39 protein-coding genes (2 of these 39 cut by a window edge) are annotated in these 57671 nt (G+C 69.3%); 16 read left to right on the plus strand and 23 right to left on the minus strand.

From position 1 onward, the window contains the following. The 5 genes from RY94_RS15210 to RY94_RS17535 all read right to left on the minus strand — a co-directional run. A protein-coding gene (locus RY94_RS15210; RefSeq protein WP_082046420.1) for a malectin domain-containing carbohydrate-binding protein crosses the window boundary here: on the minus strand, positions 1–6085 show its 5' portion. The gene continues 4187 nt to the left of window position 1, outside the view; 6085 of the gene's 10272 nt are visible here — the first part of the coding sequence; its start codon is at positions 6083–6085; its stop codon lies off the left edge, out of view. 825 nt (positions 6086–6910) lie between these two features. Next, positions 6911–8026 (minus strand): hypothetical protein, encoded by a 1116-nt coding sequence (locus tag RY94_RS18015; RefSeq protein ID WP_197060694.1) that lies wholly within the window; start codon positions 8024–8026, stop codon positions 6911–6913. Between the two features lie 224 nt (positions 8027–8250). Next, on the minus strand, positions 8251–9384 hold the full coding sequence (locus RY94_RS17530; RefSeq protein ID WP_082046421.1) for a glycosyltransferase family 4 protein: 1134 nt from the start codon (positions 9382–9384) through the stop codon (positions 8251–8253). Further along, positions 9366–10439: a hypothetical protein gene (locus tag RY94_RS15220; RefSeq protein WP_156135213.1), complete on the minus strand. Its 1074-nt coding sequence runs from the start codon at positions 10437–10439 to the stop codon at positions 9366–9368. Before RY94_RS15220 ends, RY94_RS17530 begins: the two co-directional genes overlap by 19 nt. A 114-nt stretch (positions 10440–10553) precedes the next feature. Continuing rightward, the gene (locus tag RY94_RS17535; RefSeq protein ID WP_082046422.1) at positions 10554–11648 is read right to left on the minus strand and encodes a glycosyltransferase; all 1095 of its coding nucleotides are present in this window, start codon (positions 11646–11648) and stop codon (positions 10554–10556) included. Between the two features lie 266 nt (positions 11649–11914). On the opposite strand from RY94_RS17535, the gene RY94_RS15230 reads away from it, so the two are divergent. Beyond that, positions 11915–13381 carry a polysaccharide biosynthesis tyrosine autokinase gene (locus RY94_RS15230; protein ID WP_082046423.1) on the plus strand — a complete coding sequence of 489 codons (1467 nt, stop codon included), beginning with the start codon at positions 11915–11917 and terminating at the stop codon, positions 13379–13381. Positions 13382–13426: 45 nt separating this feature from the next. After that, positions 13427–14872, plus strand: a complete 1446-nt coding sequence (locus tag RY94_RS15235; RefSeq protein ID WP_043447187.1) for a sugar transferase — start codon at positions 13427–13429, stop codon at positions 14870–14872. Here RY94_RS15235 and RY94_RS15240 read toward each other — a convergent pair. Beyond that, entirely contained in the window at positions 14857–15489 is a 633-nt protein-coding gene (locus RY94_RS15240; RefSeq protein WP_082046424.1) for an arsenate reductase/protein-tyrosine-phosphatase family protein, read from the minus strand. The genes RY94_RS15235 and RY94_RS15240 overlap by 16 nt on opposite strands. A 363-nt stretch (positions 15490–15852) precedes the next feature. On the opposite strand from RY94_RS15240, the gene RY94_RS15245 reads away from it, so the two are divergent. The 9 genes from RY94_RS15245 to sufU all read left to right on the plus strand — a co-directional run bounded on the left by RY94_RS15245 (position 15853) and on the right by sufU (position 30252). After that, a complete protein-coding gene (locus tag RY94_RS15245) occupies positions 15853–16503 on the plus strand; it encodes a 50S ribosomal protein L25/general stress protein Ctc (RefSeq protein ID WP_043447190.1) in 651 nt (216 codons plus the stop codon). 10 nt (positions 16504–16513) lie between these two features. Beyond that, positions 16514–17098 (plus strand): aminoacyl-tRNA hydrolase, encoded by a 585-nt coding sequence (gene pth, locus RY94_RS15250; RefSeq protein WP_043447192.1) that lies wholly within the window; start codon positions 16514–16516, stop codon positions 17096–17098. Between the two features lie 303 nt (positions 17099–17401). Continuing rightward, complete coding sequence (locus tag RY94_RS15255; RefSeq protein ID WP_043447195.1) at positions 17402–20134, plus strand: helix-turn-helix transcriptional regulator; 2733 nt, start codon at positions 17402–17404, stop codon at positions 20132–20134. Further along, on the plus strand, positions 20131–22773 hold the full coding sequence (locus RY94_RS15260) for a LuxR C-terminal-related transcriptional regulator (RefSeq protein ID WP_043447198.1): 2643 nt from the start codon (positions 20131–20133) through the stop codon (positions 22771–22773). The genes RY94_RS15255 and RY94_RS15260 overlap by 4 nt, the downstream gene beginning before the upstream one ends. A 383-nt stretch (positions 22774–23156) precedes the next feature. Continuing rightward, positions 23157–25616, plus strand: a complete 2460-nt coding sequence (locus RY94_RS15265) for a LuxR C-terminal-related transcriptional regulator (protein ID WP_043447200.1) — start codon at positions 23157–23159, stop codon at positions 25614–25616. Then, positions 25613–27100, plus strand: a complete 1488-nt coding sequence (locus tag RY94_RS18205) for an AAA family ATPase (protein WP_043447202.1) — start codon at positions 25613–25615, stop codon at positions 27098–27100. Before RY94_RS15265 ends, RY94_RS18205 begins: the two co-directional genes overlap by 4 nt. Before the next feature lie 640 nt (positions 27101–27740). Next, complete coding sequence (locus tag RY94_RS18765; RefSeq protein ID WP_442853464.1) at positions 27741–28382, plus strand: response regulator transcription factor; 642 nt, start codon at positions 27741–27743, stop codon at positions 28380–28382. Between the two features lie 101 nt (positions 28383–28483). After that, positions 28484–29803 (plus strand): aminotransferase class V-fold PLP-dependent enzyme, encoded by a 1320-nt coding sequence (locus RY94_RS15280; RefSeq protein WP_043447208.1) that lies wholly within the window; start codon positions 28484–28486, stop codon positions 29801–29803. Then, positions 29800–30252, plus strand: a complete 453-nt coding sequence (gene sufU, locus RY94_RS15285) for a Fe-S cluster assembly sulfur transfer protein SufU (RefSeq protein ID WP_043447210.1) — start codon at positions 29800–29802, stop codon at positions 30250–30252. The genes RY94_RS15280 and sufU overlap by 4 nt, the downstream gene beginning before the upstream one ends. A gap of 23 nt (positions 30253–30275) precedes the next feature. Here the strand turns inward: sufU and RY94_RS15290 are convergent, their stop codons facing one another. Genes RY94_RS15290 through RY94_RS15305 form a run of 4 tightly spaced genes read right to left on the minus strand, consistent with a single transcriptional unit; the run spans position 30276 to position 34124 of the window. Then, positions 30276–31943 (minus strand): sensor histidine kinase, encoded by a 1668-nt coding sequence (locus RY94_RS15290; RefSeq protein WP_043447212.1) that lies wholly within the window; start codon positions 31941–31943, stop codon positions 30276–30278. A gap of 9 nt (positions 31944–31952) precedes the next feature. Continuing rightward, positions 31953–33311, minus strand: coding sequence for a Na+/H+ antiporter NhaA (nhaA, locus tag RY94_RS15295; protein ID WP_043447215.1), 1359 nt, complete (start codon positions 33309–33311; stop codon positions 31953–31955). Positions 33312–33349: 38 nt separating this feature from the next. Next, positions 33350–33571, minus strand: a complete 222-nt coding sequence (locus RY94_RS15300) for an SCO4848 family membrane protein (RefSeq protein ID WP_043447218.1) — start codon at positions 33569–33571, stop codon at positions 33350–33352. Between the two features lie 55 nt (positions 33572–33626). After that, positions 33627–34124 carry a DUF2505 domain-containing protein gene (locus tag RY94_RS15305; protein ID WP_043447221.1) on the minus strand — a complete coding sequence of 166 codons (498 nt, stop codon included), beginning with the start codon at positions 34122–34124 and terminating at the stop codon, positions 33627–33629. Between the two features lie 238 nt (positions 34125–34362). Between RY94_RS15305 and mfd the strand changes: the two genes are divergently transcribed. Then, positions 34363–37962: a transcription-repair coupling factor gene (mfd, locus tag RY94_RS15310; RefSeq protein ID WP_043447223.1), complete on the plus strand. Its 3600-nt coding sequence runs from the start codon at positions 34363–34365 to the stop codon at positions 37960–37962. A 27-nt stretch (positions 37963–37989) separates the two neighbouring features. Here mfd and RY94_RS15315 read toward each other — a convergent pair whose 3' ends face one another. The 5 genes from RY94_RS15315 to RY94_RS15335 all read right to left on the minus strand — a co-directional run bounded on the left by RY94_RS15315 (position 37990) and on the right by RY94_RS15335 (position 42357). Next, positions 37990–38460, minus strand: coding sequence for a DUF6069 family protein (locus tag RY94_RS15315; RefSeq protein WP_052274473.1), 471 nt, complete (start codon positions 38458–38460; stop codon positions 37990–37992). A gap of 200 nt (positions 38461–38660) precedes the next feature. Beyond that, positions 38661–38948, minus strand: coding sequence for a hypothetical protein (locus tag RY94_RS15320; RefSeq protein WP_082046426.1), 288 nt, complete (start codon positions 38946–38948; stop codon positions 38661–38663). Between the two features lie 85 nt (positions 38949–39033). Next, positions 39034–39714, minus strand: coding sequence for a deoxyribose-phosphate aldolase (deoC, locus tag RY94_RS15325; protein WP_043447225.1), 681 nt, complete (start codon positions 39712–39714; stop codon positions 39034–39036). A 62-nt stretch (positions 39715–39776) separates the two neighbouring features. Then, the gene (locus tag RY94_RS15330) at positions 39777–41510 is read right to left on the minus strand and encodes a phospho-sugar mutase (protein WP_043447228.1); all 1734 of its coding nucleotides are present in this window, start codon (positions 41508–41510) and stop codon (positions 39777–39779) included. 46 nt (positions 41511–41556) lie between these two features. Further along, positions 41557–42357, minus strand: a complete 801-nt coding sequence (locus RY94_RS15335) for a purine-nucleoside phosphorylase (RefSeq protein ID WP_043447230.1) — start codon at positions 42355–42357, stop codon at positions 41557–41559. Positions 42358–42413: 56 nt separating this feature from the next. Between RY94_RS15335 and RY94_RS15340 the strand changes: the two genes are divergently transcribed. The 4 genes from RY94_RS15340 (at position 42414) to RY94_RS15355 (ending at position 47743) form a co-directional block, all read left to right on the plus strand. Next, positions 42414–43814: an NAD(P)H-quinone dehydrogenase gene (locus RY94_RS15340; RefSeq protein WP_043447233.1), complete on the plus strand. Its 1401-nt coding sequence runs from the start codon at positions 42414–42416 to the stop codon at positions 43812–43814. A 169-nt stretch (positions 43815–43983) separates the two neighbouring features. Then, a complete protein-coding gene (locus tag RY94_RS15345) occupies positions 43984–45396 on the plus strand; it encodes an MFS transporter (protein ID WP_043447235.1) in 1413 nt (470 codons plus the stop codon). A 215-nt stretch (positions 45397–45611) separates the two neighbouring features. Further along, positions 45612–46976, plus strand: coding sequence for a serine/threonine-protein kinase (locus RY94_RS17015; RefSeq protein WP_052274474.1), 1365 nt, complete (start codon positions 45612–45614; stop codon positions 46974–46976). Beyond that, the gene (locus tag RY94_RS15355) at positions 46973–47743 is read left to right on the plus strand and encodes a hypothetical protein (RefSeq protein ID WP_043447238.1); all 771 of its coding nucleotides are present in this window, start codon (positions 46973–46975) and stop codon (positions 47741–47743) included. The genes RY94_RS17015 and RY94_RS15355 overlap by 4 nt, the downstream gene beginning before the upstream one ends. A gap of 19 nt (positions 47744–47762) precedes the next feature. Here the strand turns inward: RY94_RS15355 and RY94_RS15360 are convergent, their stop codons facing one another. The 8 genes from RY94_RS15360 to RY94_RS15400 form a co-directional block, all read right to left on the minus strand. Further along, positions 47763–48488, minus strand: coding sequence for a GAF and ANTAR domain-containing protein (locus RY94_RS15360; protein WP_052274475.1), 726 nt, complete (start codon positions 48486–48488; stop codon positions 47763–47765). 336 nt (positions 48489–48824) lie between these two features. Further along, positions 48825–49757 carry an NADP-dependent oxidoreductase gene (locus RY94_RS15365; RefSeq protein WP_043447244.1) on the minus strand — a complete coding sequence of 311 codons (933 nt, stop codon included), beginning with the start codon at positions 49755–49757 and terminating at the stop codon, positions 48825–48827. 104 nt (positions 49758–49861) lie between these two features. Then, a complete protein-coding gene (locus RY94_RS15370; protein ID WP_082046427.1) occupies positions 49862–51703 on the minus strand; it encodes an acetyl/propionyl/methylcrotonyl-CoA carboxylase subunit alpha in 1842 nt (613 codons plus the stop codon). 108 nt (positions 51704–51811) lie between these two features. After that, the gene (locus tag RY94_RS15375; RefSeq protein ID WP_043447246.1) at positions 51812–52444 is read right to left on the minus strand and encodes a Maf family protein; all 633 of its coding nucleotides are present in this window, start codon (positions 52442–52444) and stop codon (positions 51812–51814) included. A gap of 49 nt (positions 52445–52493) precedes the next feature. Next, positions 52494–53042, minus strand: coding sequence for an AMIN-like domain-containing (lipo)protein (locus tag RY94_RS15380; protein WP_043447249.1), 549 nt, complete (start codon positions 53040–53042; stop codon positions 52494–52496). Positions 53043–53219: 177 nt separating this feature from the next. Next, a complete protein-coding gene (locus RY94_RS15385; RefSeq protein ID WP_043447252.1) occupies positions 53220–54647 on the minus strand; it encodes a dicarboxylate/amino acid:cation symporter in 1428 nt (475 codons plus the stop codon). Positions 54648–54814: 167 nt separating this feature from the next. Next, positions 54815–56593 carry a DUF885 domain-containing protein gene (locus RY94_RS15390; protein WP_043447255.1) on the minus strand — a complete coding sequence of 593 codons (1779 nt, stop codon included), beginning with the start codon at positions 56591–56593 and terminating at the stop codon, positions 54815–54817. Between the two features lie 581 nt (positions 56594–57174). Next, positions 57175–57671 carry the final stretch of a multicopper oxidase family protein gene (locus RY94_RS15400; protein ID WP_043447259.1) on the minus strand. It continues 1000 nt past the right edge of the window, so 497 of the gene's 1497 nt are visible here — the last part of the coding sequence; its start codon lies off the right edge, out of view — the gene reads right to left on this strand; the stop codon is at positions 57175–57177.

Genomic DNA, 57671 nt, shown 5'->3' on the forward strand with positions numbered 1-57671 from the left:
TGGACAGCCCGTACAGGCCGATCTCGAGCGTGGTGTCGCCGGCTGTGACCTCCAGCGTTGCACTTCGTTGCCCGACTGCGGATCCGGGCTTGAAGGCCACCTGCAGGGTGGTGCTGGCTCCGGCAGCAAGTGAGGTCGATCCACCGGTGATGGTGAATTCGCCGGCCTGCGCGCCCTGGACCGCCCGTGAGAGCGTCACGGCCTCAGGACCGGTGTTGGTGACCGTGAGTGCTTTGGTGCTGCTGGTGGTGTTCTTCACGGCCGAGAAGACGAGCTCTTCCGCGGAGGCATCCAGCGTGGCTGCCTGCTGGTCGGCAGGCACGCGCAGGAGGAACATCTTCTGTGCGCCACCGCTTCGGTCGTACTGGTTGACGTAGAGGTTGCCCGTTCCCGGATCCTCGACGACCTCCAGCGGATCGTTGAAGCCGTCCGCACCACTGATGGTGGTGTTGGGGACACCCGGTACGCCGGTGGGTACCTGCGCACCGAGGATCTCGCCGGTCGCGGGATCCGGCTGCAGGAAGATGAGGTCGTTGTTGTTGGAGAAGCGCGTGACCAGCAGGCGGCCCTTCAGCTGACCGCCGAAGGTGTCGCTCTGGTACTCGAGCGCCCCGTTCGGGGACTTGTTGAACTCGAAGTCGTAGGCGATTCCGCGGTAGTTCGGATCCGCCTTCACCCCGGAGGCGTACTTGCTGCCTCCCTGTCCTGGCGACTCCGGCAGGTTCGCCGGGTCGTTGCCCTCGTTCAGCACCCATTCGCAACGCTCGGGGTTGGGATGGCCGTAGTAGCCGCCCTCGACGACGTCGAACAGGAGGTCGCGCTGGGTCGGGTGGTTGGCGACTGCAGGAACCGATCCTCCGGTGTAGTTGCGTCGCTGGCACTGTGCGGTGACGTCCCGGCCGTTGACGGTGGAAGCACCCGGGATGCCCGGTGCTGCGACACGCGTGAACGTGCCGTCGGCGTTGGCCGTGACGCCCGGTGAGTTGCCGCCGCCTGCCGTGCCGTTGGTGGGGACGTACAGGTGTCCGTTGGAGTGCCAGACGAGGTCGTAGGCATTGCGGATGCCGGTCGCGTAGATCTTCAGCGGAGCGTTCGTGGCGTAGGGATTGTAGGATCCGCCGTCGGCCGTCTGCACGTTGATCGAGCCGGCACCGCTGGCCGCGGCCTGCACCTGCGGGTTCGCGGGGTCGAAGACCAGGGTCGCGGCGGTGAGAAGCTTCTCTCCGCGCTGACCCCAGGAGTTGTCGAGGTCACCTGCTGCCTGGTTGGAGCCCTGCTGGAAGTACAGACGTCCGTCCGGACCGTAGACCATGGAGTTGGTCAGGTGGTCCGACTGGGAGCGCGGGAGGCCTTCGAAGATCTTGGCCTCGTTCTGCAGGTTCGCGCCGGTGAGCCGGCTGATGCCGGAGATCCATTGCCCCTGCTCGTTGCCGACATTGGCGCTGGTGGAGGTGATCCACAGCTTCAGATCACTGGCTGTGGAGGACTTGTCGAAGACGAGGCCCACCATGGCCCGGCCCTGATAGCCGAGGTCCTCCTTGTTGGAGAGCGTCCCGTCGTCGTTCACGGTGAAGCGGAACAGGCCCTGGCCGATCGTTGCCCCGTACAGCTTGTCGTCGGGTCCGAAGGTGAAGGTCGACCAGTAGGTTCCCGCCCCGATGGGCAGTTCCACCTTCTCGAATCCGACGCCGCTGAGGGGTGTGAACTCCTCGGGTGTCTCGACCGTGCCGGCACCCGTGGTGAAGATGGAGGAGAAGGGCACGAACGGCGCACCGAAGTTGTCCTTCACCTCGTCCGTCACGACGAAGCGGTAGCTGGTGTTGGGCTTCAGGGGCGAATCCGGCTGGGTGGAGATGACGTCGTTGCCGCCGGAGGTCCCGGTGGACGACGGCACTTCCACGCCGGAGGCTGCCTCGTAGATGTGGACATTTCCCGGCAGCGTCTGAGGATCCACGCCCACGCCGGCGTACGGTACGCGGATGGTCGCGGAGACGCCGTCGTTGGGATCGTGCCCGGAGGCACGGTTGTCCGGCCGCATCGTGTCCACATGCGGTGCCTGCTCCAGGCCGAGGACCTCGACGTAGGCGATCTTCGTGTTCGTTCCGCCGGTCGCCGTGAGCGTGAGCGCGCCGTCCCACACACCGACGGTGGTGGTGGAGGTGCGGTACTCCGCGCCGGCCGTGGCCTGGAAGCTCTCGATGCCCAGCCCGGCCTCGATGTTGATGACGTGGTTGGAGTCGTAGACGTTCGATGCGCCAGGCTCGTCACCCACTGCGACCTCGACCTCGTAGAGGCCGTTCGGTACCGCGAGCTCCCAGACACCCTCGGTGTTGACACCGTTGGTCCCGTTCAAGTCGCCGTACTGCATGTGGAGGATGCTGTTGAGCCGTCCGTCGATGCCCGGGCGGGCGCGCTCCCGGCCGTTGCCGACCAGACTCACGGGGGTCCCGTCTTCGGAGAGCCACCCGTAGGAGAGCCCGGTTCCCTGGTTGGGGCTGGTCCGAAGTCCGTAGGACTGGCCCCAGTCGGCGAGGTAACCCGCAGCAGGAACGGCGTTGGTCGCGGTGAAGTCCACCTTCACGTCGGTGGTGTTGGGAACGGTCGGAACGGCGAACACCTCGTTCGAGACCTCCGACTCGTTGCCGGCGGTGTCGACCGCGGTCACCACGTAGAAGTAGGTGGTGCCATTGCTGACCGTGTCGTCCGTGTAGGCGGTGCCGCTCACCAGGGCTTCCCCGGAAACGGCGTCCTCCTCGCCGGTGTCCGCGACGACGGGCTGCAGCGAGCGGTAGACCCGGTAGCCGGCAGTGTCGGTGGACGCCGATGCCGTCCAGGTCAGTTCGACCGAGGCGTCACCGGCGACGGCCGCGAGTTCGAGCGGTGCGTCAGGTGCTTCGGTGTCCTCGACGGTGGCCACCACGGCCATCGCCTCGTTCGACACTTCGGACTCGTTGCCCGCTGCGTCCACCGCTGTGACCACGTAGTAGTAGGTCACATCGGGAGCTGCGCTGACATCCCGGTAGCCGGCACTCTCGACCAGGGGGGAGCCTGACAGCGGAGTCTCGGAGGCTTCTACTCCGGCCTCGGTTCCCCGGTAGACCCGGTAGCCGACCGTGTCCGTCGAGGCGCTGACCTCCCAGCTGAGGGCCACTGCGGAACCCTCAGCGGCGGCTACGAGCTGGCTCGGAGCTGCCGGAGCCTCAGTATCGGCGCCGAGGCGGGTGTAGGAGACGTCGGCGGAGGCTTTGCCGTATCCCTGGAAGTACTCCACTTCCACCACCGCGGACTCCGGCAGGAGCGCCGCAACGGTGTACGTCTCGGTAGCACTCTGACCGAACCACTTATCGAGGACCAGCTCGCCGTCCACCTTGATCCGAACACCGTCATCGGTGCGTGCCTTGAACTCGTAGGTCCCGGCGCCTTCGGCCACGGTCTTCGTCCACCGGATCGAGTAANCGTCCACCTTGATCCGAACACCGTCATCGGTGCGTGCCTTGAACTCGTAGGTCCCGGCGCCTTCGGCCACGGTCTTCGTCCACCGGATCGAGTAATCGTTCGAAGCGACGCCTTCCGGCCCTGCCCCGTCAGCAAACTCCTGATTGATATCGTCAGCGCACTCGATCTTCACCGGAGCACCACCGAGATCCTGGCCCAGGAAGAACTCAGCTTCCCACTGACCCACAGCACAACTCCCGGGCTCCGGCCCGCCTTCCGCCGGGACAGCTACCCTGACGGCCGGCGACGGGTCCGATGCAGAGCGTTCTTCGTTGACGGCGGTCACCACGTAGTAGTAGGTGGTGTCGGCAGCGGCACCCTCATCCGTGAACGTCACGCCCGATACCGGTGTGTTCCCGTTCAATGCGGGGCCGTCCACGGCGACCTCGGCCGTCGTGCCGCGGTACACGTTGTATCCGGCAGCGCCCTCGGACGCCGTCCACTCCAGTACCACGCCGGACGCGCCGGCCTCACCCTGAAGCCCGGCAGGAGCAGCAGGAACCGGGCTGGTCTCTGCGGGTACCTGAACCTCTACGGCCGAGGATGCCTCCGATGCGGCGCCGTCGTCGTTGACGGCGGTCACCACGTAGTAGTAGGTGGTATCGGCAGCGGCACTCTCGTCCGTGAACGTCACGCCCGATACCGGTGTGTTCCCGTTCAATGCGGGGCCGTCCACGGCGACCTCGGCCGTCGTGCCGCGGTACACGTTGTATCCGGCAGCGCCCTCGGACGCCGTCCACTCCAGTACCACGCCGGACGCGCCGGCCTCACCCTGAAGCGCGGCAGGAGCAGCGGGAACCGGTGCTTCCTGGGTCACGGAATAGATGTCGATGTAGGCGAGCTTGGTGTTGGAGCCGCCGATGGCGTCGATCGTCAGTTTGCCGTCGGTCACCTCGACGGTTCCCACGGCTTCGTCGAACTGTCGAGGAGCCGATCCGACGAATTCCTCGAGAACCACCGTTCCTTCGGCCCTGACCATGTGCTTGCTGTCGTATCCGTTGGTGACGCCGGCGCCAGTGTCGCCCGCTGCGGCGACGACGTTGTAGGTCCCGTTCGGCACGTCGTATTCCCAGACGCCCTTCTCGGCGGTGACCCCGGTCGTGGGTGATGCGGAAGCAATGTCCCCGTACTGCATGTGGATGATCGAGGAGAGCCTCGGATCGGGGTTTCCCGTCCGTGACCGCGTGTTCAGGGAGAAGTCGAACGGGGTGCGGTCGTCCTCGGTGATCCAGCCGGACCCGCGTGCCGCGTCATAAGCGGCGCCGGTGTCAGCCGAATAGTCGTCGGGCGCGTTGGCCGCCGACGGCTGGAAGTTGATCTTGTCCACGAGCGTGCCGGGCGGTGCCGGCGGTACGGCGGCCCCGGATTCTGCTGCCGCGGAGGTGTTTCCCGACGTGTCCACAGCGACAACCGAGTAGTGATAGGTGCCGCCGACGAAAGCCGATTCGTCGACGAAGGACGGATCGGTGATCAGTCCTGCGCCGGAAACCGGGGTTCCGGTCGTGGCCACCGGAGTGGTTCCGGAGCGGTAGACACGGTAGCCCGCGACGTCGGCGTCTGCCGGAGCAGCCCAGGTCAGCTCGACGGAATCGGGAGTTGCCCCTGCCGTCACGGCGCCGGGTGCCGCCGGCGCCGTGGCGTCCAGCTCGCTGACCGAGAAGTCCTGGAACGAATAGGTCAGGGGAGTTGTCGCGGCCATGTTGCGCTTGGTGGCGAAGAGGCCCCCGAATGAATCGACGTTCGGGACGTCGGCGGAAAGCAGAGTTCCGTCGAAGAAGTTGGTGGGCAGCGGCAGGGTGCCGAGGGACGTCACCGCTCCAGCGCCGATCTTGTAGCTCGCGATGGCGCTCTTGGTGACGCTGTTGACATCGAGGATCAGCTGCACGTCCTGGTCGCCGAGTGCGGCCTTCGAGATGTCGAGGTTGCGCTGATCGCCGTTGACAGCCTGATTCGTCACTCCGGCCACTTCACGCGACAGCTGGATCTGGCGCCCCGTATCCGAGGGAGAAGCCAGGACGAGCTTCACGTAGTCGTCATCGGTCGGCCCGAACCAGATGCCGGCCTGCGCGGAGGACGTGGAGGTCGACGGGCTCTTCAGCGTCGTGGTGAAGCGCAGGACGTTGTCACTGGCGGTGAGTCCCACTCCGAGTGTGTTGTCCTGCTTGTTCTTGTCGATGTCGCTGGCAGCGGTGCCGTTCTTGAGATAGGCGATCCCCTTGGTCGCAGCAATATTCAGGCTGCCGTTGGCGACCTGAATATTCTGGGGGACGTAATAGGTCGGGTCCGAGGACGAGGGTTGGACCATGGTGAACCCGGTTCCCACGTCCCCGGCGGCGTTCAGCCCGCCGGCATCGTCGTCGAAGGTGAGCTGCAGATCGTTGCCCGACGCCGCCACCTCCACAGGTTCGAGGGGCGAGTAGGGCGTCGTTGCCCAATCCGCCGTATCTGCTGGAACCTCAGCTATGGGTATTGCGATAGCTGGAGTAGCCATGAGCAAGGAGGCTATGAGGGCGCTGGCGGTGGCTGCCGCCGCCGACCGCTGAATCACCTTCTGTGGACTGCTTCCCGTGGTATTTGATCGACGTGCCATTGTGCGCCCTATCCCCTGTTGAGGACGTTCCGCGCGCGCTGGAGATACGCGTGGGTCCTCGAATTGAGTGACTTACCCGGGCGGACAGCCCGAGCGCGAAAGCCCAAGCAGTGAAAAGGGCGCGAATTCGGAGGAGCATCGACCGAATTAGATCCCCAGCAGCTGTAGACCTTCTTTCCACAAGGTAGATATTGCCTAGGCAACCAACACGAGTAGCAGCTACCTACGTTTTCGTACTCGCTACCTACTTGCCCGCGTGGACGCTGCGGTGCCCTCGTCACGACCGTTCACACGCTGCCTGAGCATAGGAATCCACGCGGATCGGCGTACTGCGCTCCTGCTCGTTGCCGAGACGACTCGCGACCGAGCTTCGACAGGTCGGAGCACGCGACCGGGAGTGCTGGAGTGACGCGGGACGTCCTGGACCTCCCGGACTTGTGGCCCGGAGGACGTGGGCGTCCGCGACGAACTCGGGCGTCCGCGACGGACGAGCGCCAAGTCCACGTCATACCCCCGTAGGGTTCGCCGTGATGCCATGAGCGTCGCCCGGGACGGCGGTGAACCTGCAAACGATAATGTGCCCCGCAATCGGCGAGGTGTGCCACCAATCGTGCGTGCCACGTCGACGTCACGGCGGCAGGGTGTGTCTCCGCCGGCGGCCATGCCGAAGGAACCCAGTACACCCGCTATCGGTTACCTACTCGGATCGGGAATCTACCCTCCGACTCTTGCTCGGTCAGCCGCGTAGCATCACGCGAACGCAGCTGATCCCCGATACGAGCGCCCAGCAGGATCCAGAGTTGCACACGGCAATAAATTGATTCTCTACTGACGAGCGTGACGAAAGGCAACAAAGCAATGGATGCAGGCGTGCGCAACCGAAGTAAGGGCAAAGGCGAGGATCAACGCTGACAATCCTCCGATCAAGAACCCGCCAATCGGTAGCCCCACAGCGAGGATCAACTGCACAAAACCCACGACTATCAACAGATGATTCGACAAATGAGATCTATTGCTGATGTAGAACAAAGAACTGACGAAACTGGCCGAGACATAGATCGCGGCAGGAAGGGCGAACGCGCTCAGAGCCGCAAGGACACCACCTCCGAAAAGACCTTCGGTCGCCACAATCCACAGCGCGAGCCAAACAAATGCCCCGAATAGCAGCGCCACCGTCAATACATAGACGAATCTAGCCTTTTCGAAAAAATAACCCGCAGGTTGTGCCATGATTTTTGGCCTCAGCGGATTTAGCGCCAGTCGTACAGGGATGGCTGTGCTCGACATGCTCCGGTAGATCCCGAAGTTTACGGCCCCCAGGAAGGGGGACATCAGCAATGGCACCCCGATTGCCGTCGCATCGACCAGAACCGCGTCCGCACCAAGGGCCTTTATGGAAGAAGCATTGCCTCTTACCCACTCCCGTAGCGCTCGGCTCCTAGGCCTGGGGTGTTTCGATGCGAGTAGCGCGACGACACCACCGAGCGCCCATGATGCAGCAATGGATTGAAATGATCCCACAAAGTGGTCCAAAGCATAGAACGTGGCCACAGTGGTGACCAACCCGAAGATATCCGCTGGAGCCACATAGCGATGCTCGTCATTGGCGACGGAATAGTAGCGTGCTCCGAGGCGGCACAAGTTCGCGAAGACGGCAAGCCCTATCCAAACGCTTGACAGGCCGAACCCGAGTAGAGCCAGCCCGATGGAGATAGGGAGCGTCATGGTCGTTACCAAACTGACGAGCGCGCCGGAATACTGCCCCCATGATGAGATTATTCGCCGCTTCGTCGACCTCTGCCAGGCGTCGCACACGACCGCGTGTACAGCTGACACCCCGGCCGCGTACAGAACATAGGCGAGGGCGAATTTCCCGTACTCGGCCGGCGTCAAATAAAAAATCGCCAGTGCCTGCACTGATATGACGGAGGCTGCGTTCACAAGGATCGCCGAACCGTGTAGCCAACGATATTGCAATGAGCCGCCTTTCCCTGCGGACCTAGCATGCTTCCCGATCGAGGTGCCGCGAAGTGAATTATGCCTACGACCAATGACGCGGCAGAGTTGATCTAGGAGGTGGTCCGCGGGCCAGGCGTGAGCCTCGCGCCGAGATCCGGTCGGCTTGTTGAGCGAGCGTCCACAGGCATGGTGATTGCGGACGGTCTCTACTCGTTCCTGGTAGATCCCGCGTTGATCGAGAACTCCTTCAAGAGTTCTTCCGCAGCCACACCCCAGGACATCGAGCCGTTCGCCGTGGCTATTCCGGCCTTCGAGTGGGCGGCATAGGCACACGGGTCGGAAAGCAGTCGCTCGATCGCAGCAGCGATCGATTGGCTTGACACAGCGGCAGACAGGATTCCCGCACCTGACGCGATCACCTGTTCTGTCAACCCGCCCACGGGCGTCGCAACCACGGGAACACCGCGACTGGCTGCAACCGCTAGAACTCCCGATTGGCTTGCCTCGACGTAGGGCAGAATCAGGAGATCGAAGTCGTCCACCACTTCCTCTATGCACTCCTCAGGGACCCACCCCCGCCTGTCCTGCACGAAGGGCGCGCTCATCAGGTGCTCAGAAGCACTTATATCCCCGTCGCCGCACAACCTCACGACCACATTGTGGCCGCGGCTTCGGAGTATCTCGCCGGCCTCCAGCAGGATGGGAACTCCCTTGTAGGGAAGGATCCTGCCGAAGAATCCGAGCACAATCGCCTTGCCGTCGCCGAGAGTACGGGCGCAAACGTCGTCTGCAGATGCCGATGGGTGCAACATTCGTAGAATTCTCTTGGGGTTGCTCGCTATTCGCTTTCTCAGGATGTCTCCGACCTCGTCGGAGAAAACCACGTACGACGAGGCGAACCGGAGATCGAAGGATCGGAGCACCTCCCGCGCCCTGCTTTCCTCTCCCTGATGGAATTGGCCGTCATGAATTCCTAGTACATATTTCCGGCCGTGCCACCTGAAGGAGGGTGCGATCGCAGCCTGAAAGACCTGCTCCATAGGCGAAAAGACCACGTCGATGGAATGTCGACGGCAGAAGCGGTGGAGTTGAATCGCCTTGATCGGAAGAGACAAGATGGTGGCAACCAGGGAACTGCGTGAAGAGAAAGTTGCGACTCCATGCCGCGCCACACCTAAATCTGTCCACCACGAGGATATCTCAGCATTCTTGGAGTAGGAAACGTATACATCGACGTCCGCGAGCTCGGACAGATGCTTCGCTGCTTCATATGCGAATCGTGCACCTCCGCCCGTTCGGCCCCAATGAACAACCAGAACTCTCATCGTTTCGCATCCCATCGTGCATCAAGATTCGCTGATATTCCGGACTTCGATTCGCCCGCGTTCTTAACCGTCAGTAATGCTATCGGGACCATCGGTAGGAGGTGCTTGATATATGACCCGTAATCCGGTTCGAATATCGATTGCACTACCAGAAACGCTACGATCAGACACAGGGGCTTCACTCCGTCGGCGGCCACTGAGACCGCACGGGGTCTGAGGAGGACTGACCGAAAGGGCCGGCGCAACGCGAAGCCGAGTAGAAGCAGGTATCCCGCAAGGATGGTCTGCAGGAGTTGGAAGCTCATGAGGAGGGGGTAAGGAACAAGCAACATCCCAAGGACCAGAATCGCGTTCACGGGCTGTATCAGGTAGCTGGCACCCGTGAGGGGATCGTCGATCATCGTGGTCGCGTCGAGAGACAATTGCACGCTCGTCCTGAAGTGCACCAGCGGAACACCCAGAATGCTCTCGAAAATCAGGGTAAGCCCGATGTAGGCGGCTATCACGCCGATGATGATGGGCGTTCTCCCTCTCGTCCTCCAGGTTATCAACCTGAAGCCGACGTACAGGACTACGACGAGATACCAGTAGTCTCGGACAAAATAGGCATAGAAAAGGGCGCAGGCCAGCCAGAGAGCTTCCAGGGTCCAGTGCCTCCGCGTCTCAAGAAAGAGGAGGCAAAGACCCATCACCAGGAACTCTTTGCTGTACTGGGCCAGGTAGACGGAACCCAGTAGTACCGAACCGCATACCGTCAGGAAGATCGGCAATCCTTCCCGGCAGAGTTCGGACCACCGCAGCGCTTTGAAGATCAAGATCAAGAACAAGACGAAAGATGCAATGCCCGCCAGTAATGGGCTTCCAGCGAGCCCTAGTATCGAGTATGCCGAGGCGGTGAAGGCGAAAGATCCTTGATCGCTCTGTGCCGTCCGATCGAGTAATTGCTGAATGTATTGCTCGTCATTGAAATACGTTGAGGGGAGTATTTCCCTTCCAAACACGGTCACGAATGCTCCGGCGATCAGGGAGATCGTCAGCATGAAGTGGCGCATCGCCATGCTGCTGCTCATGGGAGCGCGGGTAGCGGTCGCTGCCCGGGATCTCCGGCGATGCATTGTCGACGTCAACGAAATAGCCTTCAGCGGAGAGGGAAAGTTGGGATTTATTCGATAGCCATGCGTGACCTAAAGGGAGCGGGGCCTCGGTATGCGCTGGGGAAATTCCATACTCGCATAGTACGCCGCGCTCAGCCGTTCGGACTGCTCCGCGGTTGTGTTGAATGAGAGAAAAGCGTCCCATTGTTCGAGCGCCTTCTTCCGTTGGTGGGGGTCATTGGCCATGGTGGTGACGTTTCGCGCGAATTGATCCTCGGTCCGACCTACCAGACACCTGGGAACTGTCGCAAAGGCCGGTATGTCGCGGACGTAGCTCGGAACCCGCAGCCTGTTTGCCTCGAGCAGGACCATCGGGAATCCGTCCCAGGCAGCGGTGTGGATCAACAGGTCCGCCTCGGAGAGGAGTTGCAGTGCCTCCTTCCTCGGTAGCCACCCGGTCACCTCGACGCCGAGCTCCACCAGTTCGTCTACATAGCGGGGCTCTCCGCCGCCGATCCATTTGAATGTGACGTCCGGCGCTGCCAGTTTGACTGCCCGCACGACTGCGGCGAAATAGTAGGGGTCCCGTGCGGCGGTGAGCCGCCCCGTCGCGACCACGAGGAAGTGGTTGGCGCATCCGGTTCCTTTCGGGTAGGCGAGGTCAGCGCCTACAGCAGGCGCAACGTTCGGAACGTAGAAAACGTCTTTCGACCTACCGATGCTTCTGCTTATTTCGTGTTCTCTAGGGGAGCAGGCAGCGTACACGGTTGTGTTTCTGGCGAGCATTTTTTCTACGAGGCCGAAAAGCGCCCGCGTAGCCGGCGATACGTCCTGGCGCTCCATTGCGTAGCCGTGCGGCGTGTAGACGATCGGATGTGCCGGGCTGGCCTTCACGCAGAGGCGGACATAGAGTCCGGCGATACTCGAGTGCGCGTGTATGACGTCCGGTCGCAACACGCGGACGGATCTGCGTATCGCGACGATCGCCGACAGCGGGCTGGTATCGAGATCCGATACCGACTCGAAATGCTCGGTCTCTCCGCTGTCGATGAAGTCTCCGACTCGCTCGGTTCGGAGAAGATGATGGCGAAACCCCGGGGTGGCGGCGCAGTACTGAGAAAGGGCCGTGGCGACACCACCACCGAAGCTTTCGACGACGTGGAGGACAGTCGGGGAGCCGGTCACGAGGTTCCTTCCTGTCGCAAGCCTCGGTCTCTGTCAGGTTCCCAAATCTACGACAAGTATCGAGAGCGATGAAGGACGGGCCTGGTGACGCGCCCGCATGCAGTGGAATCCAACGTCTCATCAATATGCGGTGACTGCTTCGGCATGAAACAGTCCAAGAGCCGACCGCCCCAAAGATATGCAGAGTTGCGGTCGTTTGATCGGGCTACTATTGGCATGGCTAGCGCACGAGGACAGCGAGCAGGCGCACCAGAGAGGTCTCGATCTTGGAGCTGAGTGATTATTGGCGCGTGTTGAGACGGGCCTGGCGAACGATTGTTGTGGCGGCAGTACTTGGCTTGCTGGTCGCGGGGGCGGTCTCGATGGCTATCAAGCCCACCTTCACTGTTCGTACGCAACTGTTCGTGGCGACTCAAAGCTCGGGTTCTGTGCAGGACCTGCAATCAGGCAACTCGTTCAGCCAGGCGCGGGTGCAGTCCTACATCGAGACGGTGGAGACCCCGGCAGTCCTCCAACCAGTGATCGATGGTCTGGGGCTTGATGTGAGCCCGTCTGAGCTCGCTGAAACGGTTGACGCTCATGCCGATCTCAACACTGTGCTCATCACAATCACGGCTGAGGACAGCTCGCCGGCGGGGGCGGCGCGCGTGGCCCAAGCAACTGCAGACAGTTTGGTCCAGACCGTCGACAATCTCGAACGACCGTCAGACGGAGGGGATTCGCCGGTCCGACTGTCGGTCATCACGCCTGCTGCCGCGCCTACGACCCCTTCTGCTCCAGACGTGCCTTTCTACCTGGCGCTTGGGCTTGTCGCCGGTCTGACCCTTGGTGTGGCGGTCGCTCTGCTCAGGGCGACGATGGATACGAGGGTGCGAAGCGAGAGGGATTTGCGCCGCGTCTCCGACGCTCCAGTACTCGGCGGCATTTTCTTCGACGCGGACGCACAGAGGAAACCATTGCTGACACAGGCTCCCCCTCAAGGCCCTCGCGCGGAATCGTTCCGCCAGATCCGTACCAATCTGCAGTTCGCACATGTGAGCCATAAGTCCAAAGCCGTTCTTGTGACCTCGTCCTTACCCGGAGAAGGCAAGACCACTACAGCCACGAACCTTGCAATAGCCATTGCTCAGGGCGGGCAATCCGTGGTGCTCGTGGATGCCGACCTTCGACGCCCCCGCGTGGACGAGTACCTCGGGCTCGAGCGCAACGCCGGGCTGACCACTGCGCTGGTCGGCCGGGCAGAAGTGGAGGACCTTCTACAGCCATGGGGTCCGGACGAGCTGTATGTCCTGACGGCCGGCCAGATCCCGCCGAATCCCAGTGAACTGCTGGGCTCCGACGCCATGAAGCAGCTCATCACCGGCCTCGAGCAGAAGTTCGATGCGGTCATCATCGATGCCCCTCCTCTCCTTCCGGTGACGGATGCTGCAGTGCTCGCACAGCAGGTCGGTGGCGTGGTGCTGGTCATCGGCTCCTCGAAGGTGAAGCTGCCCGATCTCCAGAAGTCGCTCGGGAGCCTTGAGATGGTCAACGCGGATCTGCTCGGCGTCGTCATCAACCTGCTTCCCAGCAAGGGTCCCGACGCCTATGCCTACGCCTACGGCTACTATTCGTATGATTCGGAAGCCCCGTCCGCCTTGGAGGACACCCACCAGGTCACCCGGCGCTCCACCGGAAACTCCTCCTCCGACATCGATGAGCGAGTCATCGGGGTTTCGTCTCAAAGCGCGTAATCCGCACGGCGCTGTCGCGCAGTGTGCTCCGGGGATGGGGAACGGGTGTCGAGAACTAGGAAGAACGATGGGTGGGCCCAGCGATACGGGCGACGGCTGGCTGTCGTCGATGCGGCTGTCGTTCTATGGGCCACCGTCGGAGCGCTGATCATCCGGTTCGGTGTTCCCGAGACGGAGCAGCTGAACGCGCGTGATCAGCCCTACATCGTTCTGTCTCTCGTGCTCGCAGCGGGCTGGTGGGTGACGCTATCGCTGCGGGGCAGCCGCGAAGCAACCGTGCTGGGACACGGCACTGAAGAGTACAAGCGGGTTGTCAGTGCCTCTCTCATCCTCTTCGGCCTCGTGGCGATCGTCAGTTACGCGCTGCAGTTCGACACCGCCCGTGGATATGTAGGCGTTGCCCTACCGGCTGGACTCATCATGCTCCTGCTGTCCCGCGTGATCGTTCGCCGACTCCTTCATATCGAACGGGAACACGGCAGGAGCTGCCTTCGTGTACTGGTGGTCGGCAGTTCCACCGGCGTCCAGCATCTGGCCGACTCCCTTCGAGCGCAGCCCATGGCCGGCTACATCCCGATCGGGGCCTACCTTCCCGGGGTTGAACCTGATGCGAGCACTGCGGGCAATCTGGATCTGCAGGTGGTCGGAAGGGCGGTGGAGGCCGACGACATCATCTCCGACATCAAGGGGTTCAGCCCTGATGCGGTAGCCCTCTCGAGCAGCATGCAGCTCGCCCCGGAGACCATCAGGGCCCTCGGCTGGGCGCTTGCTGACCTGAATATCCGTCTCATCATGGCGCCCGCCCTCACGGATGTTGCCGGACCCCGCATCCATACCCGCCCGGTAGCGGGCCTTCCATTGATCCACGTCTCGACACCCAACCTCGAGAAGGGCCAGCGCTTCTTCAAGCGCACCACTGACATCATCGGCGCCACCGTGCTGATCATCGCCGCATCCCCACTTCTTGCTGCGATCGCCCTGCTCGTGCGGTTCGACTCGCCCGGCCCCGTCCTGTTCCGTCAGGAACGGGTGGGTACTGCTGGCGAATGCTTCGAGATGTACAAGTTCCGGTCCATGGTGGTGGACGCCGAAGCCAGGCTGGAGCAGCTTCGCGACAACCACGAGGGCAACGAAGTCCTGTTCAAACTGAAGAACGACCCCCGGATCACGAAGGTCGGCCGATTCCTCCGCAAGTTCAGCCTCGATGAGTTGCCCCAGTTGTTCAATGTGCTCGGTGGGTCCATGTCCCTGGTGGGTCCTCGCCCGCCACTGGCCGCCGAGGTGGAGCGCTACGACATCCGTGCTCACCGTCGGCTGCTTGTCCGTCCGGGAATGACGGGCCTCTGGCAGATCAGCGGCCGGTCGTTGCTCTCCTGGGACGAGACCGTGCGACTCGACCTGTACTACGTGGAGAACTGGTCCTTTCTCGGCGACCTGACCATCCTGCTGCGCACGTTCAAGGCCGTGGTCGGCCGTCATGGCGCCTTCTGATGCGTCCCGCCTGCTGCGAGCGTAGGTACCGCATCCGCCTGTGGCCCTGGTTGCCCGGCAGACGGGAGGGCAAGCGTTCGGAGGGGCGGGATGATCTGAGCAACCATCTGCCGGTACACGTCGTCGCTGCGTCGGTAGGGATCCACGACGTCATCCAGTTCGGGTGCGGTGTAGGACGCCCGCGCGCGAAGTGCCCGGGGGAGGGCTGCCCGCCAGCGGTCAGCCGGCGGCAGTGCCTCGTCGAGCGTGAGGTGCGGGAGAATTCTCGCGAACTCGCGCAGGGTGAAGGTCTTCCTCAGCATGGCCGGCACCATCTCGACGACACGGCTGCGGTGAGCCCTCGTGAGGGCGAGTACGAGGTCCACCTCGCGAAGGATCTCCGGGGTGAGCTGGCGGGCCGAGAAGTTGTCCGCCGTGCCGCCGAACCTGCGGACAAGCGCGGCGATCTGCGGGTCGATCGGATTCCCTGCCAGGGCGCCGGTGCCGGCGCTCTCCACCACGAACTCCCCGGGGTAGCGTTCGTCCAGCCCTGCCTGCAGTAGCCGCTCCGTCATGGGGGACCGGCAGATGTTACCGGTGCAGACCGCAAGGATGCGGAACGGAGTGTCCGTTGTCATGGCTGAAGGTCCTCGTTGGTCTTGCCGGGAGGGACGTGTGCTGGGTGCGCAATGAGCCTACCCGCGGTTCGCCGCCCAGCTCAGGGAAGCGGTGCCGCGCGCCTTCGATCTGTCCCCCGGGTCCCAGGGGGGCGGGGAGTCGGGGGACAGATCGCAGTGCCCGGTCCTGTAGGATGGCAGGCGATGCCTAGGCGAGGGAGCGGGCCGGATCGCAGGATCTCCGGCCGTACTCCGTGATCGACGGTGGCTAGCACCTTGACTGGTTTCTAGACAACTGCCCCACTCGCGTGTTCCTTCCGCCCCGGCTTTTGTCCCAGTGCTCCCGCAACCGCGTGGTGAGCCGCAATCGTTTCAGGAGAAGCCATGTCCGAGCAGAAGCTCGCCGCACACGTCCGCACCGAATTCGGCAAGGGCTCGGCCCGCCAGGCCCGCCGCGCCAACATGATCCCCGCGGTCATCTACGGCCACGGCGCCGATCCCATCCACGTCCTGCTGCCCGCCAAGGCCACCACCCTGGCCGTCCGCACGCCCAACGCCCTGCTCACGCTGGACATCGCGGGCGAGGACCACCTGGCCCTCGTCAAGGACATCCAGCGCAACCAGCTCAAGCGCATCGTCGAGCACCTCGACCTCCTGACCGTCCGCCGCGGCGAGAAGGTCCAGGTGGATGTCGCCATCCACGTCGAAGGCGAGCCCGCACCCGAGGTCGTCTTCAACCTCGAGACCACCACGGTCCTCGTCGAGGCAGAGGCCACCCACCTGCCCGAGACCCTCACCGTCAGCGTCGAAGGCCACCAGATCGGCGAGCACGTCCACGCCTCGGACATCGTGCTGCCCCAGGGCGTCACCCTCCTCACGGACCCCGAGACCCTCGTGGTCAACCTCATGGCGCCCACGGTCCAGGACCTGGGCGAGACCGAGGAGACCGACGTCGACACCGAGGCCACCGCCGAAGGCGCGACCGCCGGCGATGCCGACGCTGACGCCGTCGTCACCGACGCCGACGAGAAGTAGGTAACGATCGGTGTCCTCTGACACCTGGCTCGTAGTCGGGCTCGGGAATCCCGGGCCCGGCTACGCGGGCAACCGCCACAACGTGGGCCAGATGGTCCTCGACCTGCTCGCCTCCCGGATGAGCGGCCGCTTCACGTCCTCGAAGGCGCAGGCGGTCACCCTCGAGGGGCGGCTGGGGATCGGCGGTCCGCGCCTGGTCCTGGCGAAGCCGCTCACCTACATGAACATCACGGGCGGCCCGGTCTCCACGCTGGCCCGCTTCCACGACGTCGCGCCCGATCATGTGATCGCCGTGCACGACGAGATCGACATCCCCTTCAACACGCTGAAGCTCAAGCTCGGCGGCGGGGAGGGCGGGCACAACGGTCTGCGCGACATCAGCAAGGCCCTCGGCACCAAGGACTACCACCGGGTGCGGGTGGGCGTGGGCCGTCCCCCCGGACGCCAGGATGCCGCGGACTTCGTGCTCAAGGACTTCGGCACGGTCGAGAAGAAGGAGCTGCCCTTCCTGCTCGACGACGCAGCGGACGCCGTCGAACTCCTCATCCGCGACGGCCTGCTGGAGGCCCAGCAGAAGTTCCACGCCCCGGCCTAGGCCCCGGTGAGGGGCGCATGGGACTACCTACGCGGAGAAGGGGTGGAAGTGGCGGATCTCCGATCCTGGTCTACTGATTCCTCGCTCCGACGCCGGTGAGGACTGGTACCTGCGTAGTGGATCCCCTCTCTTGCGAGTGGGTGGCCGTAGTCGGAAACCGGCCGAACAAGTAGCGCTCTTCGTACGGCCCGTAGGCCCCACTCGTGTTACCGGGCAACTACTTTCCTACTGTGATCACAGGTCTTTGGTGGTTATCTGGGGGAAGAGGGCGACGACGTCGTGCAGTCTCAAACACGCGGTTCCATGAGTACGAACAGCTCGCCGGCGGTCGGCCCGTCGGTCACCTCGGACGGGGAGCAGGCCTTCTTCCAGGTGCGGACACAGCTCGTCGAGGACGTCCTGCGGCGCGTCGTCTCGGGGGACGGCGTCGGAGCCGCGCTGCTGGGCGAGGAAGGCAGCGGCAAGACGGTCGTCCTGCGCGTCGTCGCACACCGTGCCTCCCGGACCCACCACGTCATCCGGATGTGGGCCTCGCGGACCTCCGCTTCCGAGCCCTACCGGGCCATCGCCTTCCTGCTGGCGGAACTGGAGGCGGAGCAGGCGGAACACCCGCTGACCATGTTCCAGGGAATCTGCGCCCTGCTCGAGGAGCAGGCGAACGGGCGCCCCGTGGTGCTCGCCATCGACAACGCGGAGCATCTGGATCCGGAGTCGGCCACGATCATCTCGCGGCTCGTGATCGCCGGACGGGCGTCCGTCCTGATCGCCGCCGAATCCCTCGGTGCCATGGACGAGTCATTCGCCCGGCTGTGGCGTGAAGGCGACCTGGAGCGCTTCGACCTCCAGCCCCTGACCCGCATGGAGATACGTTCCGTCGCGGAGGCAGTCCTCGGGGCCCCCCTCTCACCGGATGCGCTCGAGGCCCTGTGGCGCTCGAGCGAGGGCAACGCCCGCTTCCTGCGCTGCGCACTAGAGGAGCTGCCGGCGTCGGACGTCAGCCTCCACGGGGGCGCCTGGGTCTCCACCGGCGATTCCACCGTGGTCCCCTCCCTGGTGCGTGAGAGGATCCACGCCCTACTCGACGACCTCCACCCGCGGGAACTGGAGATCGTGCGCGTTCTCGCCCTCGCCGGATCCCTTCCCGCCGCAGCCGTCCGGCGGCTCGCGGGCCGGCTCGACAGCCCCTCGGACGCGCCGGGGGCCGCTGCAGGGCACCTCGACGCCCTGCAGTCCCTGACGGTGCTGGAGACCGGTGGAGGAACGGCGATCCTGTCCCTGCGGTCACCGCTGGTGGCGGCCGCCGTGCGCGGACAGACGACGGCGACGACAGCGGCGGTGCTCCATGCCCTGCTGACCGACCTGCCGACCGAAGCCTTCGACCCCGCGGACCTGGATCCGGCGATGCACGCCGAATGGCTCCTCCTCGCCGGCCTGCCTGTCCCGCGGGGCCTGTGCCTGGCGGCGGCGCGACGCTGCACCGTCCTGGGGCAGGCGGTCCGCGCACGCTTCTGGATCACCCGCCACCCCGCCGGCCAGGATCCCGAAGGCCTCGTCGAGGCTGCTCGCTGTGCATTCGCCGACGGGCACCCCGAGGAGGCCCGGGCGCTGATGGCCGCGGGACACCTCCCGGCAGGGTCCGAGGAGGCCCCCGGTGCGGCGGCGACCACCCTCCTCATCCTGCGGAGCCGCGCCGCCCGGCTCTCCGGAGGCAGTCCGGCTGAATGGACCGCGCTGCTCGATGAGGCGGAGGCCTCCATCGACTCGACGGAGCGGGACCCCGGAACGCCGTGGAGCAGCCGGCACGTCCTCGAGCAGCGCGGCGAGCTGGCGGTCGCGCGCGCCGAGGCGGCGTCGTTCGGCGGGGACTACCGGGCGGTCCTGGAGATCCTCCAGGACGGTGGCCGGACCGGGTGGACTCCGGAGCAGGGGGTGTCCGCGGACGCCCTCCTGTGCGAAGCCCTCGCCCTGACCGACCAGCAGCACGCCGCCGTCGGGCTCGCCCGCTCACTCGAGGCGAGGCTGGGGGACCAGCGCGACCTGGGCCACCGGGTGGTCGTCGCCGCGTGGCTGCGCCTCGCGGTCGCGCACTATGCCGCCGGGAGCATCGGAGAGCTGGCGCCGGCTGCCGGCGCGCAGTCCCTGCCGTGGAGGTCCTCCGTGGCCCGCAGCGGCGCCGCCGAGACCGTCAGGGGAGTCGTCGCGGTGCTCCAGGGCAGGTCGGAGGAGGCGCTGGAGCTGCTGTTCCCGGTCGCACGGCAGCTCGAGCGGCAGGATCCGCACGGTCTCCTGCCCCTGGTAGCGGCAGGCCTCGCGCACAGCCACGCCGAGACCGGCGCGGTGGCCCCCGCGATCGGATACCTCCCCCTCGCCCAGGCGGGGCACTCGATGCCGTGGGCGGTCCGCGCCCTGCTCACCCAGATCCAGCTGGGATCGTCCGGTCTGCGCGAACCACGGATGCAGACCGGCACGAAGCTCGGTGACCTCGCGGACGCTGCCTGCAGGGGAGGCGCGGCGATGCTCGAGCTGACGCATCGGCTCGCTCAGGTGCGGGCGGGTGACGCACGTGCCGCCGAAGCGCTGGCCGGTGCGGCCGCACGGGTCGAGGGTGCCTATGCCGCAGCCTGCGCCCTGTACGCGCAGGCCGTCGCATCCGGCGACGCCGAGCTCTTCGCCCAGGCCATGGAGCACGCCCATTCCGTCGGGGACAGCGGCCTCGCGCGGGACTGTGCCACCCAGGCCATCCAGACGGCGCAACTCCTCGGCGCTCGCAGTGTCCTGCGGGACATCCAGCGGCGGGCCCGCCAACTCTTCGGCGACATCACCGAGATGGAACTGAGCTCCGCCCTGGAGCGCCTGACCAAGCGCGAGCGGGAGGTGGCCCAGCTCGCCGCCCGGGGGGCGAGCAACAAGGACATCGCTGCGCGGATGGAAGTCACGATCAGGACCGTGGAGGGGCATCTGTACCAGATCTATTCCAAGCTCCATCTCCGGGCCCGCAGCGAACTTGCCGACCTCGTACTGACCGGAGAGCGATGAACTTCCCGCGTACCGGCGAGCTGCTGCCGTGTCGGCAACCCGTCGTCGAGACCCTGCAGCGCGCCCTCCGTCGGGATGACCGACAGGGGGCCCTGGTCCTCGGGGAGACGGGGATGGGCAAGTCGATGATCGTGCGCGCCCTGCAGCAGTCCGCCCCGGACGGCGGTCCACGGCACGTGGTCCGGGCGAGCCGTGCACTGCGCACCGTGCCCTACGGGGCCCTCAGTGAGGTCCTCGCGGGGGTCTCCACCCGTGACCTCGGTAGTCCCGTCTCCATGCTGCGCATCGCGCGGCAGCGCATGGGCCGGCCCGAGGGCCGCGGTGTCCCCCGGATCCTGGTGGACGACGCACAGTTCCTCGACGACGAGAGCACCCACCTGCTGACCCAGCTCGTGGTCATGGGCGCCATCCGGATGGTCGCCTTCGCCGACTACTCGGTGGCGGATTCGAGCGGGCTCTCCGGGTTCGCGAACGAGGGATACCTGGACCGGGTGCACCTCGAACCGCTGACGGGGGCCGATCTCCGCACGGAGGCGGAGTCCGCCCTGGGGATGGGGGCCCTGGGGCAGCAGGCGATCCTCCACCTCGAGCGGGCCACCGGCGGCAACCCGATGCTGCTGAAGGCGCTCCTCGAACATGCCGGCGTCCGGTTCGCCGCGGACGGGCCGGACTGGGACACGGTCCTCACGGGGCCGCCCACGGATGCCCTGAGGGACGTCGTCGCATCGATCGTCACCCCCGTGCCCGTGCCGGCGCCGCAGCGGAAAGCCCTCGATCTCCTCGCCCTCGGCGGCTCGGTGGCGACCACCCACGTGGAGCGACTCGCGGGAGGCGACGCCGTGCGCTCCCTGGTGGCGCGGCGTCTTGCGGTCGTCCACCCGGCCGCCTCCGGCTCCCTGATGCTCCGTCACGGACTGGTCGCCGACGTGATCCGCGCCACCCTGCCCCTCGGCCGGAAGGCCCTGCTGTGGGACCAGCTCCAGGACGCGGCACCGGTCCTGCCGCCGTACGACCGCCACCGCATCCGCCACCTGGAATGGGCCGTCGACACCGGATCGCCCGTAGCCCCGGCAGTGCTGCTCGACGCCGCCCGGGTCGCCACGCACGTCGGCCGCTTCGAGGTGGCGGACCGGTTCATCCACACGGCGTCCGCCCGCGAACCGGCGCATGCCGCCCGCGAACGGGCACGCCTGCTGGCGGCGGGCGGCAGGGCGGCCGAAGCGGTGCAGCTCCTCGCCGATGTCAGTGCCGGGGCCGGCGACGGCGCCCGGTCGCAGGCCGTCGCCCTCCGCTGGACGGCGATGCGGCAGGGCGGTGCCACGCCGGCCGAACTCCACGCGCTGCTCGACTCCTGCACCGTGCCCGAGGGCTCGGACGGGACCGGCGCCGCGGTCGACGACGGCGAGGCCGCCGGGCGCCTGCGCCTCCTGAGAGCGCGGACCCTCCTCGACGAGGGCGAGGTCACCGCCGTCGACACCCTGACAGAAGCCCCCGTCGCCGGTCCGGAGGACGTCCTCGGGCTGGCACTGCGCGGCGCTGCGCTGGGGATGCAGGGCCGTGCGGTCAAGGCCGAGGAGTGCACGCGGGCCGCGGTCGAGGCTGTGACGGCGGATCCGTACGCGCTGGTCGACGTCGTCGAGGATGTCGTGACCCACCACATCCTGGTCCTCGCGCACGCGGGCAGGGCCGCCGACGCGTTGCGCGGAATCGAACAGGCCGGTGCCATGATCCCTGCGGGACTCGCCTCCGCCCTGCGCGGCATCGTCCTCACCCGGCAGGGCGACTTCCGGAGCGGCCTCGGGACGCTGATGGCAGCCCTGCCGGGGTTGCGTCGCACGGACCGGCAGCTCCTGCTGCCGTACTCCCTGGGGATCGCAGCCTGGGGAGCGGCGGTCCTGGGGGACGTGGACCAGGCCCGGGCCCTGGTCCATGAAGCCCGCATGCTGCCGCGCCGGGGGCGCCTGGACCTGGAGCTGCTGGGCCGTGCCTTCGCCGCGGCGGCAGCATCCCTCCTGCCCCACTCCGCACGGTCTCCCGTGTCCCTGGCCGGGTACCTCGACGCCGTCAGCCCTCCCGGGCTCCGCGCGTGCGAGAAGGACATCCTGGTTCTGGGGCTGCTGCTCGGCCTGCACGAGGGCGTCGACCGCCTGGCCCGTCTCACCATGGAGATGGAGGGTGAGGAGGCCCTCGTCCTCGGCCGGTTCGCCGGAGCCGCGAGCTCACGCGATGCCGCGGAGCTGATCGGGGTGGCGGACCACGCTGCAGCGTCCGGGCTCCCGCTCCTCGCGGTCAGTGCGGCGGCGCGGGCACGGGCGCTGCAGGGGGAATCCACAGCCTTCACCGAGGCGCGGGCAGCGTCCCGCCGCCTCGGCAGGTACGGCGCGTCCTTCGTCGGCACGCATTTCGAGGTCCCGGTCGGCGTGCGGCGCGTCTCCGACCTCGCGAAGAGCGAGCAGGTGGTTGCGCACCTCGCCGCGGCCGGCCACAGCAACAGGGGCATCGCCGAGGCGCTCTCCCTCTCGATCCGCACGGTGGAGGGCCACCTGCACCGGACCTACGTGAAGCTCGGCATCGCCGGGCGCGCCGACCTGGCGCGTGAGTTCCAGGAGCAGGGCGGGGGGCCGCTGGTGGGCACCTGAGGGGTCGTCCGCTGCAGTGCCCCAGGGCAGGTCCGGGCCGGTACGGGCCCGGTCCTGCCCGACGCCCCCGATCCGGGCGGGTACGAGGTCGCCATGGGACGTCCAGCGGTACTCCCTGCGTCGGGATGATGCAGGGAGTACCGGGCTCCGACGGGCGGAATTGCGCATGACGAAGGCGCCGATGCGTAGGTGCGGCGCGGGGAGTACGTACCCGCTGAAGAACCGGGGAGTAGAAAAGAGGTGATTTCGGGGACGGATCGAGTAGTATTCGGCGAAACCACAGTGCTGACCGACGCCCGTCGAGAGGACCGGGTCGCGTGTCCCGGCCGGCCAGGGCCGGGGGGCCGGGTGGTGGCTCGCGAGATGGAGAAGGGGGACCCACCGTGACGGACGACTATGCCGGCACCTGGCCCTTGCTGGAACGATCAGAGGAGGCCGCGGAGGTGCTGGCCGGCCTGGCGGCGCCCGGCTCGGCCGGTGTGCTGATCGTCGGACCTCCGGGCGTGGGGAAGACGGCGATCGCCCGTGTCGTCGCGGCGCAGTTGGACAGCACCTCGCACGTGATCCTCATCCGCGGATCGGCTGCCATGGCCGCCACCCCCTATGGCGCACTCAGCGTGCTGCTGATGGACGTGGACCCGGTCGGGAGCGTCGAATCCCTCCCCATGCTGCAGTCGCTCCATTCGGCCCTGCGGAGCCGCGCGCGCAACCGTCCCGTGGTCCTCGTCGTGGACAAGGTGCACCACTTCGACGATCCCTCCACCCGCGTGCTGTCCTACCTGGCGGAAGTCGGGGCGGTGCGCCTGCTCGTGGCCTGCGACGGGCCGCACGCGGCCGCCGCGCGCTTCTTCGACCTGTGGCGTACCGGGCGCCTCGTCCGCGTGGACATCGGACCGCTGACGTTCGAGAGGCAGCGCAGCCTTCTCGGGCACCTGCTGGGGGCGCCCCTCTCCGGCACGGCCGCCGTCGAGCTGTGGAGGGCGTCCCGCGGCAATCCCCGGTCCCTCCAGGCCGCCGTCCGCGGCAGCATCGCCGCGGAGGTGCTCGCCCGTACGGACGAGGCATGGGTCTGGCACGATGCCGGGCAGGGCCTCGCGCTGCAGGGCACCGACGGCGCCCCCGACGCCGCCGCGCTGTCCGACGAGGCCGCGTCAGCGCTCGATGTCGTCGCCGTCGCCGGTCCCGTGCCGCTCGACGCCCTCCTGCTCTTCTGCGGCGCCGAGGTGGTCGACGAGCTCGAGGAGGCGGGGGTGTGCACCGTCGAGGCCCGGCCGCCCCATGCCGTCGCCGTGGCCGACGGGATCGTCGGCGACCGCATGCGCCGTGCACTCGCCACCAGCCCTCCGCCTGCACTCCTCGAACGGGTGACCAGGCTCGACGGCGCCCTGCCGGTCCGCGCCCGGGTGAACCTCCTGCGATGGTTCCTCGCTGCGGGCATCCTCCTGCCGGACGCCTATCTCCGAAGCGTGTCGCAGGCCGCCGTCGACGCCGGGGAGCCACGCGTCGCGCTGCTCGCCGTCGCGCAGCTCGGGGAGGCCGACGCTCTCGAGCGGGCGCGGGCGTGCATCGATGCCCGACGGTCGAGCGAGGCCGGCGCCGTCCTCGGACGGGTGGTGTCCGATACGGGGTCGCAGGACCGGGACCGGGCGGTCGACGGCTCCCTCGCAGTGGCCGTCGAGAGGGCCGCCTACGAGGGGCGCTTCCGGGATGTCCTGGCCCTCACCTCAGGGCAGGAGCGCGGGCAGTACCCCGACACCGCGGCACTCGAACCCGCCGCACGACTCGTTCTCGCCCGCAGCCTCACGGGTACCGGCCCGGGGGCGAGGAGATCACTGGCCCGCCTCCGCGGGCCGGGCCTGCCGACGCCCACCGGCGCGGAGGCGCGGCTGCTGCAGGAGAACGGATTCGCTGCGCTGGTCCACGAGGGATACCTCGAGGACGGCCTGCTCCTGACGGGCAGTGCCGCCCTTGCTGCGGGGGAGTGGCAGGACGCCTCGGTCGCGGACACCCTCGCCGGCACGGCGCTCGCGGCGCTGGGCCACGGAGAGGCCGCGCTCGCGCTGCTCCTGCCGGCCGTCGAGCAGTTGCGCGTGGACAACCGGAGCCGCCTGCTGCCGCTCGCCGACGCCGCCGCGGCATACGCCTCCGCCCTGCTGGGTCTCGAGTACGGAGACCGCCCGGATGCCGGGGACACAGCGGCTGCGGAGCAGCTCCCCTGGGCGCACCGCTCCACGATCGGTCTCCTCCGGACCCTCGCCGGCGCCCTCGTCTCGGACAGCGACGTGGCCGCCCGCCGCTTCGCCATCCTGGCCGCCGAACAGCGGATGTCCGGCAACACCGGCGCGGAGCTGATGCTCCGGATGCACGCCGTCCGGCTCGGCCGACAGTCCCAGGCCCCGATGCTGCTGGAGCTCGCCCAGGGCATCGACACACCCCTGGCCCGTGCCAGCGAACTCCTGGCACGCGGCGTCACGGCGCGCGACCCCTTCATCCTGCTGCAGTCCGCGGAGGCGGCCTTCGGCTTCGGGCACCGCGACCTCGCCGGGTCCGCCGCTCTGATCTCCATGCGCCTCCACGACACCGAGGACGAGCCGCTGGACTTCATCCGGGCCGAGCAGATCTTCCGGCGCACCCACGTACCCCGGCGGAATGCCAGCGCGCGCCGCATCCTCACCGAGCGGGAGCGGGACTTCGCCCGGATGGCCGCGCAGGGGGCGACGAACAGGGAGGTCGCCGCCACCCACCACCTCTCCGTCCGCACCGTGGAAGGGCACATCCTGAAGGCGATGGGCAAGCTCGGCGTCTCCAGCCGCAAGCAGCTCGCGACGGTGTTCACGCAATGAGCGACACCCGGGACAACCCCCACCCGCTCATCGGGCGCGAGGAGCAGCACGCGTGGCTCGTCGAGGAGCTCCGCGACCCCTCGACCTCCGGCATCCTCCTGCTGGGCGAGGCCGGGATCGGCAAGACGGCCCTCGCCTCCGCCGTCACCGACGGACTGGCGCCCGGGCTCCGCGTGCTGCGGATCCGCGGCAGCGCCGTGCTCCGGGACGTGCCGTTCGGTGCGTTGTCGGTCCTGCTCAGTGACCTCCCGCCCGAGGACACCGTGCAGTTCGTCGCCGTCCTGCGGCGCGTGGTGCAGGCCCTCGGCGGGATCCCGCAGACCGGCAACGACCTGCCGCTCCTCGTCGTCGACGACGCCCACGACCTCGACGCGAGTTCCGTGACGCTGATCGCACAGCTGCTCGGCATGCGCAGGGCGCGGGCGCTGTTCCTCGCCCGCCCCGCGCCCGCCCTGCCGCAGGGCCTCGCCGAACTGGTGGCCGACGGCCTCGTGGCGAGCGTCGCGGTGGAGCCGCTGATGCTCGACCAGGTCGAGGCCCTCTGTGCCGCGCTCCTCGGGGGGCCCGTGAGCGCCGGGTTCGTCCACGCCGTGGACCACGTGACGCGCGGCAACCCCCTGTTCGTCCGCCTGTTCGTGCGCGACGCCGTCACGCGCCGGTTCGTCACCGAGACCGCAGGCGTCTGGCAGGCGGCCCGTGAGCTGCCACCCCTCGGCGCGCACCTCACGGACATCGTGAGCGCAGCGCTCAGCCCGCTCGACGCTGAGCAGCGGGAAGCGATGGAGCTGCTCGCGGTGGGGGGCCCGCTGCCGGGCGACCAGGCGCTGCAGTCCATCGGCCAGGGGGTGCTGCAGCGGCTGCTCGGCGACGGGTGGATCCGTGCGGGGGACGACGGCGCGTTCGAGGTGGAGCACCCGCTGCACGCGGAGGCGCTGCGCGTGTCCATCCCGACGGCGCGCCGGGTGATGCTGCAGCGCCGTGTCCTGGCGGGCGCCACTGCCCCGCCCCGCGATATCGAGGAGATCCACCGGCGGGCCACGCTGGCCCTGGAGGCCGGGGTCGTGCTCGACGACGGGATCCTCCTGGCGGCCGCCACGAGCGCGAACCGGTCCGCGGACAGCGGCTTCGCCGTCCAGGCGATCCAGGCCATCCGGTCGCCGGGACTCCAGCGTCGCTGCCTCGTGGAACTGGCGTGGGCCCGGGTCAACGGCGGCCTGCTCCATGAAGCCCTCGACCTCATCGCCGACGCCCTCGAGGCCCCCGCCCCGCCCGACGTCCTCCGCGCAGGCACGATGCTCGCGCTCGAGGTGAGGATGCGCGGGCTCGAGCCCGCCGACGCCATGCGCGGCGACATCGACCGCTGGGAGCAGTCCCTGCACCAGGCAGCGCCCGGGCGAACCACACCTCGGGATTCCCCTCGCCGTACCCCGGGAAGCGGACCAGGGCCTCGTAGCCCACCACCGTGCCGCGGGCGGTATCGATGATGGGCTGGTAGGCGGAGGTGATCCCCTCGCCGAGGCAGGCGGCCGCGAGCTCGGCACTCTCCCGCGGGGCCACCGCCTGGTCCACCGCCTGGTCCACCGCCTCCATCGGGAGCGGGATCAGACGGCGACGATGCCGCCGCGGACCGCGCCGACGAGCCCGGGCNTGGCGGCACTGCTCGCGCTCGCGGTCTTCTCCGTGGGGGCCGGCAGGCCGGGCGACGCCGCCCGGCTCGCGCGGAGGGCGCTCGGGTCCGTCGGCACGGACGCGGACACGGTGGCCTGCCACAGCCATGCCCTGAGCCTCGAGCTCTTCGCCCTCGCCGTCGCGGGGGAATGGGACACGGCGCGCGCCACCGCCGAGGCACGGCTCCGGCGGGGCGCACGGCGCACGCATTTCGTCGCCGGATGGCTCGACCTCCTCGACGGCGTGCGCGCCCTCCGGGAGGGCCGCTTCCCCGTCGCGCAGGCCCGCCTCCGCCTGGCGGTGCAGGCCCTGCGCACCGCGGACCACCTCCACCTCCTTCCGTGGGTGTCCGGGCTGGCGGCCTACGCCGCGCTCCTCGCCGGCGACCCTCGGAAGGCGGCACTCCTGGTGGAGGAGGGCGCCGCGGAGGCCTCCGGCGGCACCCTCCTGACGCGCATGCTGGGGCGGGTCTACACGGTGGCCGTGACGGCGGCCCTCGAGGCGGACGTCGAGGGCATCCCCCAGCTCGTGCGGCTCGCGGACGACGCCGAAGCCGCCGGGCTGCCGCTCGTCGCCGTGACCGCGCTGGACCAGGCGCTCGTCCTGGGCGACCGCACGGTCTTCGCCCGCCTCGCCGCGCTCACGGCGTCCTGCGACGGCAGGGAGCAGTCCCTGCTGCACGCGTTCGCCGCAGCGGGCGCGGACGGCGACGCCGAGCGGCTGCTCGCGGCCGGCGAGTCCGCCCTCGCCGCAGGCTATCGGCCGCTGGCCGCCGGGTGCTTCGAGCGTGCACGCGAGGTGTACGAGAAGCGCCGCGAGCCCGCCGCCGCGCGCCGCGCCCAGAAGAAGCTCACCTCCGTGAGCGCCGCGTTCGAGGGGCCGACCACCACGGAGGCCGTCCGCCTCCCCGGGGCCGTGCGGCTGACCCCGCGGGAGATCGCCGTCGTGAGCCTCGTGCTGCAGGGGCTGAGCAACCGGGAGATCGCGGACCGCCACGGGACCTCGGTCCGGACGGTGGAAGGGCACCTGTACCGCATCTTCATGAAGTTCGGCGTCAACCGGCGCGAGGACCTGCACCTGTTCGCGCGGGGAACTTAGGTCCCACTGGGGTGCCCCGGGCCGCCCGGAGTGGCAGGATTACAGCAGAGAAGCCTTGCGTAATTGACGCGGGGCCCGCTGCCCGATCCGAGGAGTCCGAAGTGCCCGTGGTCGACACACCCGTCACGCTCACCCCGTCCGACGCCGGGCTGACCGACGCCGAGGTGCTCCGCATCCGCAACGACTTCCCGATCCTCGGCACCGAGGTCGACGGCAAGCCGCTCATCTACCTCGACTCCGGCGCCACCTCCCAGAACCCGGTGAGCGTCATGGAGGCGGAGCAGGAGTTCTACGAGCAGCGCAATGCCGCCGTGCACCGCGGGTCCCACTCGCTGGCCGTCGACGCCACCGACGCCTACGAGGACGCCCGCGCCGCCGTCGCCCGGTTCATCGGCGCACGCGCCGACGAACTGGTCTGGACCTCCAACGCCACCGAGGGCATCAACCTCGTGGCCTACGCGATGTCCAACGCGGGCCTCGGACGCGGGGGAGAGGCGGCGCGCCGCTTCGCCCTCGGCCCCGGGGACCGGATCGTCGTCACGGAGATGGAGCACCACGCCAACCTGATCCCCTGGCAGGAACTCGCGGCCCGCACGGGTGCCGAGCTCCGCTTCGTCCCGGTCGCCGACGACGGCACGCTCCGCCTCGAGGAGGCGGACCGCGTCATCACGCCGGCCACGAAGCTCGTGGCCTTCTCCCACGCCTCGAACGTCCTCGGGACCATCAACCCGGTGGCCGACCTCGTGCGGCTCGCGCAGGGCGTCGGCGCGCTCACGCTGCTGGACGCCTGCCAGTCCGTGCCGCACCTGCCCGTGGACGTGAAGGCCCTGGACGTCGACTTCCTGGTGTTCTCCGGCCACAAGATGCTCGGGCCCACCGGCATCGGCGCGCTGTACGGGCGCAAGGAGCTGCTCGACGCCCTGCCGCCCTTCCTGACGGGCGGCTCGATGATCACCACCGTCACGATGGAGCGGGCCGAGTACCTGCCCTCCCCGAACCGCTTCGAGGCCGGCACCCAGCGCATCTCGCAGGCGATCGCCCTCGGCGCCGCCGCGAACTACCTCGCCGAGACCGGCATGCAGCGCATCGAGGCCTGGGAGGAGACACTCGGCGCGCGCCTCGTGCGGGGACTCGGCGCCATCGAGGGCATCCGCGTCCTCGGCCCGGACGCCGGCCGCCCCCGCATCGGGCTGGCCTCCTTCGACGTCGACGGCGTGCACGCCCACGACGTGGGGCAGTTCCTCGACGACAAGGGCATCGCGGTGCGCGTGGGCCACCACTGCGCGCAGCCGCTGCACCGCCGCCTCGGCCTCACCGCGACCACCCGCGCGAGCACCTACCTGTACACGACGACGGACGAGGTGGACGCCTTCCTGGACGCCGTCGCGCTGGTCCGTCCCTTCTTTGGAGCACACCGATGAGCACGGGCCTCGAACAGCTGTACCAGCAGATCATCCTCGACCATGCCAAGGCGCGGCACGGCTCGCCGCTGCGGGAGTACGACGGCGCGGGCCGCGTGGGCGAGTCCCACCAGCTCAACCCGGTGTGCGGAGACGAGATCACGCTGCGCGCGGGCGTGGCAGACGGTGCCGTGGCCTCCGTGAGCTGGGACGGTGCCGGGTGCGCCATCTCCATGGCCTCGGCCTCCGTGCTCACCGACCTGGTGCAGGGACTGCCGCGGGACGAGGCGATAGGCCTGGTGGACAGCTTCCGCGAGGTCATGCGCTCGCGCGGCAGGATCGAGGCGGACGAGGAGGTGCTCGGTGACGCCGCCGCGTTCTCCGGTGTCTCCCGCTTCCCGGCCCGGGTGAAGTGCGCCATGCTGGCGTGGGTGGCCCTCGAGGAGTCCCTGCTCGCGGCCAACGCCTGACCGGACCCCGTCCGGGGATCCCGTCAGCGCGTCGGCTGGGGGAGGAGCATGCTGAAGCAGGTCCCCACGCCCGGCTCGCTCGTCACGGTGATGGACCCGCCGTGCTCGCTGACGATGCTCTTGGTGATCAGCAGCCCCAGCCCCACGCCCTGCACGGTCGAGGAGCGGACCGACGAGGACCTGAAGAACCGGTCGAAGACCTGGTGCAGTTCCTCGGCCTCGATGCCGATCCCGGTGTCCTCCACCCGGACGATCAGGCCGTCCCCGCCGAGGGCGGCGTCGAGCGTGATGCTGCCGCCGCGCCGGTTGTACTTGACCGCATTGCTGAGCAGGTTGTCCACGGCCTGCGCGAGCCGCAGCGGGTCGGCCACGGCGGGCAGGCCCGCCGGTGCGTGGTTCTCGAGGCGGATCCCCGCGCGCGTGGCCCGGAGCAGGCTCGACGACGCCGCCTCCGCCAGGATCCGGCCCACGTCGGTGGGCACGGGATGCACCTCGAACGTGCCCGCGTTGATCGCCAGCAGGTCCTCGACCAGCCGCTCCAGGCGCAGGGCGTTGCGCCGCGCCACCTGGAGGTAACCGGCCACGCCGTCCGGCAGGCTCTCGCCCCGCTCGAGGCTGAGCTCGAGGTAGCCCAGGATCGACGTCAGCGGCGTCCGGAACTCGTGGGAGACGTTGGAGAGGAAGTCGTCCTTCGCGTGCAGGGCCTGCAGCAGTGCGGTGACGTCGTTGAAGGACACGACGGTCCCGGCGAACCCGCCGTCGTCGTCGTGCATGGACCGCGAGGAGATGCCGAGGGCACGCTGGGACCGTCCGGTCCCCACCCACACCTGTTCGCCGTCGAGGCCCTCGCCGCTGATCGCGCGGAGCACGGGGCGCCGCTCCGGCGGGATGGGCGTGACCCTGTCCTCGCCGAAGATGAGCAGCTCGGCCTCGCTGGGATCGTCGTTGCCCGGTGGCGCCGCGGCGGCGTGGCCCTCGCGCTGCCGGGCGTTCATGAGGATGTCGTCGCCGTGCGCGTCGACCGCGAGCACCCCCACGCTCACGGTATCCAGGACGGTCCCGAGCAGCCGCTCGCGCGCCCGGCCGGCCTCCACGCTCTCCCGCAGGGCGGCCTGTGACGCGCTGAGCGCCTCCTGCCTCCGCCGGTCGGCCTTCGTCAGTTCGCTGACGAACCAGGCCAGGCCGGTGAGCATGATCGGGAGCAGGATCGGGTCGATCAGGGTGTCGACGGTCACCGGCCCGGGCTGGGCGACGAGCGGGAACCAGATGATCGCCAGGGCGGCGACGACGGTGATGGCGACGGTCGCGGCCGTCCGCACACGGGACGCGGCGATCCAGACCACGGGGAACGCCGCCAGCAGGCCGACGCCGGAGAGGGCGTCACCCGCCGCCGCCCGGGCCAGGCCGATGGCCACGAAGTCCGCGAGCGGCACCAGGATGACCCAGCGGCCGGAGATCCTGGACCACGGCAGGGTGCAGCACAGCGCCAGGACCACGAGGTTCAGGGCCCACCCGGCGAGGAAGACGGCCGTCGAGTCGAGGGCCCCCCGCTGGGCGAGGCCCAGTCCCACGGCGAGGGTGAAGGTGATGGTCAGGGCGAGCTCGCTGAGGACGATGCGGCGGCGCCTGTGCCGGGACCGTCGTGCCCCGCGGTGGTCCTCCCGTTCCCGCGGCCGGCCGGTGTCCGTCATGGACCGATCCTAGTTGCCGCGGTCCTCGAACACGTCCGGGATGCCGTCGGCGTCGGAGTCCACCTTCTCCTCCGCGTCGATCCGCCGGTAGTGCTTGTTGCGGGCGCGCAGCACCACGCTCGCGAGGAGCGCCGCCAGCACGGAGGCGGCGAGGATGGCGACCTTCGCGTGGTCGTCGTGCTCGCTGCCCGCGCCGAAGCTGAGATCGTTCACCAGCAGCGAGACGGTGAAGCCCACGCCGGCGAGGATGCCGACGCCCAGCAGGTCCCACCAGCTCAGCCCGGGATCGAGGTTGGCGCGCGTCATCTTCGTGACGACGAACGTGGTCAGCAGGACGCCGATGGGCTTGCCGAGGACGAGTCCGAGCACGATCCCGATGAACACCGGATCGGTGACCGCCGACGCGAACCCTGCGACACCGCCGATCGCCACGCCCGCGGAGAAGAAGGCGAAGACCGGGACGGCGAAACCGGTGGAGAGCGGACGGAAGCGGTGTTCCAGGACCTCGGCCAGGCCGGGCCTGTCCGAGGTCGGCAGCGTGGGCTTCCCGTCGGATTTGTGCAGCACGGGGACGCAGAAGCCGAGCAGCACGCCCGCGACCGTCGCGTGGACGCCGGAGGCATGCATGAGGGCCCAGGTGGCGATGCCGAGGGGCAGGAGGATCAGCCACGGGCCGCGCGTGGTGGTGCCGAAGAACTTCGGCCGGCGCTGGGCGAGCAGCGCGAACAGCCCGAGCGGCAGGAGCATCCACAGCAGGTAGACGAAGCTGACGTCCTCCGAGTAGAAGAACGCGATGATCGCGATCGCGATGAGGTCGTCGACCACCGCGAGGGTCAGCAGGAAGATGCGCAGGGCCCCGGGCAGGTGCGAGCTGATCACCGCGAGGACGGCCAGTGCGAAGGCGATGTCCGTCGCGGTCGGGATGGCCCAGCCGCGCAGGGTGTCCGGGGAGGACAGGTTGACGGCCGCGTAGATGAGCGCGGGCACGACGACGCCGCCGAAGGCCGCGGCCACGGGGACGATCGCCCGGCTGATCCGCCGGAGGTCGCCGGCCACGAACTCGCGCTTGAGCTCGAGTCCCGTGAGGAAGAAGAACACCGCCAGGAGGCCGTCCGACGCCCACTGGCCGACGGAGAGCTTCAGGTGCCACGGCTCGTAGCCGAACTCGAAGTCGCGGATGGCGAAGTAGGAGTCGGAGAACGGGGAGTTGGCCCAGATGATCGCCAGGGTCGCGGCGATCAGCAGCAGGATGCCGCCCACGGTCTCCTTGCGGAGGATCTCCGAGATGCGCAGGTACTCGGGGTAGCTGGAGCGCTGCAGGATCACCGGGTGGGAGCCGGCCGGCTTCCGGGACTCGTCGTGGGCCATGGGGTCTCCTGGGTGGGGCGGGTGACGGCGGGGGATCGCTAGGCGACGAGGGCGCGGACGCCGATGACGGCGGTCGCCGCGCCGAGGATCATCGACGTGGAGATGAGCATCAGGTGCACGGTGAGGAACCGGGTGGCGGCACCCTTCTCGTCACGGGCGCGCGGGTCCTTGAGGACCCTGCGCAGGAACGGCGGCCAGACGACGAGCGTCCAGACGCCGGCGAGGATCAGGATGAGGGAGAGGGGCGTGGGCAGTTCCATGGCGTGCGCGGATCCTTCGGGTCGACGGAGAGATGGCGGGGTGGCGTGGCCCCGGTCAGCGGCTCTCGAGCCACTTCCGGGCCTCGACGGCCTGGACGTTCAGCGCCTTGCCGATCATCGGCTCGGCGGCGCCGGCGATCTTGCCCCCGAGGAACGGGATGGACGAGGTGACGTTGCCCTGCAGGTCCACGACGGTGTCGGTGCCCTGGGTGATCAGGCGCTGGACGGCGGCGACGTTCAGCGGGACGCCCGCGACCGTCATCTCGAGCTTCGCCTCGCGGGAGCCGTCCGCGGACGGCGCGCCCCACTGTTCCGTCTGCGTGACGGAGAGGGTCTCCCCGACGAACTTCCGCGCCATGTCGGGCAGCCGGTCGGTGGGCATGGTGCGGACGGCCGTCAGGGTGAAGGGACCGGAGGTGTCGCCGTCGACCGTGAGGGACTCGAGGGTGCCGCCCACGTACTCGCTCATGTGGCGCACGAAGCCCTCGTCCGTGAAGACGCCGAGCACCGTCCGGGTGTCGTAGGGGAGCGTGGTCGACGCGTTCAATGCCATGGTTCCTCCGAGGGATGCACAGGTGGGTGCCGCGTGGCGGCGGGGTCAGGGGTCTCCCGCAATCCTACGGCCTGGCCTTCGCCGGTGTGCGGCCGATGACACGCCACGGGGAGCGTCGGTGCGGCTTGGTAGTGTGGAATCAGCCCCGGGAACGCGTCATGTTTTCGGGCTTTCGTGCTGTCGTCACCCCGTTCCCCACCCGTCGTCCTTCACCCCGTTGCCCGAGGAGTCCCACCAGATGAGCCTGAACGGATTGCGCGCAGCGCTTGCCGAGGATGCGTCCTACGTGCGCGTGCGGACCAACGCGTCGCGCCCGGTCGAGGAACGCAGCGCCGACCTGCAGATCGGCGCACCCGCCGGGATGCGCGCGCCCCTGATCGCCGAGATGGTCGACGGCCTCGACGCCGTCCCGGCCTCGCCGGACGCGGGCAGCGCCGTGCCGGTGGTCCTGGCGATCACCGCGACGGGGCGCGAGGCGGAGGATCTGGCGGCCGCGCTGCGCAGCTACCTGCCGGAGAGCGCCATCGAGGAGTTCCCCAGCTGGGAGACCCTGCCCCACGAGCGGCTGTCCCCGCGCTCCGACACCGTGGGCCGGCGCCTGTCCGTCCTGCGCCGGCTGGCCCACCCCGGGGTGAGCCCCGTCCGGGTCATCACCGCGCCCATCCGCGCCGTCGTGCAGCCGCTCGTCGCGGGCCTCGGCGACCTCGAACCGGTGTCCCTGAAGGTCGGCGACGAGGTCGCCTTCTCCGACGTCGTCCGTGCCCTCTCCGACGCCGCGTACGCGCGCGTGGACATGGTCACGCACCGCGGGGAGTTCGCCGTCCGCGGCGGCATCATCGATGTCTTCCCGCCCACCGAGGACCACCCGGTCCGCGTGGACTTCTTCGGCGACGAGGTGGACCAGATGCGCTGGTTCGCCGTCGCCGACCAGCGCTCCCTCACCACGGATGAGCCACCGACGGCCCTGTACGCACCGCCGTGCCGGGAGATCCTCATCACCCCGTCCGTGATGTCCCGGGCCGCGAAGCTGCAGTCCGAGCTGCCGGCCGCCGCGTCCATGCTGGAGAAGATCGCCGGAGGGATCGCCGTCGAGGGCATGGAATCCCTCGCCCCCGTGCTCGTGGACGCGATGGTGCCGTTCATGGGCGAGCTGCCGGCCGGCTCGATCGCCGTCGTCCTCGAACCGGAGAAGGTCCGCACCCGCGCGCACGATCTCGCGGCCACGAACGAGGAGTTCCTCGCGGCCGCCTGGTCCACGGCGTCCGACGGCGGCGCCGCACCGCTGGACCTCGGCGGCGCCCTGGGCACCGACCTGCAGGAGGCGAGCTTCCGGTCCCTCGCCGACACGCGGGCCACGGCGCTCGCCCACGCGGTCGCCTGGTGGGGCATCACGTCCTTCGGGGCGGACGAGGAGCTGACCGACGTCGACAGCTTCACCCTGCACGCCCGCGAGCCGCGTGGCTACCAGGGCGACGTCGCCGAGATGATGGACTTCATCGGCGGGCGGATCCGCGACCAGTGGCGCGTCGTCGTCGCCACGGAGGGCCCCGGCCCGGCGCAGCGCCTCGCGGAGCTCTTCCACGACAACGACATCCCGACGAGCCGCGTCGACTCCCTCGACACCGCACCGCAGCCGGGGATCATCGGGATCACCACGGCGTGCGCCGGCCGCGGCTTCGTGGTGGACGGGCTCAAGCTGGGACTGCTCACCGAGGCCGATCTCCTCGGCCGCACGAGCGCCTCGGGGACGCGCGACATGCGGAAGATGCCCTCGCGGCGCCGCAACGCCGTCGACCCCCTGCAGCTCAAGGAAGGCGACTTCGTGGTGCACGAGCAGCACGGTGTCGCGAAGTTCGTCGAACTGCTGCAGCGCTCCACCGGGGCCGGGCCCACCCGGACCACGCGCGAGTACCTCGTGCTCGAGTACGCGCCGTCCAAGCGCGGGGCCCCCGGGGACCGCCTGTTCGTGCCCACGGACCAGCTGGACCAGGTGACGCGCTACGTGGGCGGGGACGCCCCGGCGCTGAGCAAGATGGGGGGCTCCGACTGGAGCAAGACCAAGAACCAGGCCCGCAAGGCCGTCAAGGAGATCGCCGGCGAGCTCATCCGCCTCTACTCCGCCCGCATGGCGTCGAAGGGCTACGCCTTCGGGCCGGACACGCCGTGGCAGCGCGAACTCGAGGAGGCGTTCCCCTACGTCGAGACACCCGACCAGCTGACCACCATCAACGAGGTCAAGGCGGACATGGAGCGCGAGGTCCCCATGGACCGGCTGGTCTCCGGCGACGTGGGCTACGGCAAGACGGAGATCGCCGTCCGTGCAGCGTTCAAGGCCGTGCAGGACGGCAAGCAGGTGGCCGTGCTCGTGCCCACCACGCTCCTGGTCCAGCAGCACTTCGAGACGTTCTCGGAGCGCTTCTCCGGCTTCCCCGTCCGCGTCCGCGCGCTGTCCCGGTTCCAGACGGCCAAGGAGTCGCGCGAGACGGCGGCGGGCCTCACCTCGGGCGCGGTCGACGTCGTCATCGGCACGCACCGCCTGCTGTCGAAGGAGATCGCCTTCAAGGACCTCGGGCTCGTGATCGTGGACGAGGAGCAGCGCTTCGGCGTGGAACACAAGGAGGCGCTGAAGAAGATGCGCACCAACGTGGACGTCCTCGCGATGAGCGCCACCCCCATCCCGCGGACGCTCGAGATGTCCCTGACCGGTATCCGCGAGACCTCCACGCTCGCCACGCCCCCTGAGGAACGCCACCCGGTCCTCACCTATGTGGGCCCCTACACCCACAAGCAGGCCTCCGCCGCGATCCGGCGCGAACTGATGCGCGAGGGCCAGGTGTTCTTCGTCCACAACCGTGTCTCCTCGATCGACCGCACGGCCGCGCAGCTCAGGGAGCTCGTACCCGAGGCGCGCATCGCCGTCGCGCACGGCCAGATGACGGAGTCCCGCCTCGAGCAGATCATCGTGGACTTCTGGGAGAAGCGGTTCGACGTCCTCGTCTGCACCACGATCATCGAGACGGGCCTGGACATCTCCAACGCCAACACGCTGATCGTGGACCGCGCCGACTCCTACGGGCTGTCCCAGCTGCACCAGCTCCGCGGCCGGGTGGGCCGTGGGCGGGAGCGGGCCTACGCGTACTTCCTGTACCCGTCGGAGAAGCCGCTCGGCGAGGTGGCCCTCGAGCGCCTCAAGGCCGTGGCGTCCCACAACGAACTGGGCGCCGGCATGCAGCTGGCCATGAAGGACCTCGAGATCCGCGGCGCCGGCAACATGCTGGGCGGCGAGCAGTCCGGACACATCCAGGGCGTCGGGTTCGACCTCTACATCCGGCTGGTCGGCGAGGCCGTCGCGAACTTCCGCGGCGAGGCCGAGGAGAAGGCGGCGGAGATGAAGATCGAGCTGCCGATCAACGCGCACCTGCCGCACGACTACGTGCCGGGGGAGCGGCTGCGCCTCGAGGCCTACCGGAAGCTCGCCTCCGCCATCACGGACGAGGCGATCGACGCCGTCGTCGCCGAGCTCAAGGACCGCTACGGGGAGCCGCCCGCGGCCGTGGAGAACCTCATCTCCGTGGCACGCTTCCGGGTGTCCGCCCGGGCCCTCGGGCTCACGGACGTGGCGCTGCAGGGCAGCTTCATCAAGTTCGCCCCGGCCGAGCTGCCGGAGTCCAAGCAGATGCGCCTGCTGCGGATGTACCCGGGCGCCGCCGTGAAGCCCGCGCTCAACGCCGTACTGGTCCCGAAGCCGAAGACCGCGAGGATCGGAGGCCGGGACCTCGTGGACGCCGAGATCCTGGACTGGGCGAGGAACGTGCTCGACTCCGTGTTCACCCCGTAGGCGACGCGCCCGGGTCCCCGCGGGGAGTCAGCGGTGCGGACCGCTCTTCCGGTGGTCCGTCCGGGCCGCTGCCGTCGGCGCGTCGTGCTGCGGGAGGCGCAGCGCGCGGAGGGCCAGCACGGTCACCGGCACGAGGGTCACATGGCACAGCGCCAGCGCGACCGTGCTCGGCCCGTCGAAGTCGGCGGGGATCGTCAGGGCGACGATCGTGCCGAGCTCGACGATCGGGGCGACGATCAGGGCGACCGTCACCACCCCCGGCCACCAGCGGCGCGTCACGGCGACGACGGTGAGGCCGAGCGTCAGCGGGATGATCGTGAACGCGGCCACGACGGCGGCGTTGACGGTCGCGGGCCCCGCCGGTGACGTGAATGCGTAGGTCCCCCCTGCGAGTGCCCCGATGAAGAAGATGACCAGGTTCACGACGACGGCCGCAGCGACGGCCAGGGCGATGACCCGGACGACCGCAGGATCAGCGGTATCTGCTGTTCCGGTCATGCGTCCGTTCCTTTCTCGAGCGCCCCGGAGGAGTTCCGGAGCGTGGAGCAGGCATCGGGACCGTCCAGTCGGCGTTCCCACGCCGGTCCATGCCATCCACTGTGGACCGATCGCGGGGCGGGATCAAGGGGCGGCGGGAACGAAAGAGGCCGCCCCCTCGGGGCGGCCTCTTTCGTGGAAGGCGCGGGTCTGCGGGGTCGCTACGAGCTGACGCTCGCCGAGGTCTCCTTCTCGTCCGTCCGGTTGCCCTCGGCGAGGTTGTAGCCGGTGTCGGAGCGGCCCAGAATGCCCTGCGGGATGAAGAACGCGAGGAACGCGATGACCACGATGGCCGCCATCGGCCAGACGGTATCGAGGGTCAGCCAGTTGAGCAGGTAGATGCCCAGCAGGAAGGCTCCGAAGATGAGCACGAACACCACGACGTTCTCGACGAGGTGGCCTTCGCCGGCGTGGGAGGGCTGCTTCGCGCCGGTGGGTTCGTGTGACATGGGGTCTCCTTGACTGCGTTCGTGCGTGCCGGGTCTACTGCTGGGTCTGCTGGTGGATCTGCTGCTCGGGCCGGGCTCCTGGTGGTCAGTAGCCTGCCGCGCCCTGTTCACCCTTAACGATAGCGACTCCCGAGCTCGCCCCGATACGCGTGGCCCCGGCGTCGATCATGGCGCGCGCATCCTCGAGGGACCGCACCCCGCCCGAGGCCTTCACGCCGAGGTCCGGGCCCACGGTCTTCCGCATGAGGGCGACGTCCTCGACGGTCGCGCCGCCGCCGTTGAAGCCGGTGGAGGTCTTCACGAAGTCCGCGCCCGCCTCGACGGCCGCCTCGCAGGCGAGTACCTTCTGCTCGTCCGTGAGCAGGGAGGTCTCGATGATGACCTTGAGGATGGCGCCGTGCTCGTGGACGGCATCGGCGACGGCGAGGATGTCCCGGACCAGGAGTGCACGATCCCCGGCGCGCGCGGCCGCGATGTCGACGACCATGTCGATCTCGTCGGCGCCGTCGGCCACCGCGCCCTGGGCCTCGAAGACCTTGACCTCGGTGGTCGTGGCGCCGAGCGGGAAGCCGATGACGGAGCAGGTGAGGACACCGGTGTCCTTCACCGCCGTGCGCACGGTGCTGACCCAGACGGGGTTCACGCAGACGGACTTGAACGAGTACTCGACCGCCTCGCGGCAGACCGTGAGAATCTGCTCACGGCTGGCGTCGGGCTTCAGGAGGGTGTGGTCGATGTAGGAGGCGAGGGATACGTCGTTGGGCATGCTCCCATCCTTCCATGTCGGTGCCCCCCGTGCCCCCTGTGCCCGCCGTCCCGGCGGGAGTGTCAGAGGCCGAGGGCCCCGGCGACGTCCTGCTTGACCGCCTCGAGGCGCACGCGGGCGGACTCCTTCGCCTCCCCGAGCCCGGCGGCGGACCCGACCGGCTCCACCACCTCGAGGTAGCACTTGAGTTTCGGCTCCGTGCCGCTGGGCCGGATGATGACCCGCGTCCGGTCCTGCGTGAGGTAGAGGAGCCCGTCGGTGGGCGGGAGGTGCGCGGAGCCCTCCGCGAGGTCCTCGGCGACGGCCACGGCCGAGCCGGCGAAGGACGACGGCGGGGTCGCCCGGAGCCGGCCCATCATGGCGCCGAGCAGGTCGAGGCTGTCCACGCGGACCGAGAGCTGGTCCGCGGCGTGCAGGCCGTGCACCAGGAAGGCGTCGTCGAGCAGGTCGAAGAGGGTGCGTCCGGCGGCCTTCGTCGCGGCGGCGAGTTCGGCGAGGAGCAGCCCGGCGGAGATGCCGTCCTTGTCCCGCACCAGCTCCGGGGCCACGCAGTAGCCGAGGGCCTCCTCGTACCCGAAGGAGAGGTCGTGGACGCGGGCGATCCACTTGAAGCCGGTCAGCGTCTGCTCGTGGTCGATGCCCGAGGCCGCGGCGATCCTGCCGAGCAGGCGGGAGGAGACGATCGAGTTCGCGAAGACCGCGGTCCGGGGGGTGGCGGCGGCTCCGGAGACGGCGGCGCCCGTCGCGAGGCGGGCCGCGAGGTGCAGGCCGAGCAGTGTGCCCACCTCGTCGCCGCGCAGCATGCGCCACGCGCCGGTGGAGGGTTCGCGGGCCGCGAGGGCCACGCGGTCGGCGTCGGGGTCGTTGGCGATCACGAGGTCCGCGCCGACCTGCGCCGCGGTCTCGAGGGCGAGGTCCAGGGCACCGGGTTCCTCAGGGTTGGGGAACGCGACGGTGGGGAAGTCGGGGTCCGGTTCGGCCTGGCGTGCGACGACGGTGACGTCGTCGAACCCGGCGGCCGCCAGCACCGCCTGCGCGGTCCGTCCGCCGACCCCGTGCAGGGGCGTGAGGACGATCTTCAGGTCGCGGTCCGTCAGGTGGGGGTCGGCGAGGGCTGCGACGGAGGCCACGTACTCGGTCTCGATGGCCTCCGGCAGGACCGTCCAGCCGGACACCGCGAGCGGGATGTCCCGGACGGCGTCGATGTGGGCGGCGATCCCGGCGTCGTGCGGTGCCACGATCTGGACGCCGCGGGCGTCCTCCTCGACGGCGCGCCCGCCGAGATAGACCTTGTACCCGTTGTCCTGCGGCGGGTTGTGGCTCGCGGTGACCATGATGCCCACCTCGCACGCGAGGGCGCGGATGGCGTAGGCGAGCACCGGCGTCGGCAGTTCGCGGGGCATGAGGAACGTCCGGATCCCGGCGGCGGTGAGGATGGCCGCGGTCTCCTCGGCGAAGATACGGGAGTTGTGCCGGGCATCGAACCCGACGACGGCGCGGGGTGCGTAGGCGCCGGCCGCGAGGTCCAGCGCGTGGGCGGCGACGCCCGCGGCGGCCCTGCGGACCACCACGCGGTTCATGCGGTTGGGGCCGGCCCCGAGGGCTGCGCGCAGCCCTGCCGTGCCGAACAGGAGCGGACCCGAGAAGCTGTCCTGCAGCTCCAGTTCCGCGGCGGTGTCGCCGGAGCGCACCTGCCCGGCCAGGGTCCTGAGTTCCTCCGCCGTCCGTGGATCCGGGTCGGCGGCCGCCCAGGCGTCGGCGGCGGCGAGGAGGGTGTCCAGGGCGGAGGTGGTCATGCGGGTCCCTTACGTGGAGCGGTGGCGGGGCTGCGGGCGGGGGCTGCTAGAGCGTGGCGACGATGTCGGCGAGCAGGCGGGAGATGCGGGGTCCCGCCGCCTGGCCGGCCTCGAGGACCTCGGTGTGGCTGAGCGGGACGGGGCTGATACCGGCCGCGAGGTTCGTCACGAGTGACAGGCCGAAGACCTCCATGCCGGCGTGCCGGGCCGCGATGGCCTCGAGTGCCGTGGACATGCCCACGAGGTCGGCGCCGATGCGCCTGGCGTACTGGACCTCGGCCGGCGTCTCGTAGTGGGGTCCCGTGAACTGCGCGTACACGCCCTCCTCGAGCGTGGGGTCCACGCGGCGGGCGAGTTCGCGCAGGCGCGGGGAGTAGAGGTCCGTGAGGTCCACGAACGTGGCGCCCTCGAGCGGCGATGACGCCGTGAGGTTGATGTGGTCGCTGATCAGCACGGGGGTGCCGGGCTGCCAGTGCTCCTGCAGGCCGCCGCACCCGTTGGTGAGGATCATCGTCGTCGCGCCCGTCGCGGCGGCGGTGCGGACGCCGTGCACCACGGCCCGCACGCCCTTGCCCTCGTAGAAGTGGGTGCGGGCACCGAGGACCAGCGCGCGCTTGCCCGCGGGCGTGAGGACGGAGCGGATGGTGCCGGTGTGGCCGACGACGGCGGGAGCCGAGAAGCCGGGGATGTCCGCGGCGTCGAGGGTGTGCGTGGTCTCGCCGATGAGCTCGGCGGCCTCCCCCCAGCCGGAGCCGAGGACGAGTGCGGTGTCATGCCGGTCGATGCCGGTGGCGCGGGCGATGTGGCCGGCAGCGTCGCGGGCCAGGTCAAAGGGATCAGAAGTCACCGCTACAACCTACCCTCTATTTCCCGCGCGTCAGTGGCATGCGCGATGATGGATCGGTGACCAACCAACTCGATTTCAGTTCACTGCGCCTTGCGATCCTGGGCGGGGGACCCGGCGGCTACGAAGCGGCGCTGGTCGCGGCGTCGCTCGGCGCGAACGTGACCATCGTGGAGCGCCAGGGCCTCGGCGGGTCGGCGGTCCTCACGGACGTCGTGCCGTCCAAGACCCTCATCGCGACGGCGGACACCATGACGCGCTTCACGGATGCGAGCGGGCTCGGCGTCCGGTTCTCCGAGGACAGCAAGGTCTACGCGGACCTGGACAAGGTCAACCAGCGGCTCCTGAAGCTCGCCGTCGAGCAGTCCTCCGACATCCGCGCCACCCTGGAACGCCTCGGCGTGCGCGTCATCATCGGCACGGGCAAGCTGCTCGACAACCACCGCCTCGAGGTCCGGTCCGGGGGAGAGACGAGCATCGTCGAGGCCGACGCCGTGCTCCTCGCGGTCGGTGCCACCCCGCGCGAGCTGCCGAGCGCCATGCCCGACGGCGAACGCATCTTCAACTGGACGCAGCTCTACAACCTCCGGGAGATCCCGGACCATCTGATCGTCGTCGGCTCCGGCGTCACCGGGGCGGAGTTCGCCAGCGCCTACAACGGGCTGGGCTCCAAGGTCACCCTGATCTCCAGCCGCGACCGCGTGCTGCCGGGCGAGGACGCCGACGCCGCCGAGGTCCTCGAGGGCGTGTTCAAGGACCGCGGCATGACCGTGCTGTCCAAGTCCCGCGCGGAGGCGGTGGACCGCACCGACGACGGCGTCGTCGTGCGCCTCGCGGACGGCCGCACGGTGGAGGGCAGCCACTGCCTCGTCGCGGTCGGCGCCGTCCCCAACACCGGCGGCATCGGCCTCGAGGAGGCCGGGGTGGCCGTCGGCGAGTCCGGCCACATCACGGTGGACGGCGTGTCCCGCACCACGGCGCCCAACGTGTACGCCGCCGGCGACTGCACCGGGGTCTTCGCGCTCGCCTCGGTGGCGGCCATGCAGGGACGGATCGCCATCGCCCACCTCATGGGTGACTCGGTGAGCCCCATCAAGCTCAAGCAGGTCGCCTCGAACATCTTCACCTCGCCGGAGATCGCCACCGTGGGCGTGACGGAGGAGGACATCGAGTCCGGGCGGTACCAGGGGGACATCGTGAAGCTCTCCCTGCACACCAACGCCCGGGCCAAGATGATGAACGTGAAGGACGGCTTCGTGAAGGTGATCTCCCGCAAGGGCTCCGGCACGGTGATCGGTGGCGTCGTCGTCGGCCCCCGCGCGTCCGAGCTCATCTTCCCGCTGGCGCTCGCGGTGACGAAGAAGCTGCACGTGGACGACGTCGCCAACACGTTCACCGTGTACCCGTCGCTGACGGGGTCCATCTCCGAGGCCGCACGCCGCCTGCACGTGCACATCTGACCCACCGGTCGGGCGGGGCCTCCGGTTCCCGGTGTCCAGATGCTGGACAGGCTTATCCACCTGATGGACGCCGGTGGTCAGATATTGGCATTCATCTGTTGCACGGACGCCGTGCTGCGGTGGCCTCGGGCTCCCGCGGCGGCGCCTCGTTTCAAGAAAGCCGACGCCCATGACCTCCCCTACGTCCGCCAGTGCCGGCGGAACCACCAAGCCGTTGAACTCCCGGGGCAGGGTGATCTTCGCCAGCCTCATCGGAACGACGGTCGAGTTCTACGACTTCTACATCTACGCCACGGCCGCCGTGCTGGTGTTCCCGGCCCTGTTCTTCCCGAACCAGACCTCCGCGAACCAGCTGCTCAGCTCCTTCGCCGTGTTCGGCGTCGCGTTCGTCGCCCGGCCGCTCGGGTCCATCGTCTTCGGCCACTTCGGCGACAAGATCGGGCGCAAGGCCACCCTCGTGGCCTCGCTGCTCACGATGGGCATCGCGACCTTCCTGATCGGCCTGCTGCCGGCGGCGACGAACGACGGCTGGGTGCTCCTGGCCCCGCTGCTGCTCGTGGTGCTGCGCTTCCTGCAGGGCCTCGCGCTCGGTGGCGAGTGGAGCGGCGCGGCCCTGCTGGCCACCGAGAACGCCCCCGAGGGCAAGCGGGCCATCTACGGGACGTTCCCGCAGCTCGGTGCTCCGATCGGCTTCATCCTGGCCAACCTGCTGTTCGTCCTGCTGAGCACCGTCCTCACCCCGGAGGAGTTCCTCAGCTGGGGCTGGCGCGTGCCGTTCCTGCTGAGCGCGGTCATGGTGATCATCGGCCTCTACGTGCGGCTCAAGCTCATCGAGAGTGCGTCCTTCCAGAAGGTCCAGAACGAGGGCAAGGTGGTGAAGGTGCCGCTCGGCACCACCTTCCGCCTGCACTGGCGGGCCCTGATCCTCGGTACGTTCATCATGTTCGCGACCTACGTGCTCTTCTACTTCATGACCGCCTTCACCCTGACCTACGGGACGGCGCCGTCGAGCGAGGAGCAGGCGCGGGCCAACGCCGAGGCGGCGGGCCGCGTGTTCACCGACGCGGATGCCGCGGCGTTCGTGCCCGGGCTGGGCATGGCGCGCACCGACTTCCTCTGGATGCTGATCCTCGGCGTCGTGTTCTTCGGCATCTTCACGCTCGTGTCCGGTCCGCTGGCCGAGCGCTTCGGCCGCCGCAAGATGCTGCTCGCCACCACCGCGGGCATCGCCGTCTTCGGGCTCCTGTGGGCTCCCCTGTTCGGCGCGGGGACCGTGGGCGCCATGGCGCTGCTGATCATCGGCTTCATCCTCATGGGACTCACCTTCGGCCCCATGGCCGCGGTGCTGCCCGAGCTCTTCCCCGCCAACGTCCGCTACACGGGGTCCGCGGTCGCGTACAACGTGTCGAGCATGATCGGCGCCGCACCTGCCTCCTTCATCGCCGTGGCGCTGTGGCAGGCCGCGGGCGGAAGCACCGTGCTGGTGGGCGCCTACCTGAGCGTTGCCGCCGTCGCCACCTTCATCGCGCTCTGGATCTCGCAGGAGACCCGGGACCGCGACTACGAGAACAACGTCGCCTGATCGGCCCGTAGCCCGTCCGACGGCGCCGCACCCACCCGGGTGCGGCGCCGTGGTCGTTCCCGGGTGGTGTCCGACCGCGTGCACGGCGACACCGCTTCCCCCCGGATCGCGCCCGCCCCGTACACTTGATGGAAAGTCGGCTTACCAAATTCCCGCGCGCGCGCCGATCGCGAGCGCCCGGAAGCCGCACAGCGGGGTAGCGGAAGCAGGTGGCATTGGAGAAGCAGGCACTGGCAGGGCGGTACGCCCTGGGGGAGCGCGTCGGCACCGGCGGGATGGCGGATGTCTTCTCGGCCCGGGACACACGGCTCGAGCGGAACGTGGCCGTCAAACTCTTCCGGCCAGGCATCTCCGACGGCATCGAACGGGGGTCCGCGGAGGCCCGGATGCTCGCCGGGCTCGACCACCCCGGCCTGGTCCGCGTCCTGGACATGGACAGCGGCGACGACACCGGGGACAACGCCTATCTGGTCATGGAACTCGTCGACGGACCGGACCTGGGCGTGCTGCTGCGCTCCGGCGGCCCGCTCGGGAGGGAGGACGTCCGCCTCCTGGCGCTCGATCTGGCCCGGACGCTCCAGTACATCCACGGGCGCGGGATCGTGCACCGCGACCTGAAGCCCTCGAACGTCCTGACGCGGCAGGCGGATGCCGACAGCGGCGTCTTCCGCTTCCTGCTCACCGACTTCGGGATCGCCCGGTTCTTCGACGGAAGCCGGATGACCGCCACGGGGCAGGTGATCGGCAGCGCCGCCTACTTCAGCCCCGAACAGACACGGGGCGACGGCGTGGGCCAGCCCTCGGACATGTACTCCCTCGGGCTCGTGCTGATCGAGGCCCTGGCGGGGGAGCGCGCCTTTCCCGGAACCGGCGTCGAGAGCGCCCTGGCGCGCCTGCACCGCAGCCCGTCCATCCCGCATGCTGCCGGCCCCGCACTGTCGGCGCTCCTGGTGTCCATGACGCTCGACGACCCGGCCGACCGGCCCGACGCCGCCCGCGTGGTCCGGGCCCTGACGGCCATGGGCCCGCAGCACGACGGCGGGAACGCGACCACGGTCATGCTGCCCGCGGGAGTGTCACGGACGACGACGATGCCTTCGGGCGGCGGCGCCACTCCGCGTACTTACGCTCCGCGCACGGCCGCGATGGGTGTGCCGACGTCGGACACTGCGGCGCTCGGTAGCGTGTCGACCCCTCCTGCGGCAGCCCCGATGGCCGGCACGACCACATCCCACACGGCGGCGTCCGGCCCGACGGTCGAGCCTGCTGCTCCCGCTGTCGCATCGTCCGGGACGCGGCGCGTGACGGCGACTGTTGCCCGTCCGGAGAACCGCGGTCCGGCCTCGCCGCGCCGGCAGCCCACCGGTACCCGGACGTCCACGGCCCGTCCCTCCGGACGCCGTCGGCATGTGCTCCCGTGGCTGGTCACGCTACTCGTCATCGGGCTTCTGGCAGCCGCCCTGTGGGCCTTCACCACCACGACCGCCCCCGACGCGGGATCCGAGCTCGACCCCCTGCCGGCCGTGCCCGGCGAGACAGGCGAGAAATTGCAGGAACTCTACGACAGCGTGCAGCCGTGACGGCCCTCCGCAGGCAGTTGCTGCCCCTCCTGATCGGCTCGACGATGCTCCTCACGGGGTGTGGCAACGAGGCGATCGACGCCGGCGTGGCCGGGGACCTGCAGGCCGAGGTCCGTGCCATCGCCACGACGGCTGCCGCGGGTGACATCGACGGCGCCATCGTCCGGGCCGAGCGCCTGAAGAACGACGTGGACGGTGCCCGGACCGACGGCACCGTCACCGAGGAGCGCGCTGCACTGATCGGCACGCGCATCGACGCCCTGATCGCCTCGCTCGATGCCGGGCAGGTTCCGGCCGGGACGCCGGAGGTACCGTCGGAGGCCCCGGTCGAAGCGCCGTCGGACGAGGTGGCGGACACCTCCGCGCCGGTGGTGCCGGACGGAGTTCCGACGCCCGTGCTGCCCGCCCCGGCCGACGCACCCCCCGCGCAACCTGTACCTACCGAGGCGCCACCCGCTCCCGCTGACTCACCCCCGGCGCAGCCCGCTCCCGGGCCGGCCCCCGAGGGCACCGTCCCGGATGACACCGAGCCCGACGAGACGGACGACGACGACATCACGGGCGACGATACCGGCAGCGATGATCCAAGCGGCGAAGACTCTGCCGATCAGGGCGCAGGCGGGAACAGCGGCGGTACGGCTGCCGACAAAGCCGCCGAGAAGGCTGCCGAGCAGCAGCGCAAGGCCGAGGAGAAGGCGCGGGAAGCCGCCGAGCGCGGGGAGAAGAGCCCGCCCGGGAACGGCGGCAAGGGGAACGAGGACGGCTAGTGGTCCCGCACCGCGCGCCTCAGTGTGCGGTGTCCCTGTCGGGGAGGTCGCCGCTGTTGATCAGGTAGTCGGCGACGCTCCAGAGCTTCAGGTGGGTGCGCTGGCTGGCCATGGACAGCACGATGAACGCCTGCTCGCCGGTGATCTTGTGGCGTTCCATGAGGATGCCCTTGGCCTGGCCGATGGCGTCCCTGGAATCGATGGCTGCGTGGAGTTGTCGGCTCTTCTCGGCCTCGGCGAACGCCACGGCGGCGTGGGAGGCGACGAGCAGGCCCACGTTCTCCGACTCGTCCGTGAAGGCGTCGGCCTTGTACGAGTAGAGGTTCAGGGCGCCGAGATCATCGCCTTCCACCCACAGCTGGATGGAGAGCATCCCCCGGGCGCCGGCCTCGGTGGCGCGCTGGGCGAAGAGGGGCCACCGCTGCTCGTGCGCCATGTCCGGGACCCGCACCGTCCGGTGCTCGTACGCGGCTTCCATGCACGGGCCCTCGCCGGTCTCCATCTGCAGCGCATCGATACGCACGGGCAGGTCCCCGGAGCAGGCGCGGGCTCCGATGTTCCTCCGCCCGAGGACGAGGCTCACGGAGCCCTCGTCGACCCCCGGGATCAGTTCGATGGCCGCGTGGACGAACCCGGCGAGGATCGCGTCCGAGTCCGGTTCCTGCTGCAGCCCGCGGGCCAGCTCCGCCAGTTCCGTGGCGAGATCACGCTCCCGCACACTGCCGCCGTACTGTGACGAGGGCATTCCCCTCAGCTCCTCGCTCACGACCCACACGCCTCAGCGGTGAGGCCACGAAGCGTACGGGTGGCAGTGTCCTCGCGGTAGGGCTCGTCGTGATGTGCGTGTGGCATGGGACTCCCCTGGTGGAACGGCAATAGCGGTTCTCTGCCAGGGTCCGGGGCGAGACCCCAAGCGTGGTCGCTCAGCGGGGAGAAGTCAATAACGGATGAACACCTCGAGGAGGCCGAGACCGAATTGCTGCCTTCGATCTCGATCGTCTCGGCCCGGCCACACGGTGGTCGTGCTCGCGCACGACCACCGCGTGGGGCCAGGAGGGCCGGCGCTCCCGGCCCGAGCGACCTAGAAGGTCAGCACGAGGCGGCCGCGGACGCCGCCCGCCTCGAGGCGACGGTGGGCTTCGGGGGCGTCCTCGGCGGGCAGGGTGTCCGCCACCCGAGGCGTGAGGATGCCGTCCTCCACTGCCTGCCGCAGGCCGTCGAGCTTCGCGGCGGAGAGATACTCGTCGAACACCCACACCGCCTCGAAGCGGATGCCGCGGGTCGGCCGGTCGCCCTTCCAGCCCCGGACCGAGACGAAGACCCCCTGATCGCGCAGCGCTGGTACGACGTCGTCGTGCAGGAGCGCTGTGTCGGCGACGGCGTCGACGCCGTCCGGGAAGATCTCCCGGATGCGATCGGCGAGGTCGGCACCCCGCTCGAGGACGTGGTCGGCTCCGAGACCCTCCACCAGGGGACGATCCTTCGGTGCTGCGTCCGTGATCACGACCAGGCCCTGCTGCTTGGCGAGCTGGATCGTGTAGTTGCCCAGCGTCCCTGCGCCACCGGTGACGGCGATGACCTGCCCGGGCTGCAGGGCGGCGAGTTCGAGGATCTGCACGGCCGTCAGACCGTTCATGGGAAGAGTGGCGGCTTCTTCGAGCGTGGTGTTCGTGGGGATCCGGGCGATCGAGTCGTCCGGCGCCACGAGGTATTCGACGTAGGCGCCGCCGTAGCTGCCCAGGGGCAACGCGATCGCCATGACCTCGTCGCCGACCGACCACGTGCTGCCCTCGCCCACTTCGTCGATGACGCCGGCGGCGTCCATCCCGGGCATGTACGGCGGCTCGGACTGGCTCATGTCGTAGGCGCCCGTGCGGACGTTCGTGTCGGTCGGGCTGACAGCGGCAGCCCTGACCCTGATGCGCACTTCCTTCTGACCGGGGCGTGGTTCGGGAAGATCCTGAACGGTCAGGACCTCGGGGCCGCCGAACTCTGTGACTCCGATTGCTTTCATGACGAACCAACTCCGTAGCATTTTGTGGCTTATGGAAACTACCGACGGTTCCACAACGGAGATCAGGGCAGAGTCATTCCATGCCAGGACGGCCCGTGGTGCAGCTAGTCGCGGATGGTGGCGAGGACGGACCCGGCGGACACGGTGTCGCCGGGCTTCGCGGCCAGGCCGGACAGCGTGCCCGACTTGTGCGCCGTGAGCGGCTGCTCCATCTTCATGGCCTCGAGCACCATGATGAGATCGCCCTCGGCCACCGTGTCGCCGTCGGACACCGCGACCTTCACGATGGTGCCCTGCATGGGAGAGGTCAGTTCGTCGCCGCTGACGGCCGTCTTGCCGGCCCGGGCACGTGAGGACTTCTTGGACTTCGCCGGTGCGGCCGGCTTGCCGTTCGACGTCGTACCGAACCCTGCGGGCAGCACCACGTCGAGGCGGCGCCCGCCCACCTCCACGGTGACGCGCTGGCGGGCGTCCTCGTCCGCGGCGGGCTCCGTGGACCCCTTCCACGGCTCGATGGTGTTGGCGAACTCCGTCTCGATCCAGCGCGTGTGCACCGAGAACGGGCCGTCGGCCGGGGCGAACGCGGGGTCCTCGACGACGGCGGCGTGGAACGGGAGCACGGTCGGCATGCCCTCCACGACCATCTCCCTCAGGGCCCGGCGCGCGCGCTGGAGGGCCTGGTCGCGGGTTGCGCCGCTGACGATCAGCTTGGCGAGCATGGAGTCGAAGTTGCCGCCGATCACCTCGCCGGCCTCGACGCCGGAGTCCACGCGGATGCCCGGCCCGGTGGGGAGGGTGAACGTCTGGACGGTGCCGGGGGCGGGCATGAAACCGCGGCCGGCGTCCTCGCCGTTGATGCGGAACTCGAACGCGTGGCCGCGGACCTCGGGATCCCCGTACCCGAGCTTCTCGCCGCGCGCGATCCGGAACTGCTCGCGTACGAGGTCGAGGCCGGTGACCTCCTCGGAGACGGGGTGCTCCACCTGGAGCCGCGTGTTCACCTCGAGGAAGGAGATGGTGCCGTCCCGGCCCACGAGGAACTCGCAGGTGCCCGCGCCCTGGTACGACGCCTCGCGGAGGATGGCCTTGGAGGCCTCGTAGAGCTGCGTGTTCTGCCCGGCGGTGAGGAAGGGGGCGGGCGCTTCCTCCACGAGCTTCTGGTTGCGGCGCTGCAGCGAGCAGTCGCGCGTGGAGACAACGACGACGTTCCCGTGGGCGTCCGCGAGACACTGGGTCTCGACGTGGCGCGGGGCGTCGAGGAAGCGCTCCACGAAGCACTCGCCGCGGCCGAAGGCCGCCGTCGCCTCGCGCACCGCGGAGTCGAACAGCTCGGGGATCTCCTCGTGGCTGCGGACCACCTTGATGCCGCGCCCGCCGCCGCCGAACGCCGCCTTGATCGCGATCGGCAGCCCGAACTCGGAGGCGAAGTCGATGACCTCCTGGACCGATTCCACCGGGTCCGTGGTGCCCGGGACCAGCGGCGCACCGACGCGCTGCGCGATGTGCCGGGCCTGGACCTTGTCGCCGAGCTGCGCGATCGAGTGGGGGGAAGGGCCGATCCAGGTGATGCCGGCGTCGAGGACCCGTTGTGCGAACTCGGCGTTCTCCGACAGGAAGCCGTAGCCGGGGTGGATCGCGTCGGCGCCGCTGCGCTCCGCGGCCTCCAGGATGCGGTCCATTACCAGGTAGGACTCCGCGGCGGTCTCCCCGCCGAGGGCGAACGCCTCGTCGGCCATGCGGACGTGCAGGGCGTCGCGGTCCGGTTCCGCGTACACCGCGACGGACGCGATCCCCTCGTCACGGGCGGCGCGGATGACCCGGACGGCGATCTCCCCCCGATTGGCGACCAGGACCTTCGTCACCGGGCGGTGCTCCGCGGAACCGGGGTCGGCGCCGTGAGCGCTCGCGGGGGTGGACGCGGACGGGCTGAGGGGGGACTGGCTCATGGGGGGTGGGGCTCCTTCTTCTCTCGTGGGAGCCTAGCCCGGTTTGGTGGCTTCCGCCCATGGATCGTGCCGAACGGGAGTGTTGTGCGGCGATCCTTTGTAGGGAACCTACAAGGCGGCCGTGGGCGCCCAGAGATCCGTCACGGAGACGCCGGCCGCGTGCAGGAGGGCGCGGAGCGTGGAGATGCTGAGCCCGACGACGGCGTGCGGATCGCCGTCGACGCGCTCGATGAAGGCACCGCCCAGGCCGTCGATGGTGAAGGATCCGGCGCAGTGCAGGGGCTCTCCGCTGGCCACGTACGCGTGGACCTCGGCGTCGGACATCGCGCCGAAGTGGACGGTCGCCGAGGAGACCGCCCCGAGGGTGGCACCGGATCCGCCGTCCCGCGTGTCCACGAGCCAGTGGCCCGTGTGCAGGACGCCGGAGCGGCCGCGCATACGGCTGATGCGTTCGATCGCCACCGCGGGTTCGTAGGGCTTGCCGTGCGCCTCGCCGTCGAACTCGAACACGGAGTCGCACCCGAGGACGAGGGCGTCATCCGCCTCGTCCAGCGCCGCGACGGCCTCGGCCTTGGCGCGCCCCAGCAGCAGCGAGGTGTCGTGCGCGTCGAGGTCGCCGTAGGAGGCGACGACGGCGGGCTCGTCCACGGAGGAGACGAGCACCGTGTGCCGGATGCCCGCGTCGTCGAGGAGTCGGGTGCGGGCAGGGGATTTCGACGCGAGGATCAGGCGGAGGGTCATGCACCAAGCCTAGGTGCCCCCGCGCGCGGGGGCGCGACCGCCGGGCTCCTCACCAGCGGTGCGCGACGTCGATCACCACCCTCGACCCGGCGCCGGGCCCCGGCAGCACGAAGACCCGCATGGGAAGGCGTGCCCGCACCCCGAGCCCGAAGCTCGTGTATCCCTCGTAGCTTCCGCCGTACGCCACCTGGCGGAACGTGGTGTAGCCCGCGACGTTCACGACCCGCCGGGGGTCGACGGGCTGATAGACGGCTTGTCCGGCCTGGTTGTAGGCCGGAGCGTTCACCGTCACGGACAGGCGCGCCCCACCACGGAGGGGGATCGTCTCACCGGACCCGATGCCGGTGAAGGCGCCGACGTACTGGACGGTATACCCGGCCGTACGCCTCCGCACATCGACGACCAGCCGGTCGAAGCATGCGTGCCGGCCTGCACGGACGTCCGTGATGGGAGCCGGACGGAGTGTGGAGGTGGCGGCCTTCGCCGTCGAGCCCCATGTGATGCCGCAGTATGCGGCGGATGCCGGAGGCCCGCCTGCGAGGCCGAGGCCTGCAGTGAGGGCGAGGGCGGCGAGTGTGGCGGAGAGCTTCCCCGTCATGCGCGAATTCTTCATGGCGCACCACCTGGTCGTGCTGGATAGGGAGGACAATCGTCCTCCCGTGTCCGGCGGAAAGCGCCGCCGTGGCCCGGAACGGCGCCGAATCGTTAGCCGGATACAGGACGGCCCGCTCCCGGGCGGATGCCGGGGGCGGGCCGTCGTGCCGGCGGACGGAGCCTAGCGGGTCACGGACGCCGAGATGCCGTCGTTGGGGGCGGTGGCGACTGCCTCGACTGCATCGTCTGTATCGGTCACGCTGTCATCGGCGAACGGGTCGCCGGTGCGCTGCGCGTTGTAGAGATCGAGGTCCAGCAGGCCTTCGCGCCGCGCGACGATCGTCGGGATGAGGGCCTGGCCCGCCACGTTCACGGCGGTGCGGCCCATGTCGAGGATCGGGTCGACGGCGAGGAGCAGGCCGACGCCGGCCAGGGGGAGTCCCAGCGTGGAGAGCGTGAGCGTCAGCATGACGACGGCGCCCGTGGTCCCGGCGGTCGCGGCAGAGCCGAGCACGGAGACGAGCGCGATCAGCAGGTACTGGGTGAGGCTGAGATCGATCCCGAAGAACTGGGCCACGAAGATCGCGGCGATCGCCGGGTAGATGGCCGCGCAGCCGTCCATCTTCGTCGTCGCGCCCAGGGGGACGGCGAACGAGGCGTACCCGCGGGGTACTCCGAGGTTCCGTTCCGTGACGCGCTGCGTGAGCGGCAGCGTGCCCACCGACGACCGCGAGACGAAGGCCAGCTGGATGGCGGGCCAGGCACCCGAGAAGTACTGCTTGACCGACAGCCCGTGCGCCTTGATCAGCACGGGGTACACCGCGAACAGCACGAGGGCCAGGCCCACGTAGACGGCCAGCGTGAACTTGCCGAGCGAGCCGATGGTGTCCCAGCCGTAGACGGCGACGGCGTTGCCGATGAGGCCGACCGTGCCGAGCGGGGCGATCCGGATGATCCACCAGAGGACCTTCTGGATGACGGCCAGGGCGGAGGCGTTGACGGCGAGGAACGGTTCGGCCTGCTTGCCCACCTTGAGGGCTGCGATGCCGACGGCCACGGCGACCACGAGGACCTGCAGCACGTTGAAGTTCAGGGCCGTGGTGACGGCTCCGGACTCGGCGACGGCGGAGGAGGCCTGGAGGCCGAGGAAGTTGGCGGGGATCAGCCCGGTCAGGAAGGCCCACCAGCTGCCGGTGCTGCCGGTGTATTCGGCGGGCGGGGTCGCCTCCGTGCCGGCGCCGGGCTGGAAGAGCACGCCGAGCCCGATGCCGATGACCACGGCGATCAGGGCGGTGATGGCGAACCAGAGCAGGGTCTGCGCGGCGAGCCGGGCGGCGTTGGTGACGGCGCGGAGATTCGCGATGGAGCTGACGACCGCGGTGAAGATCAGGGGGACGACGGCGGCGCGCAGCAGGGCCACGTAGCTCGAGCCGAGGGTGGCGAGCGTGGTGCCGAGACCGGTGGGGGTCTCCTGGGTGTGCCCCGTGTACTTGGCCACGAGGCCGAGGGCCAGCCCCACGACCAGGGCTGCGATGATCTGCGGTCCGAAGGAGGTCGCCCAGCGGGGCAGCCTGCGCCGGGTGGGCGGGGAGCTGGTTTCAGTAGACACGCCCGAAACTCTAGGGATGCCGTATACCAAGGCGAAGCGCACGTTGCGGAATGTTACGGAGCTCGGGGCCGCCGTCGTGCCCGTCCTCGCGGCACTTCCGCGGAATGCCGCCGCCGTCGCGGGCGGACCGGGAAGGACTCCCGGTCCGCCTGTGACGAACGTCTACGTCAGGAGACCAGCGCGCGGCGGAGCGTATCGAGTCCCACGGAGCCCAGGTTGAGGGCCCGCGTGTGGAAGGCGCGGAGGTCGAAGGCATCGCCCTCGGCAGCCCTGACCTCGTCGCGGATCTGCTCCCAGAGGCGCTGGCCGATCTTGTAGGACGGTGCCTGTCCCGGCCAGCCGAGGTAGCGGGTGAACTCGAAGTCGAGCTGCCCCTCGCTGATGGCGATGTTCTTCCTCAGGAAGGCGTAGCCCTTCTCCGGCGTCCAGGTGCCCTCGCCCCACCGCTCGGGGACCTCCAGTTCCAGGTGGACGCCGATGTCGAACACCACGCGCGCGGCGCGCATGCGCTGGGCGTCGAGCATCCCGAGGCGGTCACCCGGATCGGACAGGAAGCCGAGTTCCTGCATGAGGCGTTCCGCGTACAGGGCCCAGCCCTCACCCTGCCCGGACACCCAGATGGCGTTGCGGCGCCAGGGGTTCAGCAGTGCGCGCTGGTAGGTCGCCGTCGCGACCTGCAGGTGATGCCCCGGGACGCCCTCGTGGTAGACGGTGGTCGTCTCCTTCCAGGTGGTGAAGGAATCCTCACCCTCGGGCACGGACCACCACATCCGGCCGGGGCGCGAGAAGTCGTCGCTGGGGCCGGTGTAGTAGATGCCGCCCTCGTTGGTCGGGGCGATCCTGCACTCGAGGCGCCGCATCACGTCGGGGATGTCGAAGTGGACCCCGGCCATGGCGTCGACCGCCCTGTCGGAGAGCCCCTGCATCCACGCCTGCAGCGCATCGGTGCCCTGGAGTTGGCGGGCGGGATCCTCGTCGAGGATGCGGATGGCCTCCTCGATCGAGGCGCCCTCCCGGATCTCGTTCGCCACGGCCTCCTGCTCGGCGATGACGCGGTCGAGTTCCTCGACGCCCCACCGGTAGGTCTCCTCGAGGTCGACGGCGGAGCCGAGGAACACGCGGGACATCAGGGCGTAGTGCTCCCGCCCCACGGCGTCCTTCTCGGGGGCGGAGGGGAGGAGGTCGTCCTGCAGGAAGGTCGCGAGCGAGCGGTAGGCGCCGCGGGCGGCCTCGGCGCCGGTCCGCAGCCGGCNGGACTGGGACCACATCGCCGGACGCATGGCGAACGTGCCCGGCGCGATCGACGGATACATCTCCTCCCTCCGCGCCGGACGCGAGCGCGGCCTGGTCGCCGCACGCCGGCAGGTCGCCATCGTGATCGAGCCGTCCTCCGCGTACTTGGTGGACTGCTCGATCACGATGGCGACCTGCCGGCGTGCGGCGACCAGGCCGCGCTCGCGTCCGGCGCGGAGGGAGGAGATGTATCCGTCGATCGCGCCGGGCACGTTCGCCATGCGTCCGGCGATGTGGTCCCAGTCCTCCGCGGTTGCGGTGGGCATGAGATCGAAGATCGCGCGGATGTTCTGGGCGGGGCAGGCGATGTTGTTGAGCTCGGAGTAGCCGAACCCGGCCTCGTGGATCTCGAGGTCAAGGCCGAGCCTCTCCCGCATCGCGTCCAGCGTGACGGCGTCGACGGCGTCGGCCGGCTGCAGGTCCTCGAGCAGGCGCAGGGTGGTGCGGGCGGCTTCGGCGAGGGCTTCGATGCCGGCGGGCGAGTAGTCCTGGTACTCCGTCTCGTGGCCGGGGAGGCCCAGCTCGGTGGCGAAGTCGGGCATCAGCTCGAGCAGCGTCTCGTAGTAGGACGTCGCGACGGCGTCGATGGCCGTGGCCTGCCGTGCGGGCTGCTCGCTGGGGGACGGGGCGGGGGCTGGGGTGTCATGGGTCACGTCACGAGCCTAGCCTCAGACCGTTGCCGGAGGCTACCGAGTGGGCGGTGAGCCGGCGCCCGTGTCACCGCCGCACCACCACACCGTCGGATCGCGCCGGCGTAGGCCTCCGCGAGCCATCCGAGGACCTCTGCGTCACGGGGATCGACGCCTCGCCGATCCCGGCGATGGCTGCTTCCGCCGCGCGACCGGTCGCAAGACCCGCAGGGAACCCGGCGAGGAGGTCCTCGGGGCCTCGCTCACGCTCATCCACCTGCCGGGCGTAGGGGCGCCCGGCACGCGGGTGCAATGCGGGCCCGGCCCGGCCCGGCCCGTCAGAGGGACGCGGGCATCCCTCCATGCTGTCCGGACCCATGGCGTCGTCCCGGGTCTCCAGCCAGCCCTTCATGGTCTCGATCGCGGGTCCCTGGGCGTCCCGGATCCGCGGCGCGAGGTCGCTGATCCCGGGGCCGGTGCTTCCGTGTGTCGAGCCATGGCGAACAGGGCGGGTCTTCGGTCAGGACAGCGTGTGGTGCGCTCGACCGTGACATCTCTGCAGCAGACTGCCGGCCGGGCGGTACCAGGATGCATGATGCGACCTTTCACCGGACGTCGACGGCGCCCATCATGCCGAGGTCTTCGTGGTCCAGGATGTGGCAGTGGTAGGCCGAGCGGCCGCGGAAGTCCTTGAATGCCACCCTTACCTTCACACGCCCGTTGGCGGGTACATTTACGACGTCCTGCCAGAGTGCGGCGTTCGTGGCTCGGCCGTTTTCCTCGATGATCTGCATCGGCCAGACATGGAGGTGGAACGGGTGGTCCATGGGACTGGTGTTGATCAACGTCCATTCCTCCACATCCCCGGCTGCGACCGTTACGTCTGTTCTGGCCTCATCGAACTCCCTGCCGTTGATGGTGAACCGCATCATGCCCCCGCCCATGCCCCCGCCCATGCCCCCGCCCTCGCCCATGCCTCCGCCCATGCCGGCGGCCAGGACGATCTGCCGGTGCGCCGCGACGGACCCGGACCGAAGGTCTGCCAGCCCCTGCTGGGCGGGCACGGCTGTCAGGGCTGCCACCGGGTCGCCGGCCACGCGGA

The organism is Arthrobacter sp. L77 (genome assembly GCF_000816565.1).
GTDB classification, from domain to species: Bacteria; Actinomycetota; Actinomycetes; order Actinomycetales; family Micrococcaceae; genus Arthrobacter_D; species Arthrobacter_D antioxidans.

Bases quoted from the DNA above. Each gene is read 5' to 3' on its own strand.
- RY94_RS15380 (WP_043447249.1), bottom strand. From the start codon at position 53,042: ATGACGGGGAAGCTCTCCGCCACACTCGCCGCCCTCGCCCTCACTGCA.
- RY94_RS15245 (WP_043447190.1), top strand. From the start codon at position 15,853: ATGTCCGAGCAGAAGCTCGCCGCACACGTCCGCACCGAATTCGGCAAG.
- RY94_RS17530 (WP_082046421.1), bottom strand. From the start codon at position 9,384: ATGGGATGCGAAACGATGAGAGTTCTGGTTGTTCATTGGGGCCGAACG.
- RY94_RS15290 (WP_043447212.1), bottom strand. From the start codon at position 31,943: ATGACGGACACCGGCCGGCCGCGGGAACGGGAGGACCACCGCGGGGCA.
- RY94_RS15305 (WP_043447221.1), bottom strand. From the start codon at position 34,124: ATGGCATTGAACGCGTCGACCACGCTCCCCTACGACACCCGGACGGTG.
- deoC (WP_043447225.1), bottom strand. From the start codon at position 39,714: ATGCCCAACGACGTATCCCTCGCCTCCTACATCGACCACACCCTCCTG.
- RY94_RS15260 (WP_043447198.1), top strand. From the start codon at position 20,131: ATGAACTTCCCGCGTACCGGCGAGCTGCTGCCGTGTCGGCAACCCGTC.
- nhaA (WP_043447215.1), bottom strand. From the start codon at position 33,311: ATGGCCCACGACGAGTCCCGGAAGCCGGCCGGCTCCCACCCGGTGATC.
- RY94_RS15375 (WP_043447246.1), bottom strand. From the start codon at position 52,444: ATGACCCTCCGCCTGATCCTCGCGTCGAAATCCCCTGCCCGCACCCGA.
- RY94_RS18205 (WP_043447202.1), top strand. From the start codon at position 25,613: ATGAGCGACACCCGGGACAACCCCCACCCGCTCATCGGGCGCGAGGAG.
- RY94_RS18765 (WP_442853464.1), top strand. From the start codon at position 27,741: ATGCTGGGGCGGGTCTACACGGTGGCCGTGACGGCGGCCCTCGAGGCG.
- sufU (WP_043447210.1), top strand. From the start codon at position 29,800: ATGAGCACGGGCCTCGAACAGCTGTACCAGCAGATCATCCTCGACCAT.
- RY94_RS15315 (WP_052274473.1), bottom strand. From the start codon at position 38,460: ATGACCGGAACAGCAGATACCGCTGATCCTGCGGTCGTCCGGGTCATC.
- RY94_RS15365 (WP_043447244.1), bottom strand. From the start codon at position 49,757: ATGAAAGCAATCGGAGTCACAGAGTTCGGCGGCCCCGAGGTCCTGACC.
- RY94_RS15320 (WP_082046426.1), bottom strand. From the start codon at position 38,948: ATGTCACACGAACCCACCGGCGCGAAGCAGCCCTCCCACGCCGGCGAA.
- mfd (WP_043447223.1), top strand. From the start codon at position 34,363: ATGAGCCTGAACGGATTGCGCGCAGCGCTTGCCGAGGATGCGTCCTAC.
- RY94_RS15220 (WP_156135213.1), bottom strand. From the start codon at position 10,439: ATGAGCAGCAGCATGGCGATGCGCCACTTCATGCTGACGATCTCCCTG.
- RY94_RS15360 (WP_052274475.1), bottom strand. From the start codon at position 48,488: ATGCCCTCGTCACAGTACGGCGGCAGTGTGCGGGAGCGTGATCTCGCC.
- RY94_RS15300 (WP_043447218.1), bottom strand. From the start codon at position 33,571: ATGGAACTGCCCACGCCCCTCTCCCTCATCCTGATCCTCGCCGGCGTC.
- RY94_RS15255 (WP_043447195.1), top strand. From the start codon at position 17,402: ATGAGTACGAACAGCTCGCCGGCGGTCGGCCCGTCGGTCACCTCGGAC.
- RY94_RS15370 (WP_082046427.1), bottom strand. From the start codon at position 51,703: ATGAGCCAGTCCCCCCTCAGCCCGTCCGCGTCCACCCCCGCGAGCGCT.
- RY94_RS15330 (WP_043447228.1), bottom strand. From the start codon at position 41,510: ATGACCACCTCCGCCCTGGACACCCTCCTCGCCGCCGCCGACGCCTGG.
- RY94_RS15345 (WP_043447235.1), top strand. From the start codon at position 43,984: ATGACCTCCCCTACGTCCGCCAGTGCCGGCGGAACCACCAAGCCGTTG.
- RY94_RS15240 (WP_082046424.1), bottom strand. From the start codon at position 15,489: ATGACAACGGACACTCCGTTCCGCATCCTTGCGGTCTGCACCGGTAAC.